This is a genomic window from Brevibacillus sp. DP1.3A (assembly GCF_013284245.2).
In the GTDB taxonomy this organism is placed as follows: Bacteria; Bacillota; Bacilli; order Brevibacillales; family Brevibacillaceae; genus Brevibacillus.
Genome location: NZ_CP085876.1, coordinates 6,490,172 through 6,547,842, shown reverse-complemented (window position 1 = coordinate 6,547,842; position 57,671 = coordinate 6,490,172). Strand labels below are relative to the sequence as shown.

The 57,671-nt window shown below is 46.7% G+C and carries 43 protein-coding genes and 1 pseudogene (2 of these 44 running past the window's edge); 24 read left to right on the top strand and 20 right to left on the bottom strand.

Annotated elements, in window-relative coordinates; translation table 11 throughout:
• On the top strand, positions 1 to 355 hold the final stretch of the coding sequence (locus HP399_RS30225; protein ID WP_173620387.1) for a BC_2427 family protein. 773 nt of this gene lie to the left of the window's left edge; the window shows 355 of its 1,128 coding nt (coding positions 774-1,128); its start codon lies off the left edge, out of view; it ends in the stop codon at positions 353 to 355.
• A gap of 139 nt (positions 356 to 494) precedes the next feature.
• Positions 495 to 1,247 carry a CsxC family protein gene (locus HP399_RS30220; protein WP_173620388.1) on the top strand — a complete coding sequence of 251 codons (753 nt, stop codon included), beginning with the start codon at positions 495 to 497 and terminating at the stop codon, positions 1,245 to 1,247.
• 57 nt (positions 1,248 to 1,304) lie between these two features.
• Here HP399_RS30220 and HP399_RS30215 read toward each other — a convergent pair whose 3' ends face one another.
• Positions 1,305 to 2,240, bottom strand: a complete 936-nt coding sequence (locus HP399_RS30215) for a YndJ family transporter (protein ID WP_173620389.1) — start codon at positions 2,238 to 2,240, stop codon at positions 1,305 to 1,307.
• A gap of 62 nt (positions 2,241 to 2,302) precedes the next feature.
• On the opposite strand from HP399_RS30215, the pseudogene HP399_RS30210 reads away from it, so the two are divergent.
• From HP399_RS30210 to cysI, 4 genes and pseudogenes are all read left to right on the top strand, one after another.
• Positions 2,303 to 3,127: pseudogene (locus tag HP399_RS30210) on the top strand (FAD-dependent oxidoreductase); the annotation flags it as partial.
• 308 nt (positions 3,128 to 3,435) lie between these two features.
• On the top strand, positions 3,436 to 6,564 hold the full coding sequence (locus HP399_RS30205; protein WP_173620391.1) for a hybrid sensor histidine kinase/response regulator: 3,129 nt from the start codon (positions 3,436 to 3,438) through the stop codon (positions 6,562 to 6,564).
• A gap of 155 nt (positions 6,565 to 6,719) precedes the next feature.
• Positions 6,720 to 8,546 (top strand): assimilatory sulfite reductase (NADPH) flavoprotein subunit, encoded by a 1,827-nt coding sequence (locus tag HP399_RS30200; protein ID WP_173620392.1) that lies wholly within the window; start codon positions 6,720 to 6,722, stop codon positions 8,544 to 8,546.
• Between the two features lie 33 nt (positions 8,547 to 8,579).
• Complete coding sequence (gene cysI / locus HP399_RS30195) at positions 8,580 to 10,301, top strand: assimilatory sulfite reductase (NADPH) hemoprotein subunit (RefSeq protein WP_173620393.1); 1,722 nt, start codon at positions 8,580 to 8,582, stop codon at positions 10,299 to 10,301.
• 90 nt (positions 10,302 to 10,391) lie between these two features.
• Here the strand turns inward: cysI and HP399_RS30190 are convergent, their stop codons facing one another.
• Positions 10,392 to 11,777: an SMI1/KNR4 family protein gene (locus HP399_RS30190; protein WP_173620394.1), complete on the bottom strand. Its 1,386-nt coding sequence runs from the start codon at positions 11,775 to 11,777 to the stop codon at positions 10,392 to 10,394.
• A gap of 153 nt (positions 11,778 to 11,930) precedes the next feature.
• Here HP399_RS30190 and HP399_RS30185 point away from each other — a divergent pair, with 153 nt between their 5' ends.
• Positions 11,931 to 12,377, top strand: coding sequence for a DMP19 family protein (locus HP399_RS30185; protein WP_173620395.1), 447 nt, complete (start codon positions 11,931 to 11,933; stop codon positions 12,375 to 12,377).
• Positions 12,378 to 12,416: 39 nt separating this feature from the next.
• Here HP399_RS30185 and HP399_RS30180 read toward each other — a convergent pair whose 3' ends face one another.
• Positions 12,417 to 12,965 (bottom strand): hypothetical protein, encoded by a 549-nt coding sequence (locus tag HP399_RS30180; RefSeq protein ID WP_173620396.1) that lies wholly within the window; start codon positions 12,963 to 12,965, stop codon positions 12,417 to 12,419.
• Between the two features lie 349 nt (positions 12,966 to 13,314).
• Here HP399_RS30180 and HP399_RS30175 point away from each other — a divergent pair, with 349 nt between their 5' ends.
• Together HP399_RS30175 and HP399_RS30170 are read left to right on the top strand one after the other, a co-directional pair.
• Entirely contained in the window at positions 13,315 to 14,814 is a 1,500-nt protein-coding gene (locus tag HP399_RS30175) for a malate:quinone oxidoreductase (RefSeq protein ID WP_173620397.1), read from the top strand.
• A 434-nt stretch (positions 14,815 to 15,248) separates the two neighbouring features.
• Positions 15,249 to 16,604, top strand: coding sequence for a hypothetical protein (locus tag HP399_RS30170; RefSeq protein ID WP_173620398.1), 1,356 nt, complete (start codon positions 15,249 to 15,251; stop codon positions 16,602 to 16,604).
• 184 nt (positions 16,605 to 16,788) lie between these two features.
• Here HP399_RS30170 and HP399_RS30165 read toward each other — a convergent pair whose 3' ends face one another.
• Positions 16,789 to 19,902, bottom strand: coding sequence for a S8 family serine peptidase (locus HP399_RS30165; protein ID WP_173620399.1), 3,114 nt, complete (start codon positions 19,900 to 19,902; stop codon positions 16,789 to 16,791).
• A 232-nt stretch (positions 19,903 to 20,134) separates the two neighbouring features.
• Here HP399_RS30165 and HP399_RS30160 point away from each other — a divergent pair, with 232 nt between their 5' ends.
• The 3 genes from HP399_RS30160 to HP399_RS30150 all read left to right on the top strand — a co-directional run bounded on the left by HP399_RS30160 (position 20,135) and on the right by HP399_RS30150 (position 26,336).
• The gene (locus tag HP399_RS30160; protein WP_173620400.1) at positions 20,135 to 21,223 is read left to right on the top strand and encodes an ankyrin repeat domain-containing protein; all 1,089 of its coding nucleotides are present in this window, start codon (positions 20,135 to 20,137) and stop codon (positions 21,221 to 21,223) included.
• A gap of 364 nt (positions 21,224 to 21,587) precedes the next feature.
• On the top strand, positions 21,588 to 23,063 hold the full coding sequence (locus tag HP399_RS30155) for an RtcB family protein (RefSeq protein ID WP_173620401.1): 1,476 nt from the start codon (positions 21,588 to 21,590) through the stop codon (positions 23,061 to 23,063).
• A gap of 81 nt (positions 23,064 to 23,144) precedes the next feature.
• Positions 23,145 to 26,336, top strand: coding sequence for a hypothetical protein (locus HP399_RS30150; RefSeq protein WP_173620402.1), 3,192 nt, complete (start codon positions 23,145 to 23,147; stop codon positions 26,334 to 26,336).
• Positions 26,337 to 26,373: 37 nt separating this feature from the next.
• On the opposite strand, the gene HP399_RS30145 is transcribed toward HP399_RS30150, so the two are convergent.
• The 5 genes from HP399_RS30145 to HP399_RS30125 all read right to left on the bottom strand — a co-directional run bounded on the left by HP399_RS30145 (position 26,374) and on the right by HP399_RS30125 (position 29,849).
• Positions 26,374 to 26,760 (bottom strand): VOC family protein, encoded by a 387-nt coding sequence (locus HP399_RS30145; RefSeq protein WP_173620403.1) that lies wholly within the window; start codon positions 26,758 to 26,760, stop codon positions 26,374 to 26,376.
• Positions 26,761 to 26,814: 54 nt separating this feature from the next.
• Positions 26,815 to 27,675, bottom strand: coding sequence for a helix-turn-helix domain-containing protein (locus HP399_RS30140; RefSeq protein WP_173620404.1), 861 nt, complete (start codon positions 27,673 to 27,675; stop codon positions 26,815 to 26,817).
• Positions 27,672 to 28,559 (bottom strand): TIGR01777 family oxidoreductase, encoded by an 888-nt coding sequence (locus HP399_RS30135; RefSeq protein WP_173620405.1) that lies wholly within the window; start codon positions 28,557 to 28,559, stop codon positions 27,672 to 27,674. The genes HP399_RS30140 and HP399_RS30135 overlap by 4 nt, the downstream gene beginning before the upstream one ends.
• Positions 28,560 to 28,644: 85 nt before the next feature.
• Positions 28,645 to 29,283 carry a GNAT family N-acetyltransferase gene (locus HP399_RS30130; protein ID WP_173620406.1) on the bottom strand — a complete coding sequence of 213 codons (639 nt, stop codon included), beginning with the start codon at positions 29,281 to 29,283 and terminating at the stop codon, positions 28,645 to 28,647.
• Positions 29,280 to 29,849, bottom strand: a complete 570-nt coding sequence (locus HP399_RS30125; RefSeq protein WP_173620407.1) for a hypothetical protein — start codon at positions 29,847 to 29,849, stop codon at positions 29,280 to 29,282. Before HP399_RS30125 ends, HP399_RS30130 begins: the two co-directional genes overlap by 4 nt.
• Positions 29,850 to 30,006: 157 nt before the next feature.
• Here HP399_RS30125 and HP399_RS30120 point away from each other — a divergent pair, with 157 nt between their 5' ends.
• The gene (locus HP399_RS30120; protein WP_173620408.1) at positions 30,007 to 30,603 is read left to right on the top strand and encodes a TetR/AcrR family transcriptional regulator; all 597 of its coding nucleotides are present in this window, start codon (positions 30,007 to 30,009) and stop codon (positions 30,601 to 30,603) included.
• Positions 30,604 to 30,651: 48 nt separating this feature from the next.
• On the opposite strand, the gene HP399_RS30115 is transcribed toward HP399_RS30120, so the two are convergent.
• The 9 genes from HP399_RS30115 to HP399_RS30075 form a co-directional block, all read right to left on the bottom strand.
• Positions 30,652 to 31,284, bottom strand: coding sequence for a DUF1266 domain-containing protein (locus tag HP399_RS30115; RefSeq protein ID WP_173620409.1), 633 nt, complete (start codon positions 31,282 to 31,284; stop codon positions 30,652 to 30,654).
• Positions 31,285 to 31,305: 21 nt separating this feature from the next.
• Positions 31,306 to 33,201, bottom strand: a complete 1,896-nt coding sequence (locus HP399_RS30110; protein WP_173620410.1) for a tetratricopeptide repeat protein — start codon at positions 33,199 to 33,201, stop codon at positions 31,306 to 31,308.
• Positions 33,202 to 33,439: 238 nt separating this feature from the next.
• Entirely contained in the window at positions 33,440 to 34,498 is a 1,059-nt protein-coding gene (locus tag HP399_RS30105; protein ID WP_173620411.1) for an LLM class flavin-dependent oxidoreductase, read from the bottom strand.
• 15 nt (positions 34,499 to 34,513) lie between these two features.
• Entirely contained in the window at positions 34,514 to 35,455 is a 942-nt protein-coding gene (locus HP399_RS30100; protein WP_173620412.1) for a ring-cleaving dioxygenase, read from the bottom strand.
• Between the two features lie 51 nt (positions 35,456 to 35,506).
• Entirely contained in the window at positions 35,507 to 35,950 is a 444-nt protein-coding gene (locus HP399_RS30095; RefSeq protein WP_173620413.1) for a MarR family winged helix-turn-helix transcriptional regulator, read from the bottom strand.
• 155 nt (positions 35,951 to 36,105) lie between these two features.
• Complete coding sequence (locus tag HP399_RS30090; RefSeq protein WP_173620414.1) at positions 36,106 to 36,978, bottom strand: LysR family transcriptional regulator; 873 nt, start codon at positions 36,976 to 36,978, stop codon at positions 36,106 to 36,108.
• Positions 36,979 to 36,993: 15 nt separating this feature from the next.
• A complete protein-coding gene (locus HP399_RS30085; protein WP_173620415.1) occupies positions 36,994 to 38,202 on the bottom strand; it encodes an MFS transporter in 1,209 nt (402 codons plus the stop codon).
• 89 nt (positions 38,203 to 38,291) lie between these two features.
• Positions 38,292 to 38,954 carry a type 1 glutamine amidotransferase domain-containing protein gene (locus HP399_RS30080; RefSeq protein ID WP_173620416.1) on the bottom strand — a complete coding sequence of 221 codons (663 nt, stop codon included), beginning with the start codon at positions 38,952 to 38,954 and terminating at the stop codon, positions 38,292 to 38,294.
• A 188-nt stretch (positions 38,955 to 39,142) separates the two neighbouring features.
• On the bottom strand, positions 39,143 to 41,317 hold the full coding sequence (locus HP399_RS30075) for a serine hydrolase domain-containing protein (RefSeq protein WP_173620417.1): 2,175 nt from the start codon (positions 41,315 to 41,317) through the stop codon (positions 39,143 to 39,145).
• A 260-nt stretch (positions 41,318 to 41,577) separates the two neighbouring features.
• On the opposite strand from HP399_RS30075, the gene HP399_RS30070 reads away from it, so the two are divergent.
• Positions 41,578 to 43,359: a helix-turn-helix transcriptional regulator gene (locus HP399_RS30070; protein ID WP_173620418.1), complete on the top strand. Its 1,782-nt coding sequence runs from the start codon at positions 41,578 to 41,580 to the stop codon at positions 43,357 to 43,359.
• Positions 43,360 to 43,388: 29 nt separating this feature from the next.
• On the opposite strand, the gene HP399_RS30065 is transcribed toward HP399_RS30070, so the two are convergent.
• On the bottom strand, positions 43,389 to 43,547 hold the full coding sequence (locus HP399_RS30065) for a hypothetical protein (protein WP_007720288.1): 159 nt from the start codon (positions 43,545 to 43,547) through the stop codon (positions 43,389 to 43,391).
• Between the two features lie 258 nt (positions 43,548 to 43,805).
• On the opposite strand from HP399_RS30065, the gene HP399_RS30060 reads away from it, so the two are divergent.
• Complete coding sequence (locus HP399_RS30060; RefSeq protein ID WP_173620419.1) at positions 43,806 to 45,143, top strand: erythromycin esterase family protein; 1,338 nt, start codon at positions 43,806 to 43,808, stop codon at positions 45,141 to 45,143.
• Between the two features lie 55 nt (positions 45,144 to 45,198).
• Here HP399_RS30060 and HP399_RS30055 read toward each other — a convergent pair whose 3' ends face one another.
• Positions 45,199 to 45,789, bottom strand: coding sequence for a DJ-1/PfpI family protein (locus HP399_RS30055; protein WP_173620420.1), 591 nt, complete (start codon positions 45,787 to 45,789; stop codon positions 45,199 to 45,201).
• A gap of 149 nt (positions 45,790 to 45,938) precedes the next feature.
• Here HP399_RS30055 and HP399_RS30050 point away from each other — a divergent pair, with 149 nt between their 5' ends.
• The 9 genes from HP399_RS30050 to HP399_RS30010 all read left to right on the top strand — a co-directional run.
• Positions 45,939 to 46,811 (top strand): LysR family transcriptional regulator, encoded by an 873-nt coding sequence (locus HP399_RS30050; RefSeq protein ID WP_173620421.1) that lies wholly within the window; start codon positions 45,939 to 45,941, stop codon positions 46,809 to 46,811.
• Between the two features lie 188 nt (positions 46,812 to 46,999).
• Entirely contained in the window at positions 47,000 to 47,779 is a 780-nt protein-coding gene (locus HP399_RS30045; protein ID WP_173620422.1) for a DeoR/GlpR family DNA-binding transcription regulator, read from the top strand.
• A gap of 33 nt (positions 47,780 to 47,812) precedes the next feature.
• A complete protein-coding gene (gene fba / locus HP399_RS30040; protein ID WP_173620423.1) occupies positions 47,813 to 48,676 on the top strand; it encodes a class II fructose-1,6-bisphosphate aldolase in 864 nt (287 codons plus the stop codon).
• Positions 48,677 to 48,705: 29 nt separating this feature from the next.
• Positions 48,706 to 49,797, top strand: coding sequence for a bifunctional phosphoglucose/phosphomannose isomerase (locus tag HP399_RS30035; protein WP_173620424.1), 1,092 nt, complete (start codon positions 48,706 to 48,708; stop codon positions 49,795 to 49,797).
• A gap of 1 nt (position 49,798) precedes the next feature.
• The gene (locus tag HP399_RS30030; protein WP_173620425.1) at positions 49,799 to 50,743 is read left to right on the top strand and encodes a 1-phosphofructokinase family hexose kinase; all 945 of its coding nucleotides are present in this window, start codon (positions 49,799 to 49,801) and stop codon (positions 50,741 to 50,743) included.
• 28 nt (positions 50,744 to 50,771) lie between these two features.
• Positions 50,772 to 51,770 carry an ROK family protein gene (locus HP399_RS30025; RefSeq protein WP_173620426.1) on the top strand — a complete coding sequence of 333 codons (999 nt, stop codon included), beginning with the start codon at positions 50,772 to 50,774 and terminating at the stop codon, positions 51,768 to 51,770.
• 18 nt (positions 51,771 to 51,788) lie between these two features.
• On the top strand, positions 51,789 to 54,893 hold the full coding sequence (ebgA, locus tag HP399_RS30020) for a beta-galactosidase subunit alpha (protein WP_173620427.1): 3,105 nt from the start codon (positions 51,789 to 51,791) through the stop codon (positions 54,891 to 54,893).
• Between the two features lie 96 nt (positions 54,894 to 54,989).
• On the top strand, positions 54,990 to 56,726 hold the full coding sequence (locus HP399_RS30015) for a cache domain-containing sensor histidine kinase (RefSeq protein ID WP_173620428.1): 1,737 nt from the start codon (positions 54,990 to 54,992) through the stop codon (positions 56,724 to 56,726).
• Positions 56,698 to 57,671 carry the 5' portion of a response regulator gene (locus tag HP399_RS30010; RefSeq protein ID WP_173620429.1) on the top strand. 223 nt of this gene lie beyond the right edge of the window, so the window shows 974 of its 1,197 coding nt (coding positions 1-974); its start codon is at positions 56,698 to 56,700; its stop codon lies beyond the right edge, outside the window. The genes HP399_RS30015 and HP399_RS30010 overlap by 29 nt, the downstream gene beginning before the upstream one ends.

Below are 57,671 nucleotides of genomic sequence, written 5' to 3'. Positions count from 1 at the left end.
AGAATATAAGGTTGAAATACCTCTAGATGAGGATATTATGTTTGAAGAAGAGATACGGGGTATTAAAGCAATCTCAAATGAGGTAATCCTTAAAGAGTGCAGATTGGTTCCTACTCAATTTCATCCATCATTAGGGGAAGGAACAAGAAAGGCCCGGGAAGGAGATTTATTCCTGGAGGGATATATACATCAAAATATCGAGTATTCTGTCGCCGACAAAACAAATGGTACTACCATTCAAAAAGAGCCAGTAATGAATTTTTATCAATTACATCAAAAAATTGCAGTAGAATTAATTGTTCACATACTACAAATTCAACCGGTTCGAATCAGTTGTGATGGCACTAAAATTTAGGCAATAACGGAATCAAACACCGATTCATGTAAAATGGGTATGTTGTCTAAGAGAATTGCCCTTACTTAAAAAGGAATGCGGAATATAGTGATAGCGAGTTTAAAAAACTCAAATTGAAAATTGGAGTTGATTTCCAATTATGAGCAATGTCAATCCAAATCAAGTGACCCCCGCATGTCCAGTATTTTCGTCAGAAGAACAAATTCCATTAACCGTCCAACCAACCACGATCATTTCTCAAGCAGCTGTACCAACCATTAAAGTTCCAGTTGTACTTGTAGAGCCAACACTTCAAATCGTCGTAGAAGCAAATATTCCACTTAACCCACCAGCAACTGAGATTAAGAGAGTGGTAAAACATGTATTTCTCAATCAGGTTAAACTTGTTCCTGTCGCATTTCAGCGTATTGGTACTACTGACTTTTTCAATGTTACAAGAGCCAAGTTATTTGTAGCAGGATTCATTCGTAAAAATATTGAATATGCTTCTGCTGCATGTAGTGGAGCACTTCAAGATACAATTGCGGATGTTTCTTTTACAGGTTTTGCTGACATCAGAACATTTTTAACAAGGCCAATTATTGGTATCTCTGAGGCGAGTAAAGCATTTTTCCTCAATGAGAAGGATGGCCAGGTTCCACGTTTGGATAAAAATTTCTTCCAAAATCTCGTTAAATACAACGAACAACCATTTGGTGAGTTGGTAGCTGCCAACTTCTATGAACTTGATTTTTCACCGGTTAGAGCAACACCGGAGGGAACGTTTAGTAGCCTGACTGAAAAAATTGTCCTGGATCTTACTGTAAAAGTGTTACAAACACAACAGTTATTGGTTAATGCTACACAACAAATTACAGTTCTTCCTGAAGGTACAGTAGGTTGTGACGAATAGGTTTATCTAAGAAGGTTATTCCCCATCGGCCTAAACGGTCGGGGGAATGACCTTTTTTCATTTTCGTAAATTAAGAGAATCTATCCTATACGCCCATCCAATCAGCCCACATAAAACAAACCCAAACGCATGCAGCGATCCGTAAATCGGAATGAAATCGTGTATGGTTAAAGAAAACATGTTTTTCAATAACGGATAGGAAATGGAAACTACGACAATCGTGTAAAAGGCAATGCAGGAAAGGACTAAAAAGAAGTTGGACTTATTGAGAAAAGAGCCTCTTTTCAAGTAAGCAAGCAGATAAGTCGTGTAAATTGCAATATTACAAGCGAACAAGGTGACGCCAATGTACTCAATCGGCTTCGAGAAAATAATACCGATAGCGATCAGAACAGGTCCAATGATATCGACAGCAACGACCCAAGGATACCAGCTTTTCTTCGTCATGACCCGTCCCAATAGACCGATAAAAATCGGAACAATGGCAGATGAGAAATGAAAGTGGACTGAACTCAGGGCGTGCGTTGCGGGCTTAGCCTGGAAGAGGTCAAACTGAAACTGATAGAGGGTGAACCAAATGCCCCCGATAAAAAAGTAAACAAGCCCTGCGCCAATCGCTATTTCCTCTGTTCTTCCCTTGCGATTCACAATAATGGTCAGGCCATAGATGCCGAGCAGGAATGTGAACAGTAGCCACCCGAGCGAGAGGGTCCCTGGTAGGGGTGTGCTTCCCAGACCCCACGTCTTGCTACCCATTACAGAGGCTAAGGCGAGAAGCGCTGCGGGAAATTGAAGCAGATTTATAGCACCATAAATACCCCGTTGATGTTTATTCTTTTCGTCATAGCGCAAAAGTAAAATCACTAGAGGTACAATGACGAAAGCCGCAAACATGAGAAATTTTTCGACAAGGTTAAATGGGAAGTAATCCAGATAAAAGATAAGGATGGTTATGATTCCACTGGGAATCGTCCGTACTATCAATGGTTTCATCACTTGCCCCCAAGAAGCCATTCATGGATATTCATATAACTGGTTGCTTATAGTAGTGTAACACATACAATGCGGCCAGAATGGAGTTTAATAGGCGCTTTTCAAAGTTTCCACGGGTCATCGTTTTTTGCAGACGAACGCAGGATGTAATCAACGCAGTCAAATGGGCTCGTGAGCGGGGCGTACGGCTGCGGGCGCGGAGCGGGCGGCACAGCTATGAAGGCTTTTCTGCTGTAAATGGCGGAATTATCATCGATGTGAGCGAGATGAATAAAGTTAAGGTGGATCGCAAGAATTTGGTGGCCCATGTACAGACGGGCATTCCGCTTGCCCGCGTGTACAGGCAGCTGTGGAATGAGCGTGTGGCACTTCCGGCTCGGACTGCACCCGACGTGGGCGTTGCGGGCCTTACTCTGGGCGGCGGGATTGGACTTTTGTCGCGCAAATATGGCCTTACCTGCGATAACCTGAAACAGGTGAAGATGGTGGTAGCATCGGGACGGCGTGGGGCGAAGACGATCGTAGCAAATAAGAAGAAGCATTCCGATCTGCTTTGGGCATCACAAGGTGGTGCAGGAAGCGCGGTGAGCCGGGTATCCCCGATTGCCACGGCCTATCCTCATCGAAAGGCAGAGACGATCTATGAGCTGTCGGCGCGATGGAGGAACGACAGCGAGCAGCAAAGGAGTATCCAGTGGGTGAAAAGGTTCCGCAGAGCGCTACGTCCCTTTGTCGTAGGAGATTATGTGAACTTCCCTGATTTGCAGATCAAGAACTGGCCTGAGGCGTATTATGGTGTGAACTTTGCCAGATTGAAGCAGGTGAAACGAAAGTACGATCCGCATAATGTGTTTCGTTTTGCCCAGAGTATTCCGGTGGGGAAGTAGTGAGCAAAATCATAAGCAAATCAACAAAAGGGGCATGCTGCGGCGTAACGCTACTTCACTGGCCGTATGGTCTTTCACTGCCAAGCGGAGAGGAGTTCCTAATAGCTACTACATGACTTGGTAGGAGCGATTAGGAACCGGAATAGGTCGCTATTCATAGAGAAACTGTTTGATAAGCTTCGGTATTCCTCAGATAACCGTAGCTTTTTCCATGGCAACTGTCTTTCTCTGTCATACCTTGTGTGGTAAATTGTGGATAGATTCTGTTTGAATGTCATAGAAGAAAATGACTAGGAGAGGAATACTTCTTGGCAAATCATTCACCTAAATACCAAATGAAAAAGAGCCATATCCTACTATTACTCGGGCTATTAGTCATCATCTTATCCGGTGCGCGCATTTTGTGGATGGAATCGTTTCGTGATCAACAAGTGGACATTAAAAACGGGCAATTTGATTTACGTGATTGGAATGCAGAGGATGGCGACACTCTCTTACTCGATGGAGAGTGGGAGTTTTATCCCTCCCAATGGTTGATGGATGGCAGACGGCAACAGGGTGTAAACGAGAAGGAGCCAGCGCTTATTCAGGTTCCGGGAAGATGGAATGAAGCTTTGCATGCAGACAAGTCCACTCCCTATGGATTTGCTTCTTATCGCTTGCGTCTGTATGTAAATCCAGAAAAGGACCTGAATTATAGTATTCGTGTACCCAGCGTGCGCACGGCATCAGAATTATACGTAAACGGCCGATTGCTTGCGAAATCGGGGCGGGTGGCGGAATCGGAGGATGAATACATTGCGAAGAATCTGTCTTATTCTACAACCTTTACGGCAGACGAAAATGGCGTAATCGAAATCGTCATTCAGGCGGCAAATTATGTGGATGGTCGAAGCAGCGGCATTGTTCGATCGATTAAATTTGGTTCAGAAGAAGCCATTGCAAAGGAAATAAAAGTCTCCGTTTCTACGCAGCTTCTGGCAGCTATGATATTTCTCATACATTCTGTTTATGCGTTTATTTTATTTTTACTAGGAGATAAGAAAAAGAATCTGCTGTATTTTTCTTTGCTGACATTATGCATAGCGCTTACTAGCGTGTTAAGCAACGATGAGAAGTTGTTCCACCAATTATTTTACATCGGCATAGATTGGGATTTCCGGTTAGCGAATATTGCTCTCGTCATTGGGGCCTACGCTTTGTTGGAGTGTATGAATCATCGCGAACTCCCTTATTGGAGCAGGATGTATCCTGTTTACAGGGTGATGAATTTTGGGACTGCTGGCATTACGTTGTTTTTAGACCCTGATCAGGTGACGATGCTCTTTCCGGTTTATTTTCTAGTGATAGGTATTGCCGCAGTGATCACGTTGATTTCCATCTTTAAAAAATTGATCAAAGACATCATGAGCAATCTTTTACTGCTTTTTTCTTTTCTTGCGTTGCTTCATCATTTTATTTGGTCGTTAATTTGGCGGGAAAGCGGCTTGAGTCTTGTTTACTATCCATTTGATCTGATTATTTCGATGGGTTGCTTAGCCACTGTATGGTTTAAGGGTTATTTCATCATGCATGCCAACACAAAAGAGATTGCTGCAACCTTGCAAAGAATGAATGACCATAAGGATCAATTTCTGGCCAATACTTCACATGAATTTAAAAATCCGCTACATAGCATTTTGAACATGTCCCAATCCGTTTTAAATAGGGAACGACATTTGTTGCAGGAAAGGAGCATCAAAGAGCTTGAAACGGTTTTATCTGTAGGACGACGGCTGACATTGATATTAAATGATTTGATTGATGTGATGAGTTTACAGGAAGGCAACCCGCGCCTACAGAAAAAAGCCATATGGATTCAGCCCATCGTGACCGGGGTACTTGATATGATGCAATTTAACGCAGAAGTAAAGTCTGTAAAAATCGTAAATCAAATCCCTGAAGATTTTCCTCCCGTACACGCAGATGAGAACCGGGTGATTCAAATCGTTTTCAATTTACTTCACAATGCTGTGAAATATACGAATGAAGGGATCATTTCCATTCAAGCTTTTACCAAGGACGGAAGAGCATTTATTGTGATTCATGATACAGGGATTGGAATGGATGAGGACATGCAAAAGCGCCTGTTCCGTCCGTACGAGCAAGCCAGCTCGAGCGAGACCATGATTGAAGGTGGATTTGGGTTAGGTCTGAGTATAAGCAAGCAGCTGGTTGAGCTCCATGGAGGTACGTTAGATGTGTCCTCAGTCTTAGGGGAAGGCTCAACATTTACATTTTCGTTAAAGCTGGCACATGGGGAAGCGGAGGAAGAGGTGGCTGTTTCTCACTCATTCGAACCGGAAGTCGTACAACCTATCCCTTCGGCTACGAAACCAACAACTCTATTAGAAGTAAATCGCGATCGTCCGCGCCTATTAATTGTGGATGATGACCCTGTTAACCTTCAGGTGCTGGAAGCCATACTACCTCCAGACGAATATGATGTAACAATGGTGACGAGCGGGAAAGAAGCGCTGGCTATACTGGATACAGAGGAATGGGATCTCGTTATTTCCGATATTATGATGCCGCAGATGTCCGGTTATGAGCTGACACGAATGATTCGCGAGCGGTTTACACTCACGGAGCTCCCTGTTTTGCTCCTTACTGCAAGAAGCCAACCAAAAGATATTCAAAGTGGTTTTTTAGCGGGAGCCAACGATTACGTGACCAAACCAGTAGAAGGAATGGAAATAAAATCGCGGATTGAGGCGTTAACTACGATTAAACAATCCGTTCGGGAACAACTGCGATTAGAAGCTGCGTGGCTGCAAGCGCAAATCCAGCCTCATTTTTTATTTAATGCGTTGAGCGCTGTAACGGCTTTAAGTGACATTAATTTGGATAAGATGCGTGATTTGCTGTATGAGTTCAGTAATTTTTTGAGGAATAAATTCAAATTTGAAGATATGGACGGGCTTGTTCCGATCGAAACGGAGCTAAGTCTGGTGCGCTCTTACCTATATATTGAAAAGGTTCGGTTTGAAGAAAGGCTGCAGGTTGTTTGGGAGATAGATGACTGTGAGGATGTAAAAATTCCCTTTCTTACGATCCAGCCTCTCGTTGAAAATGCGATCAAACATGGTGTGATGAACCGCATTCGTGGGGGGGAAATTAAGATTCGGATTTCTGTCCAGGAAACGCATGCAGAAATAACCGTTGAAGACGATGGGATCGGAATGGAGGAAGATCAAGTACAACGACTTTTAGAAAGAAAAGCAGATAGCAGTTCAGGAGTCGGATTGATCAATACGGATCAGCGATTAAAACGACACTTCGGAACAGGATTGCTTATCGAAAGTACGTTAGGTACAGGGACAAAGGTAACTTTTCATGTACGGAGCAAGATGAATAGCAAGAATATGAGTGAAAAACACCCCGGTTCCTTATCTTAGGACCGGGGCTCTTTGTTGTTTTCCAATGATTAGAAAAACTTATGATGACAATAACGAATTCCAATTGCTCGGGTTCTACTCGCTGTGGTAGCTTAAAGTAAATAATCATATAAGATTACTCGGAATTAATTTTTTCTCGTGTGAGGTGTATATCGTTGGTACTTAAGGTGACAGACAGTCCTTTCAGTCAGGAACAAGTAGAGCTCCTAAATCGGTTGCTGCCCACGTTTTCGGAGGTGCAAAAGGTTTGGCTGAGTGGGTATCTTGCAGCTCTTCACAAAGTGGATGCACCGATGGTCGCTGGGTTTCAAGCCGCTTCAGTTGCGAATGGTCCAGTCATTTCCAAAGAGGTGACAGTGCTTTTCGGATCTCAGTCCGGGAACAGCCAAAAGTTGGCCAAGGTGCTGACTGGAAAGCTTCAGGAGCACGGCTTCCACGTAACTCTTTCCTCCATGAGCGACTTCAAGACGAATGCGTTGAAAAAGGTTGAAAATCTGCTTGTTGTGGTAAGCACACACGGGGATGGTGAACCACCGGACAACGCCATCTCCTTCCATGAATTCCTGCACAGCAAAAGAGCGCCGCAATTGGTGGGCCTGCGTTTTTCCGTGCTGGCATTGGGAGACACCTCTTATGAATTATTCTGCCAAACTGGTAAAGAGTTCGATAAGCGTTTGGAAGAGCTAGGCGGCAAGCGTCTTACTCCCCGGGTTGATTGCGATGTGGATTACGACGAGCAAGTCTCTGAATGGATGAATCAGGTCCTGGCTTCTCTCAGTGAAACGTCGGCAACTCAGGTTGCTGCTGCAAGCGCAATCGTGGGCGGTGCAGTGATCGGAACAGGGTCACAGACCGAATATTCCCGGTCGAATCCGTTTCAGGCTGTGGTCTTGGAAAACGTGAATCTGAACGGACGGGGATCAGATAAGGAAACGCGCCATCTGGAAATCTCCCTTGAGGGTTCCAATCTCGAGTATGAACCGGGCGATTGTTTGGGGATCTATCCTAAAAATCATCCTGGCCTTGTCCGTGAGCTGATTGACACGATGGGATGGAAGCCAGAAGAGCTCGTTCCTATTCATAAAAACGGGGAAGAGCGCACGTTGGAAGAAGCTTTGTCCAGCCATTTTGAAATCACAGTTCTCACCAAGCCTCTCTTGGAACAAGCAGTAAAGCTATCATCAGGAAACGGGTTGCAGGAACTGCTTGCGGAAGGACAGGAGCAAAAGCTTCGCGATTATGTTCGAAATCGAGATTTGCTAGACCTGGTGGAGGAATACGATTTTAAGGGCGTGCCTTCCAAAGAATTTGTCGCCATCCTTAGAAAGCTGCCGCCGCGTCTCTATTCGATCTCAAGCAGCTTAAAGTCCTACCCGGACGAAGTTCATCTGACAATTCGCAATGTTCACTATCAAACTCATGGGCGTGAGCGGTACGGCGTTTGTTCGAGCTATATCGCGGATCGTTTGGAGACGGGTGATACGCTGCCAGTATTTGTGCAGCATAACCCCAACTTTAAGCTCCCAGTTAACCCGGACATCCCGTTGATCATGATTGGTCCTGGCACGGGTGTCGCTCCATTCCGCGCTTTCCTGGGTGAACGGGAGGAGCTTGGGGCGACGGGCAAGACATGGCTTTTCTTTGGCGACCAGCATTTCTCCACGGATTTTCTCTATCAGCTCGAATGGCAGCGTTGGCTCAAACAGGGCGTACTGACGCATATGGACGTCGCGTTCTCTCGAGATACAAGTGAAAAGGTGTATGTTCAGCACAGGATACTTGAGAAGAGCAAGGAGCTTTACCAATGGCTACAGGCTGGGGCGCATGTATACGTATGCGGAGATGAGAAGAAGATGGCGCATGATGTTCAAGCAGCCTTGGTCACCATTCTCCAACAAGAGGGCGGACTCGATTCAGAGGAAGCCGTTGCGTATTTGAAACGGATGCAGCAGGAAAAACGCTATCAGCGAGATGTCTACTGATTTTTGAGAAAGAATGAGAGGGGAGATGAAACCATGTCAGAAAATCATTTGCTTTCGCCAAACAGTGCTCCTCACAGCGATGTAGAGGACATTAAACGCAAAAGCGATTACTTGCGGGGAAGTCTGGCGGAAACGCTGGAAGACAGGATTTCTGGGTCCATCCCTGAGGATGATAACCGCCTGATGAAATTTCATGGCAGCTACATGCAGGATGACCGGGATCTTCGCAACGAACGGAGCAAACAGAAGCTAGAACCGGCCTATCAATTTATGGTGCGTGTGCGTGCCGCTGGTGGCGTTGTCACACCAGAGCAATGGCTCATGATGGACGATATCGCCCAGCAGTTTGCGAATGGAACGATTCGCCTGACGACTCGTCAGTCTTTTCAACTGCATGGCGTGATTAAGTGGAATATGAAGCAGGTGATTCAAGAAGTTAACGAAGCCTTGTTAAGTACACTGGCTGCCTGTGGGGACGTCAACCGCAACGTCATGTGCAATCCGAATCCGTACGAGTCGGAAGTTCATCAAGAGGTTTACGAATGGGCCAAAAAAATAAGCAATCATCTCGACCCCCGGACCCGCGCCTATCATGAAATCTGGCTGGATGAAGAAAAGGTTGTCGACAGTCGGGATGGGGTAGAGCAAGAACCGATCTATGGGCCTGTCTATTTGCCTCGTAAGTTTAAGATCGGCATCGCCGTACCGCCTGCCAACGATGTTGACGTGTTTTCTCAGGATTTGGGCTTTATCACCATTCATGAGGAAGGGCGACTGCTGGGCTTCAACGTTGCGGTCGGAGGCGGAATGGGAATGACCCACGGCGATCCCACAACGTATCCGCAGGTGGCGCGGGTGATCGGCTTCGTCACACCGGAGCAAGTATTGGAAGTCGCCGAGAAAACGGTCATGATTCAGAGAGACTACGGAGATCGCGCGGTGAGGAAGCACGCTCGGTTCAAATATACAATCGACGACCGCGGTATCGAATGGTTTATCCATGAACTGGAGCAACGACTGGGCTGGGAGCTGGAGAAGGCACGTCTCTATCACTTCGAGCATAATGGCGATCGCTACGGCTGGGTGAAAGGGAGTGACGATAACTGGCATTTTACCCTTTTCATTCAGAATGGCCGTGTAAAAGACGAGGACAACTACCTCCTGAAGTCAGGCCTACGGGAGATTGCCAAGGTGCATACAGGGGATTTCCGCCTGACGCCGAATCAGAATCTCCTCATTGGGAATGTCACCAGCGAAAAGAAGCCGGAAATTGAACAGATCATTCAAGCATACGGGCTCACCGATGGAACTTCCTATTCTGCGCTGCGGAAAAACTCCATGGCTTGTGTTTCGTTGCCGACTTGCGGACTCGCGATGGCTGAGGCAGAGCGTTATTTGCCTACACTGCTGGATGAGATCGAGCTGATCTTGGATGAGGCGGGTTTGCGCGATGAGGAGATTGTCATTCGCATGACAGGATGCCCAAATGGATGCGCAAGACCCGCACTCGCAGAAATCTCTTTTATTGGGAAGGCTGTCGGTAAATACAACATGTATTTGGGCGGCGGTTTCTCCGGCAATCGATTGAACAAGCTGTATCGTGAAAACATCGGGGAAGCAGAAATACTGAATGAGCTGCGGCCGATCTTAAATCGGTATGCGAAGGAACGTAAGGAAGGCGAGCACTTCGGAGATTTCGCAATTCGGGCAGGGTATGTGAAAGAAGTAAGATCAGGACTCGATTTTCATGAGTAGTACGACATAGCATTCAGGGATGCGCCCTTAATTGATTGAAATAAAAGAAGAGCCCGCGACGACGTGGGCTCTTTGTTGCTTGCATGTATTTTAGGCTTCTCGTAGCTGTTGAATCACTTCCGCAGCGAACTGATCTGTAAACCGGATGTGTCCATTTTCCTGTATGATCCGCCCTTCTTTCTTGCGACGGTCCAGCCATTCGCTAATCCAGCCCGGAGCATAGCCGCCTTGACCGAATTCTCCGCCAAAGGCAATCATTTTCTCATAGACAGCCAAATACTGTTCGCGACTGGTATCGGGATATGACTTCGTGTATAACCAAAACTGCACATCGTACATCAGATACGAGAGTTCATCCGCATGAAAAGAAAAGAAGCCTTTTTCCTCTACAATCCGTGTACAAATGCTGCGTATTTTCTGATCGATTTGTTCCACTTCCGATACTGGCGTGCACAGCTCCTCCAGCAAGGAAGAGAATTTCCCGTGGGCTACTTTGTATAGATCCGCTTCCTTGTCCTCCTCGGAGGTATCGTATTCTTCTTCGCTCACCAAGCCCCTGATAAACGCCTCGAAATTTTCAGCCAGGAAAGTAATTTCATAATCGCTTTCCTGATCGACGTGAATGACTTCGGGTTCACCATCTCTCCCGCATGCCCGATAATCCAGCATGACAACGTCATGACCTGCTGAAGGACAATCGCAGATGACGACCCCGATGTCGGGATATCCCCAGTCTTCAATCATAAATCGACTGCCGAGATCCCCACAGAGCGAATAGCTTTTCTCTCGGCCAATGCCTAGAATGCCCGTAATGGCAATATGATCCTCCGCCCAAGAAGTCGGGTCCTCTGTTGGAAAGCACGTGTTCTTCGGAATGCCGCCATTCTGATGCTTCATTAGTGCGAGATAGGAGGCAGGGAGCTTGTATCCGAGCTCTTCCTCGATCGATGCGATCAGTTCATCTGTGGGTGGCTCGGATAGATAGGACTTTCTCGCGTACTCGCTGTCGTCCCAAAAGTCATCAAGCGACATGTTAGAAAAAGGAACTTCCTCCGCTCCTGAATCACGAGACTCAACAGCCGCTGCCTTTTTGGCTGCCATCCGAAGCTCATGTCTTTGCTGCTTCTCCGCTTTTTGCAGGCTCCACCTTAACCATGATTCGGTATTCTGATTGCCCGGTTCTAACTTGTCAGAGGTACGGAATGCCTGTGCCGCTTCTTCATATCTTTTCAAATGATAGAGGGCAAAACCTACCCGAAAGTGCCAGACCGGATCTTGTTGACCTGCTTTAGCAATTTTCTTCAATTGGTTAAGTGCTTCATCATAAAGCCCCAAGTTGTTATAAGCTCTGCCCAGTCGGCTGACCGCCTCATAGTCTCGTTCCTCCTCAGGAACGGTTTGCAGCAAGTCCACAATTCGCTGCTGTTCGTCTTCTTCATGCCAGCGATCCAATTGTTCGAGAAGTGCCTGATCCATTGAAACCTCCTAAATGATTCTTTTTCTTAGATGCCAGCCATGCAAAGCTACCGCCATCTACCAAATGATTATGTATTCATATAAGATTAATTTATTTCGTATCGTTTGTGCACAGCTGATCTAGATGGGTTAAACATTAAGGGGGCGTACAAGTTGAGTAAGATAGATATCCATGACGTATGGTTCGATTTTGCCGCAGCCTTTGTGCAGAAAAAGAATGCTTCGGGCTGGAACACACTGACCTCACAGGAACAAGAGATTGCCGCCTTATGGTTGTTGGAAGCTGATGTGTATAACGGCGGGTTCTTGCAGTTTTTTTGCAACTGGGGAGAAGAGGCATATATCTACGCGGTACGGGCCTTACAAGCCATCGGGGCAGTCCATGCAATCGAAATCGTCCAGTCCGGATATGCCTGCATCGAGCATTTATCAGAAGACAACCGCCTCAACCAACTTTGGGACATTCCACAGTTTCTTACCGAGGAAGAGGCAGAACGGCTGGATAAGCTCGATCAGAGCTTCTGGGAAGACCAGGATCGCATTGCAGAAACTGCACATCGATATTACGCGCAGCAGCTGGGAATACCCACCCCATCGTAAAGTGACGGGGGGGGGGTACTATCAAAGAGACTCCGACACCTATTCGTCAGCACTATCCCCTTCTGACTGAAGCATAAGCAGTAGCTCTTGAATAGAAGGAGCGAGCTTATCATTCCCTTCCATAATCGCGGTGAAAACGGGAATGGAATCCTTTAGTAGCCAATAACTAAAAGAAAAATAGCTGAAAAATGCTTGCTGCTCATAGCCCCGCGGCTCCTCTTCTTCCCACCATAATTCATCGTCTTCCTCGTCCTCTGGCCATAAATACTTTTCGTCCAATAGCTCATTCATGGTCTCAACCGGATTTTGTGAATCCATTTCGTCCACGTTTATAGCAGAAGCTACAGCCGAGTATAACTGAATTTCCTCCGAAGAGACCTGCTCTGGTTTCTGTTTGGCAAGCTCTTGCAAGAGTATCCGCAGTACCCACGGCGTCGTCTGCCACAAGGTACTTTGGTGCTCGATTAGATTGGCCAATTCCTCATATTGCCTGGTATCTATAAGCCGCGGAATGTCCGTCCCTCTTCCATAGGCTGTCGTCAAACGCTGCCACGGAATGTTGGTTGTCAGGTGGGTCAAAGTGTTCATCTCCATCTCTCCTTAGATATGAGATTTTACCAAGTTTTACCACAAGTACAGCGGAATTTATATGGTAAGCGCCTCACTGGTAATAACAAACCAAATCCTTCACCTCTGCAAGAAACTGAGATAAGACAATGGTTTTTACGTGTTCATCAGGCACTGTTTGCGGAATCCTCCCTTTTTTACCAACATTAAATAGTTATTAATCCTCTAATTATAATAGATAATTGAATCAATAAATAATTTCTATGATATAGTTATAGTTGTGAAAGGTAAGATGTTTTCGTAGCGTCTTGCAACGGGGCAAGGAGCTACTACTTCTTTTTTACAAAAACAGTAGATAAGGAAGGGTAATATGAGCTCCATACAGCAAAAAACAGACGTTATTTTGATTGGTGCAGGTGTCATGAGCGCAACTCTGGGAGCATTACTGAAAGAATTGGCACCGGAGTTGGAAATCAAAGTTTTTGAGAAACTCGCAAAAGCAGGCGAAGAAAGCTCTAACGAATGGAATAATGCGGGTACTGGCCACGCGGCACTCTGTGAGCTGAACTATACATCCGAGAAAGCTGACGGGTCTATAGATATTAGCAAAGCCATTAAAATCAATGAACATTTTCAGCTGTCCAGACAATTCTGGGCTTACCTTGTAAAAAACAATCTCATCCAAAATCCGCAAGACTTTATCATGCCAATACCTCATATGAGTATGGTGCAAGGCGAAAAGAATGTAAGCTTTTTGAAAAAACGTTTTGAAGCGCTGGCAAACAATCCTCTGTTTCAAGGGATGGAATACTCCGATGATCCTGAAAAACTGAAGGAATGGATTCCGCTTATCATGGAAGGCCGCGCATCGAATGAACCAATAGCTGCAACCAAAATCGACTCTGGTACGGATGTCAATTTTGGTGCTTTGACACGTATGTTGTTTGATTACCTGAAGACGAAAGACGTCGCGATTAACTACAACCATGCTGTTGAGGATATCAAACGTACGAGCGACGGCATGTGGAAATTGAAAGTGTACAATATGGCTACCGGTAACATCGAAGACCATATTGCCAAATTCGTCTTTATCGGCGGTGGCGGCGGAAGCTTGCATCTGCTCCAAAAAACCGGTATTCCAGAGTCCAAACATATCGGCGGTTTCCCGGTAAGCGGATTGTTCATGGTTTGTAAAAACCAGGAAGTGGCAGACCAGCACCATGCAAAAGTGTACGGTAAAGCAAAGGTCGGCGCTCCTCCAATGTCGGTACCGCATCTGGATACCAGATACATCGACAACAAAAAATCCTTGCTGTTTGGTCCTTTTGCGGGATTCTCGCCAAAGTTCTTAAAAACAGGTTCCAACATGGATTTGATCACTTCCGTAAAACCGAACAACGTCATTACGATGTTGGCGGCAGGCGTAAAAGAAATGGCATTGACCAAATACCTGATCGAGCAAGTTATGTTATCGCATGAAAAGCGGATGGAAGAACTACGGGAGTTCATTCCGAACGCGAAAAGCGAGGATTGGGGTATCGTGGTAGCGGGTCAACGCGTGCAAGTTATCAAGGATACACCAGCAGGAAAAGGTACCCTTCAATTTGGTACAGAAGTGGTTAGTGCCGCTGATGGCTCCGTAGCTGCATTGCTCGGCGCATCTCCGGGTGCTTCTACAGCTGTTCAGGTTATGCTTGAGGTATTAGAAAAATGCTTCCCACAACGTATGGCAGAGTGGGAACCGAAAATCAAAGAAATGATTCCTTCTTATGGCGTGTCACTCTTGCAAAACGAAGAGCTTCTCCAAGAGCTTCAACGTTCGACAGACGAGGTGCTTGGTCTAAGCGAGAAGGAACTGGCTTATAGTTAATTAGTTAATGGCAATCTTTTTCATCAGTGGATAAATGATTCTATGAGGAAGAGATTGAAAAAGCAATGATAGTTAAATAAAGCATGGAACCTTTGATCCGCTTTTGGATTGAAGGTTCTTTTTTTGATTTCTCAGTTAGAGAGGACAGGATGAGTCTTACATTAGTAAGGGAAAGGTTTTTGGGAGGTAGGTTACAAAATTTTCTGCACAATACATTAATGTTAGTATTAACTTTTTGCAAATTTTAAGATTCATTTGGACCAGTATTTTAATTAGCTTTGTAAGAATGGTTTCAATCTTATTCGTCTTAATTTTCAATAGCAATTCATGATAGTAGTATATTCTATTTATGAAAAGTTAATGACTGTAGTTCAAATTTTTTCCATTATGATGTTATAATACTACTATTCAAATAATTGAAATTAGGAGAATAAATGTTGACACCTAAAAAAACTCAAGATGTATTTGGTCTTTCAAATACAATTCTTAATGATTCTTATATAGATAGAGGAAACTTAGACATTGAAGTTCAAAGATACTTAGGTAGGCCTACGCATATTGCGTTACGAGGCGAATCGAAATGTGGGAAATCATGGTTTAGACAAAAGAATATTCCGAATTCTATAGTAATACAATGTAGATATGGAAAGTCAATTATTGATATTTATACAGATGCTCTAGCTCAATTGGGAATAAAATTAACAATCGAGCAGTCTAAAGGATCTAATTTAAGAGGACAAATTGAGGCACAAACCAGTTTTGGTGCTGGAATATTATCTAAATTAGGCTTAAAAGCTTCATTTGGGTCAGATAAAAGCGATTCAATAAAAGAAAAACCTGTTGGTCAAGATATTAATGATTTAAAATTTATAGCCGAGATAATTATCTTCTCAGAACGAAGATTGGTAATAGAAGACTTTCATTACTTATCAACAGAAGAAAGAAAGAAATTTTCCTATGATCTAAAGGCGCTATGGGATTATGGTTGTTTTGTAATTATTATCGGAGTTTGGTCCCAGAATAATTTATTAACGTATTTGAATCCTGACCTAACGGGTAGAATTGTAGAACTCTCTATTTATTGGTCTACTGAAGATTTAAAAGCAGTAATTGTAAAAGGAAGTAAAGCATTAAATATTAAATTTACAAATAAGATAGAAACTAATATTATAGACAATTGTTTCGGTAACGTAGGTATATTACAGAAGTTACTATTGTTAACATTGGACAAAGCTAGGGTTTTTGAAGGATATACTGAATGTATTGAGATACAAGATTATGATTTTTTTATGTCTGCTGCTAGTAAATATGCGGACGATCTTAATGCAACATACCAACAATTTGCTAGAAGAGTATCAGCTGGAATCAGAAAAAGGAAAGATTCTACGGGCATATATGCTCATGCTATGGCAATAATTGTGGATGCTTATGACGAAAAATTGATTAATGGATTAGATTTGAATGAAATCTATCAAATTGCACATAACAGAGAACCCAGAATTCAAAAAAATAATCTCAGAGTAGTTTTAAATAAACTTGAGGAGCTTCAAGTAGATGAAGATGGAAGAGGGCTCGTAATTGCATTTAACGATTCAAATGATGAAATAACTGCAGTTGATAGACAGCTTCTTTTTTACCGTAGACATTTATCAGTGAAATGGCCATGGGAAGCATTACTTTCTGAGATGGATGATAGGTTAAATGGAGATAAAATATTTTCAAGTAAAAAAAATCCTGATAACAAAAAGAAGAATGAAACTGAGCAAATGAATATCTTTGACTTTATTTAATTTTTGTTATTTCAAATAATCCAATCAATCAACCTTTCATATGCTTCTTGAGCAGTCTATCATCTGGTAATCCGTACAATAATTAACGGTAAATATGATCAGCTAGGATTTTGTATTAGTATATTAAAGGCTCCGTCACAACATCCTGACGGAGCCTTTATTCTTTTTCAAGTATTCAATCTCGCTACTCTACTACCGCTTCCAACGTCACTTCCACCTTCACAGTCCGCGTAACCGACTCATCTTCCTTAGAAGTAATCGTCACATACAGCGTAACTGTCTCTTCACCTTCGGCAGGAAGCTCCTTCAAAATCCCCTCATCGTCGATAAACGCCTCATCAGTGCTCTTTGTCACCTGATAAGTCACTTCATCGCTCTCTTCCGGCAGGGAAAGCACTGGTTGATCCAGTTCTGTGGTGTTCGCAACCTCAAACTCGAATTGCTCCTCGGCTTCTTCAACTACCTTGGACAAGACTGCGTTTTTATTAGACACCTTAATCATGAAGGATTTCCAAGCTTCGTACTCTTTTACAATCTGCTCACCCTTCGGCTTGCTTTGGTCAACGCTTCGACCGACGAGCTTCAGCTTGTATTTGCCTGGATCGAGTTTCTTCGCTACTTGGCTACCATCGTAGTAAGTACCATCGAGATTAGAGAAGGTGATAGGGCCTGGTGCAATCAGCGCGTAATTGTTGAACACGGATGCGAGCGTACCGACGTATTTATCGTCCATGTTCCATACTTCAACAGAGATCTGGTTCACGTCTTTGGCTTGCAGCTCGGCTTCGAGTGTGAACGAATCCTCATTGCCATCGCCATCAGGCGTGATTGTCGTATCGGACAGCTTCAGGTTGTCGAAACCGAAGTTGGTATCCTCACGCTTGTCTCCCACGTGTACAGCAAACGGCAGGCGCAGGTCAGGGTTGCCTTTCGCTGTCAGCAGGACTTCCCCTTCATACACGCCGTCTTTTGCATCGGAGTCAACGGACAGGTTGAGCTCAAATGTGGTCGCATCGCCTTTTTTAGCGGCGATGGAATCATCGGAGATTTCCACATCGATATCATCGACATCTGGCGTTTTGGAGCCTGGTTTGTACGGATCTGTCGTGACGGACGGATGCATGATCACTTTTGCTTCGTAAGAAACTTCTTTCTTGGACAGGTTTTTCAGCTGGAGCGTTTTCGTGACGGTATTGCTGCCAGCCTTCAGCAAGCCAAAGGAAACGTTATCCGCATAATACGGAATGGTCTTCGGTTCAAAATCTTCGCCCAAAATGGTGAGCTGCTCTACTGTTGTCAGAACAGCAGGTGTTTTCGACGCGGCATGGCCGTTTACGCGGCCAGCACCTTGGGAGTAGACATCGTACAGTAAGCCGTCTGGGCTATACAACGGTTTTGAAGTGTTCGCGAGCGCTGCCTTGATATCGGCAGGTGTCCAGTCCGGATGTGCCTGTTTCAACAGCAGGGCAAGACCGGAAACGTGTGGAGCTGCCATGCTTGTACCGTTTAGACGGGCGTATGCCTTGTCGTACTTGGCGTCAGGGATGAGCTTGCTCCAAGATGGATAGCTGGACAGAACGGCTACACCTGGCGCAGCCAGATTCGGCTTGATGCTGTAATCGTCGCCCATGATTGGACCACGTGAGCTAAATCCGGCGATGCGGTCGCCCGGATCATTTGTGCTTGGGTAGTTTCCTGAGAACGTGAACGTCAGTGTTTTCGCTTTTGCAGGGTCAGCCAACAGCTCTTTTGCCAGTGTTCGGCCTTCCAGACCCTTCATGTCAAAGGTAGGGATCGCTTCGATCTGGTCACCCAGGATCGTGTTGACATATCCTTCGCGATCACGGATATCCAGGTCAGCTTGGCCATCCCCGTCGACGTCGTTACCGTTAAAGACCACGATAGCGACAGCACCAGCTTTTCGGGCGTTATCGATTTTTTCCGTGAAACCGAGAGAACCACGGGAAACGAGAGCGACTTTGCCTTTTACATTTGCCTTTTCAAAATCGCTGCGAGAGCCAAGGTTGGCATAGACGACTGGCAGCGCTTTGGTTCCGATAATGGAGGAGAAGTTATCCTTTCTGACCTGCCATGCCATCACAGGGAATTCGTAATTGGCTCCGAAGGACGAGGTTGCTGAGCCGTCATATTGCACGGTAGGGGAGTCTACCGCTGCAACTGTGATCGGTAGCCTCGCTCCAGAAGGTGATCCCGCCGTGTAGAAATGTCTGCCGCGTTCATCGTCGGCTGAATTCCCACCCGATACGACAGTGATCACACCAGACAGCACCGCGTTATTCACAGCGATGGCATCTGGGGAGTCAGAGTCCTTCTCCATAGCGGAGCCAAGCGACAGGTTAATGACATCCATGCCGTCTTTCACCGCTTTTTCGATACCGTCGATGACCTGAGCGGAGCTACCGCCGCCTCGGCCCAATACGCGGTAGACGTAGAGGTCTGCACCGTAGGCAACCCCTTTTACCTGTACATCTGAGGTCCTGTTTTTGGCGCGTCCTACGATGGTTCCGGAGACGTGGGTTCCATGGCTGGAGCCTTCATATCCTTTTCCATCGCGGTCCTCTTCCACAGGGATTGGCGCTTGTTCATAAGGGTCTTTGTCATTGTCGAAGGAGTCATATCCGCCTTTATAAGCATCCTTGAGATCAGGGTGCTTGTAATCGACACCCGTATCGATGACGCCGACCTTCAATCCTTTCCCTGTCAGACCTTCCTTCCACATATCGAGAACGCCGATTTGTTGGAGCGGGGCCTGATCCCATTTAGTGGACGATGCTTTCTCGCTGACGGCATCAATTTCGGGAAGCTCATAATACGTATTTTGATAAATGCGTTTCACCTGTGGCAATCCAGCCAGCTCTTCTAATTCGTCGGCTGACACTGTTACTTCCATACCGTTGAATACATGCTCAAACTTGCGCTTTACCTTCAGTTTGACCTTGTTGTCTTTTGCCTCATCGAGGAAAGATTCTTGCTCCTCCTCTACTTTTGCTCGCAACGATCTAACGGAAGATTCTGAACCTTCCTCGTGTTTAGCTGTGATCGAAGGCTCGCTGTTCAGCTCAATAATGACACTGACGTTTTTACTGGAACTGGTGTTCAGCAGGGGGGATATTTTCGAGATTTCGGAGCCAAGCTCTACTTCCGCGTTGGTATATTCGTTTACTTTCTCCCAATCCTGTTCGCTAAACTCCGCCGCTGCCAGTGCATTGTAAGGAAGGCCACTCAGCATGAGTGATGCTGCAAGCGTAAGAGAAGCGAGAGTACGCATCTTCTTCATCGGTCCACTCTCCTTAAAAAATTATGTATAAGACGATTTGCATAAGTATTTCTCTTCCCGTAAGACTACTCCTTTTATTGGGAAAAAACTTTTTATCGAGCAAATTCGTCAAAATTAGACAAAATTGCATGTATTTTCAAACGAATCAAGAGGGATAATGTAATAATTTGTTGTTTTTTGCCAATTAATTTTTTATATTTTTCATAAGGCATAGGACAGGAGAGGGTAATCGATGATCAAGTTGAAAGATATCGGGAGGTTCGAAGAGCTGCCGGAAATCGCGATGCATATTTATCAAGGAAATGTCACGGCTTTGCAAGATGCGATTGCGGCAGGCTGGGATATAGAAAAGGGCATCGTGCTTAGCGAATATACGACGATAAGTCCGTTGGATCTGGCACTTGTATCGGAGAAACTAGAAGTTGTTAAGCTGCTGGTAGAGCATGGCGTTAATCTGAATGTCAAAAATAAACCGGCTTTTTTGAAGGCCGTACGTTATGGCAAGGAAGAGATCGTTCGCTATGTTGTAGCGCAAGGCGCCAAGCTGGACATGCTCAATCAGGTGCGCTCAGGCGCTTATTCGGAGGCTTACTACGGCAACAAAAAGAACATCCCGCTCATTCAAGAGCTGGGACTGGATATAAGACTGCATGGCGGCGATGTATTGCGTGAAGCCGTGTCGGATCATGACCTTACGACCACGGCCTACTTGCTCGATCATGGGGTGGACATCAATTACAACAAACCGAATATGGTGTATCCGTATCAAGCGACCCCATTAACAGTTGCCACGCGCTTGGGGAATGTCGCCATGGTCAAGTATTTGGTTGAACGCGGTGCGGACGTTATGATAGCGGAAAAGGGTGGCGAGCGGCCTTATACCATCGCGGTCAGCAATAAAGATACGGTGTTGGCTGCGTATTTGAAATCGCTGGAGCCTGCCGAGCTACATGATGTGGAGAACAGAAAGTACGAGCTGCAAAAATATAAACTGACCGAAGAACTGATTGGCTTCCTTACCGGAGAAGAGCTGCGTCTTGAGCTGGCGGAAAATGAGTATGACATCGCGTATATCGACTTTTTCACATTGACCGATACGATTGAGATGAAAATCGGTCGGCAAAAGCTGCTGCGTTTGTCTGCCGAAATCGACAACTACTCCCATCTGCATCTTGTGTGGAATCCGAAGAAAAAGGGTGTCATCGGCTGCTATGATGAGGAGCATCAGGAGTATGCGGATTTGTGCAGCTTTACAGAATTTATCGCGCAGGCTGATGTGTACCTGATCAAGTTTATGGAAGGCGAATTAGATTCGATGTAAAAGGGAAAGATCACACGGGCCCTCGATAATTCGGGGGCTTGACAGTAAAATTTATCCAATGATAAGATCGTGATCAAGAAACGAAAGGAGGAGGATTCAAACATGTTCGCATACGTAACCAAGCAAAGATCCAACTCCATAGGTATGCCTTTTACGCAATCGCGTTGTTTAAGGGTGAGCCAATTCCGTTTCTCATAGATTGCGGATAACGCCCATGTGATAACACAATAGCTTTAAGCGTAAAGGCTGCGATTCCATGCCGCATTTTTTCATCCAGGAATGAAGAAATGAGCAGGAAAGCGGCTTTTTCTATTGGAAAATATAGAACGTACGTTCCTGAAAAATAAATAAAGGTGGTCTTCTATTGAGCAACACTCCGATTAAGTATTTCATCAATCCGGAAGTAAAAGTAGAAAACAATGCGGTAGAGGAGCTGCATCGGCTCTTAGAGGTGAATGAAACAATTGCAACGTTGCAAAAGCATTCGCCCGATTATTTTGACGATCCCGATGCTGGGGTTTTGGAAGTAGCCATTACGCCCGATTTTCATAAAGGAAGCGGCATTCCTGTAGGCACGACGCTGTTTACGCGTGGGTTTGTGCTGCCGCAAGCGATTGGCAACGATATTAACTGCGGGATGCGTCTGTATGTTACGGATTTGTGCGAGGAACAGATTCGCACACATCTGGATGCCATTGAACGGAATGTGCGCCATGTTTTTTTCGAAGGGGGCCGCAATATTCCCATGACGCGGCAGATGCGCGAGAAAATGTTCAAGGAAGGTCTGATCGGCATACTAGACAGCCACAAGGAAGCGAATGGCGAGGGAATTTGGCGTTATTACAACGAGAAGCAGCAGGAGCTCGATTTGAGCCATGTTAATAAAATGGGGTCTTTTATCGCGGAATCGACGATTGGCCTCGATGATTTTCTCGGTCCTGCCGAGCTTTCTCGGGATGCACAAATCGGCTCGCTTGGCGGTGGGAATCATTTTTTTGAGATTCAGGTGGTCAAAAAAGTGCATCAGGGCTCTATCGCCAGTCAGTGGGGGCTGAAAGAAGGGCAAGTCGTCCTCATGATTCATACCGGCTCCGTTTCCATTGGTTATCACAGCGGTGCATGGATCAAAGAGATGCTGAAAAAGATGTACTCGACTTCCTTGAAGCATCCGGATAACGGCATGTACCCCTTGCCACTCTCTGAGCGTTTCGAACCGCAGTGGAAAATGTTTTGGAGTCTCCTGCACAATGCGGCGAACTTTGCATTTGCCAATCGCTTGATGCTGGGGCTGATGATGTACAAATCGATTTCCGATGTGTTGGGCGATTTTGAACACAGGCTGTTGTACGATGCGCCTCATAATTATTTATGGGAAGAGCAGCTCGAGCAGGTGGGTGGATTTTTGCATCGAAAAGGGTCGTGTACGGCGAAATCGGCCGAGCAAATGATGGGAACGCCGTTTCAGTATACGGGCGAACCTGTGTTTATTCCCGGTTCCATGGGCTCGCACAGCTATATTTTGGCAGGGCTCGGCAATCGGGATAGCTTGTTTAGTGCAAGCCATGGCGCAGGTCGTGCACTTTCTCGCGGCGATGCTGTGAAAGTGGACGATGACCGCTTTCGCGAGTTTCTTGCCAATTTCCGTGTGATCAATCCGATTGACCCGAAGCGGGCGGACTTGCGCGGACGGAGCGATATTTTGAAGAAATGGGAAGAAGAGCTGAAAAAAGAGGCGCCTTATGCCTATAAAGATATTACTCCGGTGATTCAGTCGCATGTGGATCATGGGATGGCTGAGATTGTAGCCGAAGTGGCGCCGATTGCTACGGTGAAAGGGTAAGACAAGGAAGCCATTATTTGTAGACAGGAGCAACATGAGTAGACAGCAAGTGAGAATTCACTCGTGGTCAGGAGGAAGTTCATGTTCACGCGGCAATCCACTCCAATAAACAACCAACACCCCCATGCGAATCAACATGAGGAGATAGGTAAGACCAATGCTTCGTCAATCATGCCCTTATTGTCCAAACAGTCTAGATCCAGTCAACGATCGATTTTACAATTGCAAAGCGTATACGGCAACAAGGCTGTCCTACAACTCATGCGTGAGGGCAAGGAAAAAGGTTCGGGAGAAAAAAGGAAACATGCTAATACAAAAAACTCTGATTCCTTGAAAATCGAAGAAAAGTCAGGCCAGCCCAAAAAGAAGGTAAAGCAGAATGAACAACAGGACGAAATCGGTTTAGAGAATCAAATTTCTACAGGGAGCATCGACGATTCGAATGAGGAAGCTGCCAAAACTACGACGGGCAAGCTTCAAACGGTAGGGATGTCCGGAGCGGAGGACGAGGAGAAAATTCATTTCGACGAGTTTATTCAAGAGATTTTGCGGTTAAATGAATACGTTCATACACTCATCAATGGCGGACTGAATAAAGAGCAGTTGCAATTGCATGTGAAAAACGCATCTGAGCTGCGTACCTTTATTTTGACTACTCTCAATGGCTCTTCCAAGCTGAAGGATGCGAAAAACTACCGGAACTATCAAGGAATGTACGGTATTATCGATGATTACAATCCGATGTTGCTAAAAGCTTCTCTCGTGTTAATGCAGGCAGAAGAAAAACTGAAAGATATGGAGGAGGGCGATGTTTCACGGCCGCTTGACGAACCCGATGACAAGGAAATGAGTGAGAAGGCAAGTGCAGGGCAAAGCATCATCAAAATTTGGAAAAAGCGTCATGCCTACGCCAACATTAGAGAAGGTGCCAAATGGAAATCGGCGAAGCTCAAAGACGAGTTGGCGGCATACCGTAGAAAAACGTTGATAAAAATGAAGGCCTTGCGAGCGTATGACGATGTGGTGGAGACATATAGCAGTTTTACATGGATGGATCATAAGGTTGTCGAGCCGTATTTGGAGCAAGAGCTTGGGATTCCTAATCCCCGTTCACGCGGGTTTAACATCGACACGAAGGAGAAATGGGAGGAGTATGAGCTCTTATTGCAGGACGCTTTGAGCAAAGTAAGTGATGATCCTGACGATATAGCCGAACAGCTCGACAAATATGCCGGGGTAAAGCATTACCTCTATCCAAATGATCCGTACTTTACACACCCCAAAAAGAAAGATAAGGACAAAGCAAATCCGATCAAGCTACTTTCGGAGCGCAATATCCACAAGCTGCATGAGCAACTCATCGACAATGCACAGATGCATTTTGAAACGAATCCAGAAGAACTGGAGACGTATTTCAATAGAGGCGTGGGCTGTTTAATTGCAGACGAGAAGGAACTATTCTTGGCCGTCTACGGGTTACCGTTTACTGTTAAGCATGCCACGCCCAACTTTCATCCCATAGCAAATGACGGCAGCTTGGACTCTTTTGCCGAATACTCAAAGAAAAATCCCAATTGGAAGTCGGAATTCAGCACGCCAGGGAACGTGAAAAAGCTCGGAAATCACGGATTTGTTTTTTTCCGTGTAGACGTTGGCGACGAAAAAATTGAAACACGTTACGGCGGAACGCAAATTTCCAGTGATATGTCGCTTATTGAGTATGATGGATGGGTATCGATGTTCGACCAGCTCAAACCACTGTCCTCTAATACAATGATTAGCTACTATGACCACAAGGGTGCGCTTATTCGGCAAGCTGAGATACCGAGTAAAGGCAATACAAACCAATACAAGCAAAATTATAAGTACGGATATATTCCACAGACTGGGAAAAAACCTAAAGCAACATTCTCCAAGACGAACTTGAAGGCAAAAGGTTCAGAGCGATACGAGGATGTGGACAGAGAGACCAATTTCATGGATTACGTGTTTTACGGACCAGAGATTCGGGAAGGCATTGCGCTCTCGCTTATACATGAGCTTCGGTATTTTGAAAGAAGCGGTTACCGTGATCACCTTCTTGAAGAATTCCGTAAGAAAAAAGACGAGGAACGGGTTCACTTTCTTAAGAAACTGATCGGCAAATTATTTCGGCCGGAAGGGAAGTATCCTGTCGCATTGCGGTTTAATGAACACTCGATTTCTGACATGAGGGTGCTTAATCCGGACGGAGATAAGAGATGGAATCCCGATGGTACAGCGAATTCACCAATCATGCAGCAAATCAAAATCATCCAGCGTAAAAAGTTCCTCGATGAAGCGATGCCATTGGCCCGCAAAAATACCGCTGCTTACGCCAAGCATATTAAAAATAACAAGAATAAGCTCGAGGCAGCTGAAAAGACCAAAGTAAAGAGTGATAAAATAAAGCGTGATATCGAGATTTATCGCTCCAGAGTTTCGGATTACGAGCAAAAGTGGAAAATAAAACATGCACTTTGGAAGCAGTATGAGAGGGACTTAAAAGAAGTGAACGAACAAATGGAACAGCTCAAAAAATCTGGGTCCCCTTATGTTGCCGCAGATAAGCCATTTGTCCACGTTACGGGGGCCATGGATCAGGAGCTTAAATTGGAAGATGAGTTTTTATTCGAGAGTGAACAGGTACCGGAAGAAAAGGAAGTAGCCATGGACTTAGAAGTTCAGCCACCAGTCCGTGTGGAAGGAACTCGCAACCAATTTAAACGAGTAGCGGAAAGCTCGGCTTGCTCCGCTCATTCACTCATGGCGATTACCGCCATCTTGAAGGAAGGTCGGATGCTATCCACTGAGGAAATCGATCAAGTACTGAATAGCGGTGCAGAGTTGTACAAAGAAACAATCAGAGGCAGCGAAGGCAAACTACACAAAGGAAGCTATTTGAATCCATACGAAGCGCATCACGTACAGATCAGAGATCAGATTGAAATCGCTTTTCTCGAAAATCGGACTTTGAAGGCAACGGAATTTGCTACTTTCTTTGAAAATATCCTCTCAAACTCCGACGCTCCTAAAATTGGATACGCCATTGTCATCGGCAGTTATACGATTGCGGTTGTGAAGATTAATCAATCATATATCGTTTTCGATTCACACGGATATGGCAATATCGGCAATGCATTCAACGTCAGTTTCGCTGATCAGAAAAATCTGCTCGCATTCTTGAATAGAATGGTCACGAAACGAACCAGAGGGGATATTAGCATAAGTGCTTTTCAGTATGTTGGGGAGTGAATTATTTTTGGGAAAATAAAAAAGAGACCGTTCAAACTTAAACGGTCTCTCCTTGTACTTCACTCACGAAGGCATGTGTATTCTCTTCTGTGTCTTTGAAGAAGGTCATCCACGTTTCCGTTTGCCCCATTTTGGCTACGAGATGTGGCTCGTCGATAAACGTAACGTCCCTCTTTTTATATTCTTCAAAAGCGGTTTGAATGTCATCCACTTGAAAGTAAAGGACGGAGCTGGCATGTGCAAATTGCTCTTTTTCCGGCAGGCTCAGCATGAGGCGAAGTCCATTACATTCAAAGAACGCCATATTGCCTGTCTGAAACAAAAGAGGGAGCCCGAGCTGCTCTTTGTAAAAATGGACGGCCTTTTCTAGGTTTTTGACAGGGATGCCGATTTGCCCTACTTTTTGAATCAGGTTTGTTTTCATGATAAAATCCCCCATTTGTTCGCGTTTCCTTATCAGCATAAACGAATCCAATGATTATTTCTTATCCAAAATCACTTTTTTTCTGAATGACAGAGGAGAAATGCCGACATGCTGTTTAAACATTTTGCTAAAGGAAACGGGGTTACTGAATCCAAGCTCAAAGGCAATGTCTGTCATACTGAAGTCCAGCTTGGCTAACAGCTGCTTGGCTCGTTGTATCCGGTATTCCGAAATATGCTGGTGGGGCGTTTTTCCATACACTTGGGCGTACGCTCGCAACAAATGGTTGGGAGATAGACAAGCAATCTGTGCGATCTCATCTAGCCTGATTGGTTGATCATAAAAAGCTCGTATATAATCGTGGGCGGTACTGATTCTCCGATAGAGCTCTTCGCGCGTCGATTGCCGAAGCGCGTGTAAAGCGTCTATTTCTTTTCTTACATCGATGTGTCCGAGCAATAGGGTCCGCATAATCTGGTGAAATTGTTCTTCATAACCGATGGAGTCCCGATCAAGGAAAGTGAGACCATCTTTCAAAGTTGTTAACTGGGAAGCGAGTGTATGGCTCGTAGCATAGGTTTTTTCAAAGAAACCAATAGAAGCTTTGTCTTTATAAGGATCGCTAAGTAGCCTATCCGTCGATTCCTTGAGCGATTGGAAAATCTCCTCTGCAAAACCATGCTTGAAGAAAATACAAAACGATTCAACTTCCTCGGAATCATCAATCGAAATGGTGTAATCCCCTTCGTTCAGCAGCAAATAACGATTTTCTTCCACAGCAAAAAAGCCTCTGCTCGTCTTGTAATGTGCCCTTCCTTTCCGGAATGTCTTGATAGAGAGTTGCCCCTCCCCTTCCCAGTAAAATTGCTTGCTTTTTGCATGCAGAACATAGTTGGTTGAGGCTTTACCGGTCATTTCAAGATATCCTGCAACGTCTTATCAATATGGGCAAAGCGAAACGGGTACCCTTCACGCTCAAGCCTTTCTGGAATGACCCAGCGACTTTTCAAGACCAGCTCTGTTTCTGTTCCGATCATGATCGCTCCCATTTCCAGAATCCATTTGGGAGAAGGCAGTCCGAAGCTTCGATTCATCACGTTGCGAAAATGCTGCATGAATTCACGGTTTGTGACGGGATGTGGAGAAGAGCAATTAAATACGCCGCTTAAATCTCCCCGTTCTTTCAAAAAGAGAATAATTTGATACACATCTTCAACATGTATCCAGCTAAAACGCTGATTGCCCGATCCTTGGACACCGCCAAGACCAAAGCGAACCAGATTCTTGTAAGGCTCTATCACACCGCCGTTTTCCCCCAGCACGATTGCCATGCGTAAGGCAACTTGTCTGGTATGCGGCAAATCAAAGGAAAAGAAGGCTGCTTCCCATTGCTTGGCGACATCAACGGAAAACCCTGTTCCAATCTCCCCTGTTGCTTCCGTCATGGGACGATCCTCCGCATGCCTATAGATGGTGGCTGTGCTGGAATTGAGCCAGAGCGAAGGTGGGTTTTTGCAAGCCAAAACAGCATTGCCGAGTATGTGAGTGGTCTCTGTCCGAGATTTCAGGATTTCTTCCTTGTTCTTATCATGGTAACGACAGTTGACGGATTTGCCCGCCAGGTTGATGAGCAGCTCGGAATCTTCCAAAGCTTCCACGATTTTTGCGTGATTGTCCCATGTTATATGAGGGGAAGTTCTTGCGATGATCATTACTTCGTAGCCAAGTTGATTGAATTTGTCTGCTAGATACTTGCCGATAAAGCCAGTGCCGCCGGCCAGGATGACTTTCTTTTTCATAAGATCAACTCGCTTCCTTCGCTGTGCGAATTTCTTACAATAATTGTAACATAATGCGAAGTGGCGGCAGCATGTATCCGTCATTCTAGCGATTTTTTTGATAGACCATACAATACACAGGTACATTATCGATTTTGGTTTGTTCTCGTAACGTAAATCCGAGTTTTTGATACAAACCCACATTCTCTTCCTTTTCCGTATCCAGCGCAATTCCCTGCGATTCGTGTTCATCCTTTATGGTTTGAAACAGGTGTTGCATCAGGGCTTTACCGACTCCCCTGCCTTGAGCCTCCGGTTTTACACCAATCATAATGAGGTAGTGATGCTTCCATGGAGGAGCGGCAGAACGTGTGATGCGCATATAAGAATTAAGGAGTATCAGCGTTTTTCCAGACAGTTGAAAAACTAACGGAATCAATCTACCGATTAACAGGAGCCCCCCTTTCCTATTCGAATGCTTGCTTGTTTGCGGCTGCTCGACGACGTAAGTGCCGAGCAAGCTGTCTTCGTCAAAAATGCCCCACACTTCCTCATGAAACAGAAAGCTCTTATCAAACAGAAAGGACAGAAAAGCTGTTACACCTTTTCTTGCTGTATGATCGAGCTCTGAATCCCCAAATACGTGAAGAAAGAAAGGATCACGCGAAAATGCCCTGCTCATGAGTGATACGAATGCGGGTTTATCCGACTTTGTGAGTTTGGATATGCGGTAGGAAGTTTTCATTTTTTTGTACCTGTGTCGTCGATTACTTTCCCATAATGATTGACAGCAAAGCTAAACAACACTTTTACCATAAAGAATAAGCAGGTGATCAACAGAAACGGATGCATACCCGACAGCAATGGTATCCAGCCAAGGCCAACAGACAGGAGAATACCTGCGACAAACAACTGCGAACGATGCCCAAAAAGAGCATTCACAACAAAAGCTCCTGCAATCGTATAAGCCCATACCCCTATGGAATACGCGAGGCTTTGCTGTAAGAGAAAGGCAACCAGGATGATATGGACGTGAATGGCGATGAAGACGAGGCGATTTTTTTTACGTGCGGCATAAAAATTGCTGGTTGAGATCGTAAAATTCGCTAGACAGCCAGAAAATATATCGAATACAAGCAACAATGCCAGCGTGCTGCGCCAAATGGGCAAGCTCTCCGTGAGTTCAGGGAATCGCAAATAGAGAGCAGTGGTCAGGACTCCGCCGAACAGCAGGATAGCTGCGATCGAGCCAATGCTCTGCTTTTCACCGAAGACGTCATGCAAAAAAGCGGGAATCCGTATTTGTTTCATGATAAATTCACTCCTATCCCTCAAAGATATGTAGTAAATGTACCTATTTACTACAAAACAATTATAACTAGCGAAGTCAGTCCATTTCAATAATTTTGTAGTCAATTCATTGAATTACTCTAAAACTTGAGCTACACTACAGAAAGAGGTGGAGAAGATGAACGGATTCGAACGACGAAAACAGAACAAAATCGATCAAATATACAGCGCCGCCTTTCCGTTGTTCTCCAAGCATGGCTTTCAAAAAGTCAGCGTAAATGAAATTGCGCAGAACGCGAAGGTTTCTCCGGCGACTATTTATAACTACTTTGGGACAAAAGAACAGCTCTACGCGGACATGCTAATGAACTGGATGGACATGCAGTTGGAGCAGTATGAGAGGATTCTCGATTCGGGGAGTTCTTTTCCTGAAAAGACAAAGGACATCATGCTGTTGGAAGCCAAGAATTTGCATACCCTCACGGACGAGTTTCAGAACGCCCCCTTTTCTGAACTAAGCGGTTTGCTACAACAAATAGAAAGCGAATACGAGCAAAAAATCAGGCATTTTTTTACGAAGTTTGTCGCGCTTGGGAAGCAAGAAGGTTATATTCAGCGTGATCTGACAGAAGAAATGATGATGATGTACTTCACGATGTACAAAAATGAGCTGGGACGCCAGTGGGAAGTATCGAATCGTGAGCGAGTAACGCTGAGTATGGAGCAATGGGTGGATATGTTTTTCTTTGGTTTGGTTGGACAGAAGCAGAAGTAGGACGAGAGTAAAAAAGCTCTTCACCCGAAATGGGAAGAGCTTTATTTATTAGCTAAAATTTGAAAAGTCAGTATGCCAGTTAGATTTCGATAGCATGCAGTGTTTGGAAACAAAGGAACGTGAAAAATTCCAATCATTTTGGCGCAGGTGATCCAGCGATGTTTGCGCAGTCATAAATTGATAGCCAGCGATATATCCCGTGATAAACTCGCTCCAGCTGTGATAGGCTTGCTGCGCTTGTCTCACAGCCTCTAGCTTAAACTGCCGAGCGTCCTCTTTGCTGATATAGCCGCCTTCCCATCTCGTACCACTCAAGTAGGAGACCCAGGCATAATCATAGGCGGCGATCCCATCATCTGGGAGTCTTCGCAGATAGTAATGAACGATCTTTGCCTTGCCGACACGATCTCGATCTGGTTCCAGAGAGTTGATATATTCCACGCGTCCTGACTCTGATAACGCTGATAAGAAATGGTGAAGCCGGGCAAATTCTCTCCGCTCGCCTTCTTTTAGCATCCACGATAGTCTCTCTTTCTGACTCGCGGCGTCTCTTATTCCCCGTTTGCTATAGTTATCTTTTAGTTCGATGTAGACCGTATCTGCCCCAATCGCAATAGCTGAATTCATACTGCCGGTAAAGAAGTGAAATTGTTTTTCCTTTTTACGCTTGAATGTGAACATGTATGAAAAGTTCACTCCTTGTTAATAGACTCGAGTGATGATATACAGATTGTACAGTGAACCAAAGAAGAACCGACACAAGACCAAAAGAATCAGCCCATAGAAATAAAGCTCCAACGGAGGGCTCGGACTCGGGATCGTCAAATACTTTACCTCAATCATTTGATTCTGATTGAGTTTGTTGAAATCGAACAAAGAAGTCAGTTCCAAATCCTGTAACATTTTCTTTGTGTCCGTCAGTACCTTAGGCGGTATATCCATTACCTGGCCCATTTCAAATTCTAAGATTCCGGTTTTTTCAATCTCGTTCGTACTATGCTTCATAATGACGAGGATGGGTGTATCGCCCAAGTAGCCGATTTTTACGTAGCCTGAAGGAGTAATTTTTCCTATGTCCCCGGTTTCGTTAAGCGTCAAATAATTTTCGTATGCCGTGTAGCTATTTCCGTCTTTATCTGTTTTCGTATACTGATAGATTTTCAGAAAACGGAGATTCGTTAATTTGGCCTGAACGAATTGGTTGGGTCCAATCTGTTTTAAATCCTCTGGTGATGATAATTTGACCAGTCCATTCTGATGAAGCTCTACATTAGAAATAGGAGTGGACTTCGTATGATCTACATATGCGTTGTATAGAAGAGATTGAAAAAGCATGATGAGAGCAAGTGTCACTGTAGCTATGGCTACTTGAAAATGAATGGCTGGCCTTATTTGTTTATTCAAGTCTTTCCGTTCTCCCAGCTCCGAAGTCAATTGCTGCAAGACATGCTTTCGTTCTTTGGCTGGCAGCTTCTTGACTTGTTTCAGCATGTTTCCACGAATCTGGGTGAGCAAAATGAGCGCCTCGTAATCGTGTGGACTGGCTGCGAGCAGCTGTTCAAATGTGACTTTTGCCTGAGCTTCATTACCCAGCTTCAGCTGACACTTTCCGAGCAGGCTCAGTGCTTCTGGATGGGTTGGGAGTTGAGACAAGATGTACTCGCATTCCTTCTGAGCCTCGGTGACATGTTGTTTGTGGTACCATATGTAGGCTCGAGCCAGGTAGCTGTCGATATCGTCTGGCTGAATGCTGATGATTCGGGAATAAGCGTCGAGTGCACCATCCGTGTCACTGATTCGCTGGCAATACTCTCCCTGAAGGCGAAGCAATTCGGGGTCATCGGCAAATAAGGCAATAGCCGCGTTAAGTGAGTTGCTTGCTTGCTCCAGTTGATTTTCTTTCAAGGCTTGATAAGCTGCATCGCGGTAAGACAAAAATAGATCACGATCGAGATGGGGCGCCGCAAGCAAAGTATCAAAACGCAATCCTGGCTCGTCTAGCTGCTTCAGATAGTATTGGCAAAAATTTTTCGAGTGCTTGTCCATATAAAAAGGCTCTTGAATAAGCTCCCGCCATTGAAAGCCATCCTCTAGTATTAACCAGACGCTTTTGGGCAAATGGTGGTGCTCGTGTAGAAAGTGAAACAGGCGATCACTGACGATTCTTCTCAGATGTATATTCCACACTAAGTCAGAACGGAGCAGCTTTGTCCAATTTTCAGGATTGATTCTGGAAGGGAAATCGTCGTACAAAGCTTTTACTTGCTCCATAAAACTGTCTATCTGTTCAACCGGATCGTTGCGATCTGGTGCGGCGTCAATATGCTGAAAGGACAACCGACGTTGAACAGTGAGAATGGGAGTATCCTCTTCCGGTTGTACAGGGGGTTCTGCATCGGCTATGGATGTCACTTCTGCCTTTGGTTTTCTCTGGCGCTTCTTCGCCATTTTAATGGCCAGATCGTATGCTTCTCGCAGCTGTTGGTAGCCCTCTGGATCATCTTCCGGGTGATGCAGCTTTAGCATTTTCGCATAGGCTTTTTTTATCGTCGAAATATCTTCGGTAGGATCAATGTCCAGTATCCTCCAAATATTCACAAGTCGTCACTCACCTTTTACGTGTGATTCATCTGTTGCTTCATGATTATAATCTAATGAGGATAATTTTAACTATCATGGAAAAAATAAAAAGACGCAGACCTTCCTTGTGAGAAGAAGCTCCGCGTCTTGGAAGCTTTCATTCAGCAGGCCGTATCAACAACAGAATTGCATTGTATCGAGTATCTCTAATTTGAGATAACCGTCACTGAAAACGACGATTTTCATAGGCTTTTTGTTACGATTTGGTGGTATGCTTTTTCACTTCTGGCAAAATTTTCGTTGCGATCAGTTCAATGTTTTTCGCGATTTTATCAAAAGGTACGCCGCCAAAATCGATTTGTGCCATGAAGCGTTGTTGTCCGTACATTTCGTATTGGTAAAGCATTTTTTCGATAATGACGTCAGGGCTGCCTACCATTAATGCATCACGATAATCGACTGATTGTGCAAACTGTTGCTTCGGATAGCCACTGCCACGCAATGCGATAAAACCACCGTTCAGATGCGGATAGTACTCACGAAGAACATCCGAAGTTTTGTCGGCTGTATAAAACAAACTCGTTGTCGCTACTGGTAAGGTCGCTGGGTCAAAACCATTTTGCTTCGCCGCCTCCCGGTAAGCATCGACGGAACCTTTGAAGTTAATGGCTGGACCTCCAAGTGTGGTTAGCATCATAGGCACACCAGCTTGACCAGCTTTAATCGCACTTGCAGGTGGTCCCCCTACTGCACGCCAGATGGGCAGACGTCCTTGTATAGGCTGCGGGAGGATCGTAGCGTTTTGTAGCGGTGCACGGAACTGCCCTTCCCACGTAACCCGATCCTCGTTATTTAGCTTGATAAGAAGATCCATTTTCTCTTCAAACAATTCTTCATAGTCGCGCACATCGTAGCCGAGGAGGCTATATGCTCCTACTCGGGAACCGCGTCCGGCAACAATTTCTGCCCGACCATTGGAGATCAGATCCAAGGTGGCAAAGTCTTCGTAAACACGGACTGGATCAGATGTGCTCAATACAGTAGCGGAGCTCGCGATTTTAATGTTCTTCGTAGCTTGTGCGATCGCCCCCAGAATGACGGTATGTGCCTGCGTCGTAAAATACGTCTGGTGGCTTTCACCGACAGCGAATACATCAAGTCCTGCTTCATCTGCCAGCTTGCTTGCCTCGATTAATTCCTTGATGCGCTGTTCAGAAGAAATCTTGGAGCCTGTATGTGGATTCGGGACATGATCGCCAATCGAATATAAACCGAATTCAAGCCCCTTTTTGGTGTCGATACGATATTGTTCCATGTGGATTCACTCCTTTTAATCTATAGGTGTCAATTTCGCTTCAATTTCTGCACGGCGTTCTTCGAGGAATGGAGGTAAGTCCAAAGCTTTTCCGAGCTCCGCAACGGTTGAATCTGCTGTGAAGCCAGGACCGTCTGTTGCAATTTCGAACAAAATGCCGTTTGACTCACGGAAATACAAGCTTTTGAAGTAGAAGCGATCCACGATCCCTGTTGAGCGGAAACCGCGTTTTCGAACGGCGTCATCCCAGTATTGCAGCTCCTCATCGTTGCTCACACGAATCGCCAAGTGATGAACACTGCCTCGACCCGGTTTTTCAGGGGTTCCCTCTTCCTGCTTGATGACAATTTCTCCAAAGGATTTCCCTGAGATAGATTGATAAATGGCTTCTTGTTCTGAGCGTGATACTTCTGTGTAGCCGAATGTGTCTGTTAACAGACTGGCTAATTTGTCCAAGGAGCGGACGGTAATTTCCACTGTGCCGATTCCCAAGATGCGATGCTTTTCTTCGACCACGGATTCATCCCATGGAGCCCAATTCGGTGGAACTCCTTCGCCGTTGTTATTGATCAGGATCAGACGCAGGCCTTCCGGGTCTTCAAAATGTAAGGCATCGCGGCCAGCGTACTTGGTAATGTCGCCATGGTGAACATTCAGTTGCTCAAAACGCTTTTTCCAAAAGGTCAAGCTCTCCAATGACGGAACGAGCAGTCCGATTCGAGTGATCGCGTTCGTGCCGCGTACGGTTTTTCCTACCATCGGCATTTCAAAAAACGACAACTCTGTTCCGGCACTGCCTGTTAAATCACCGTAAAACAGGTGATACATCGACGGATCGTCTTGGTTGACGGTTTTCTTCACTCTGCGCAGTCCCAATACGTTTTGGTAAAAGTGATTATTCGACGGAGCATGTTTGGTTAACATAGATACATGGTGATGGCCTGGAATGGTGTGCATGGTAGTTCCCCCTTGTTTAACTTGATTAATCAAGTGATGGTGCAAAAAAAATTACTCAGGCGGTAATTCTTTTTTTTGGCTATTCTTATGGACGCGTGTCATTAGAGTGTAAAGCGTTTTTTGTTCTTCTTCACTTAGTACCTCATCGAAGAATGACGACTGAAACGCTAGTTGTTCAGGAAAGGCTTGTTCCAGTACGGCTTCCCCTTTTTCGGTTAGGCTGATCGTTTTTGTTTTCCAATCCTGCCTGCGTACAATGTAGCCCTCTTTTTCAAGTCTTACGAGCATCCGAGAAATACCACCCTGTGTAACGGTTACCTTCTCAGCTAACTCCGACTGGGTGAGAGGCTGGTAGACGCTTATTTGCATCAGGACATCGAATTGCGCTGTTGTTAAGTCGAAGCGTTTGAGAAACTCATTTGACAGCTGGTTGCTTTGGGTGGTAAACCGCATCAAGCGTAACCAGATTAATGAGCCTATGGTGTTATTACGCATGTTAGTTTGCCTCCCTTCGCTGAGCTTATTATCACTTTACTACTCAATTGATAAAAATGCAAGCGTTTCGGTTGTCTGAACAAAAGAGACAAAAAGAAGGCTGTTATCCATGAAAGGATGACAGCCCTGTTTTCTAGCTTGGACGAGAGTGTAGACTAAACTACCTTTTTCAGCGCATCAATCAATGTCTTCAGATGAGGCAGATTCCGGTTTTTCACCTGGTAGGCCAAGTATAGGTCATTATGAACCGTATAGGACGGGTACATGATCTTTACTTTGTTCCTGGACAAATGGTCATCAAGCATGAACGTAGGCAACAGGCTGATGCCTGCGCCGTGCTCAATAGCTTTCAGCACACTGTGCAAATCGGGTACGACGTGTGTCGGATGCGTTTGTGGACGCTTTTGGAAATGCTCGCGCCAAAAACGGCGGATGATCGGCAAATCCAAATCATAGCTGATCCACGGCTGAGCGCATAGCCACGATTCAAAAGACTCCTTGTCGTCAAACGTTGGTTCCCTGAATTCGGGAGGTGCCACCAAAGCAAATTCCTCTTGCATGTACGGAATATATTCGACGCCTGGTGCGGAAAGCTTTTGCGACATGACGATGAGGTCTACTTTTTCCTCCAGGAGGAATTCGAGTATCTTGGAAGCGACACCGAGATAGGCGATGACGCGCATTTGGAAGCTTCCGATATGCGGCGCTAGCTTCTCGCGGAAAAACTCATGCGCCGACCCGATCCGAATGACGGGCAGAGCTGTGGCCGCGTTTGTCTTGAGGGTTTGCGTGGTTTCTTCCAAAGCTTCGATGAGCGGAACCACCTGTGTATAGAGCGCTTTGCCTCTCTCGGTAGGAATCATTTTTCGAGGAGCTCGTGTAAATAATGGCTCCCCCACCTCTGCTTCCAGGGAGGCCAGATGCTGGCTCATGGCTGGTTGTGTCATCATCCTCGTTCTGGCAGCCTCCGATACAGAGCTATGCTTATAGATGCTGATAAAGCTACGGTACCATTCAAAGTCCACCATGTTGGCTATCCTCTCTTACCTTTGACGTTTCTGGTGTTGCGCTCCCCATATCGTAAACAAAATTCCGATGACCGTCACGAGTGAAGCGACCCAAGGAACGGCAGAAAGACCTCCTGCAAAGTTAAAATCGATTACAACGCCCCCAATATAGGCACCAAGCGCATTTCCCAGATTGAAGGCCGCGATGTTCAGTGTCGAGGCGAGCGTAGGTGCTTCCTTGGCTGTGTTCAGCATGTGGAGCTGCAAGCCAGGAACCGTACCAAATGCGGCAATCCCCAAAAGGAATACGGTTATCAAGGTGAGGAGCTTATGCTGATCCGTAAAGTTGAACACAGCGAGAACGAGCGCCAGTACGACAAGTATTCCGAGCAAGGAAGGAAACAGCTTGCGGTCTGCCAATTTTCCTCCGTAAATATTCCCGATCGTAATCCCTACGCCGAACAAGACGAGGATGTACGAAACAGAGCTGGGTGAGAAGCCTGTGATATCCACCAGGATTGGCGAAATGTACGTAAACGCAGTAAATACGCCACCAAATCCGAATACGGTCATCAAAAGCGCGATATGAACCGCTGGGCGTTTGAGCACGCCGAGCTCTTGCCGCAGACTGGATGTTGCGTTGGCGACCTTCGGAACGAGCATAACGATTCCGATCAACGCAATGATCCCAATAATCGTGATTGCCCAGAAGGTAGAGCGCCAGCCGTACGCTTGCCCCAGAAATGTTCCAATCGGTACACCCAAAATATTGGCCAGTGTCAGTCCGGTAAACATGATCGCGATGGCACCCGCGCGTTTTTCCTTGGGAACCAGCTCAGCGGCAATGACCGAACCCACACCGAAGAACGATCCGTGGGTAAGAGCAGCCAGGATCCGAGCCAACATCAGAACCGTATAGTTCGGTGCGAGAGCGGCTAGCGCATTTCCCGCGATAAATAGAATCATAAGAAACAGCAAAAGTGCTTTGCGCGGCATTCTGTGGGTAGCCATCGTAATGATGGGAGCGCCGATAGCGACACCCAATGCATAACCGGTAATAAGGAATCCAGCCATCGGAATGGAAACGTTCAGACTGGTGGCTACCTCAGAGAGTAGTCCCATAATGATGAACTCTGTCATCCCGATCGCAAATGCTCCGAGTGTCAGAGCGTACAAGGCGAGAGTCGATCCTTTGCGAGTGGCATGTGCCTGTTCATAGTGACGGGCCATATTTTCTGTTGCCATGGTAGTGAGTAGCCCTCCTTTCGTTTAAAGAAAATCACAAGGTGAATAGGGAGAAGGCTGATATTTTTCGTCTATCAGCCTCACGTGTATTATTCGCCTAATTTGCTTATTACTGCTTCTGTGACAGCGAGTGTAGATTGTGGATTTTGTCCGGTAATCAGGTTGCCGTCGACTTCTACATGTGTGCTCCAGTTTGGTGAGGCCACATAAATGGCACCGAGATCACGGATTTTGCTCTCCAAGAGGAAAGGCAGATAAGCCCCCAAGCCTGTCGTTGCTTCTTCTCTGTCTGTGAAAGCATTCACGCGCTTGCCTGCGACGAGCGGCTGACCATCGGACAAAGTCGCACCCACGAGCCCGGCAGGACCGTGGCAAACAGCCGCTACGATTTTTCCTGCTTCATAAAAATCTCGCAGTAATTGCTGGAGCTTTTGGTTATCTGGCAGGTCAAACATCGTGCCATGACCACCTGGGAGGAAAATAGCCTCGAAGCCGTCTGCTGTTACGTCATCCAGCTTTTTGGTGTTTTCCAAATGCTTGGCGGCGTCCAAGATTTCTTGCGCTGTTTGGTCCTCCACGCTGCCAGGGTCAATCGGACCAACTCCGCCCAATGGACTAGCAACTGTGATTTCATAGCCTTTGTTTTCGAAGGCCAGATAAGCCTCTGCAAACTCGGACAGCCAAATTCCTGTTTTTTTGCCTTCCTGCATATCAGTATGATTGGTGACTACCATCAAGATTTGTTTTGCCATCTATATTGCCTCCTGTATTTTTGGATTGGGGGTACAGTTGCTATTCTAAGGTCGAGTTATCGATAAAACAAATTATGTTTTATTGGTATAATCATAAATAAATTTATAGATAAAAGATGAAAAGGAAAAAGGCTTATTGCTCTTGGATTTCCCAAAGCAAAAGCCTTCTATTAATTTTCCTTTTTAACTTAACGGCTAAATTCCTTTTCGAACATGGCTTGATTAGCGACGACAGGTTCTGGACCGACCGCATTGATGTTCGTCACCAAAATATCCTTCCCGCCTAAGGTACCACCCGCTAACGTTTCAAACCCATGAATGCCGCCTCCATGTCCCCAATAGGTCTTTCCGTTCGGCAGTGTCACCTCATAAAGTCCCAGTCCATATTTGCCAAAAGGTGAGTCCACACCTGTTGTCATCTGCTTCATCATCTCGTCACTTAATAGTTTCCCACCCAAAAGCGCACTAAAAAAGGTGGTCAAATCTTTCCCTGTGGAGATCATTTCCCCCGCAGCATTCGCCCATGAAGGATTATACTCTGTGAAATCATACAGTTTACCTGCCTGATTCATGTTATAGCCTGTGGCATGCTGGCCTGGGATTTTTGGATTACTACCACTAAAGGATGTATCTGTCATCTGAAGCGGGTCGAGGATTCGTTTCTTTATCTGCACATCGTACGTTTCTCCTGTTACCTTCTGAATAACAAGACCAGCTAGTACGGTATTTGTATTCGAATAGTCCCAGCCTGCTCCCGGTTGAAATACTGGCGGCTTTGCCAGTCCCATACGTACAAGGTCATTAACGGTATATTGAGGGAATGAGGTAGCGTATCGCATGTCTGTACTCGTATAGCTTGCAATCCCGCTCGTTTGGTTCAATAACTGACGAATCGTGATTTTGTTGCCGTCATACCCATTGCCCTTTACCACACCTGGGAGCCATTTTTCTACCGAGTCATCCAGATTCAGCTTTTTCTCCTGAGCCAACTGTAAGACAAGGGTAGCAACAAACGCCTTTGTGACACTGCCAATACGGAAAGTAAAGTCTTGCTCCATCGGATTTTTATGATCGAGGTTGGCTACACCGGCTGCATAAGACCAGTATTCTCCGTCTCTTAACCCAGCAGCAATTATGCCAGGGACTCCCTCGACTTTTGCTTTCTGATCAATGAAGTCCTTCATTTCTTTCCCATGTTTTTGAGCTGCTTGATCCGGGGTGGATGGTTGCTTGGCTTGTCCCGTGAGTTCAGTCATCTGGATGTTCTCAATATGAGGTACAGCAGCTCCTAATACGTTGATACTCATCGCGATCACATGCTCGCCGTCTTTTGTTCCACCTGCGAAGTTGGTGAATCCAGGAATGCCACCTTGATGACCCCATATGGTAGTGCCATTCGGCAAGGTTACTTCCTGAATACCGAGTCCAAATTTTCCGTGTGGATTAGAAACAGTAGTTAACATTTCTTTATGCATCTCAGGTGTTAACAATTTTCCGCCCAATAAAGCGCTAAAGAACGTTGTTAAATCCTTCGTAGTCGAGATCATAGCCCCTGCTGCGTCTGCAAACGAAGGGTTAAGGTCAGTCATATCCATTAATGTACCGGCATTGTCAAAGTATCCATTTGGACTGTTTTTCGGAATGGATTGTGAGTTATCCGGGAAAAACGTTTCTGTTAGTTGAAGCGGCTCAATAATTCGTTTCTTGATTTGTTCGGCAACCGTTTCTCCTGTGACCTTTTGGATAATGAGTTTCATCAGCACTGTATTCGTATTCGAATAGCCACCCGTGGTCGGTGTATGCTTTAATGCGCGAGAAATGAGTTGTTCTGCTGTAAACGTTTGAGTGGAGTTTTGGATTAAACTTTCCTTGAGTTGATCATCTAAGTAGTCTGCCACTCCACTCGAATGATTTAATAACTGACGAATCGTAATTTTGTTACCGTCATATCCGTTTCCTTGGACGACACCTGGGAGCCATTTTTCCAACGAGTCATCGAGGCTTAGCTTCTTTTCCTCAGCTAGTTGCAGGGTCACTACACCTACGAACGATTTCGTTATACTCCCGATTCGAAATGAAAAGTCAGCTTCCATCGGTTTCTTACTTTCTATATTCGCTTCGCCGGAAGCATACGACCAGAAATCATTTCCCTTCTTTACTGCAAAGAGGACACCTGGAATGTTTTCGCTGGCAGCGGCTTTATCAATCGCTTCTTTTATTTTGGCATGATCCGTTTCCTTTTGTTGCGTGATTGCTTGGTCCACACTTGCTTCCGCACAACCGTAAGTAGGAAGTATCAGCGTTCCTATCAAAAATGCAGATAACGTAAGGGACGCTCCTTTTTGCATAGGGAATGGTTTCATTTCTCATCGCTCCTGTAAGTTGAAATGTGTTGTTTCACACATCCACCTTATTCTCAGGGCTGTAAAATCACATAGTGACAAAACCGTTCTATCTATGGATGACATCGTGCCAACCCATCATATTTGCGGCATGATAGAATGTCATAAGAGCTATATGACACGGCGCATTCTGCTTGACGAATCGGGAAATAGTGATGCATGATGAGTCAGAAACATTCGGGAAATTCCTTACCATTCAGATGAGCAGGAGTACATGACAAATGTTATCCATGATAAAAAAATGGTTCTGGTACAATTGGGTGATTTTTGCCTTACGAACGATTTGGCTAGGCATCATCGTCATCGCAGATGTTATGTATCCGGCAATGATAGTCGTTCCGTTCGGAGTCATCATCCTTAGTGCCCTTTTGGTTTATGCCATTCCATTGATCGTTCAATATAGAAAAGAAGATTGGTATCTGGCAGTCGAAGTCGTAATGACAGGCTTTTTTTATCTATTTGTGGCCTATGTAGCGCCTGCTTTGACTTGGTCTTTCGTTTTACTGGTGATCATTATGGGTGTGGCCAGTAGTCGCAGAACGTATATGTGGACGGGAATCTCTAGTGGGATTATTTTGCCGGCTATGAACGGTTTGATTACCAATCGTCCCCCGTACGAGTTCATGTTTAGTTGCAGCTTTGGTTTTGCGATCGGTATGGCATTCGGCATATTAATTGAGTCTCATAAGCAAGCCCGAATCATTCAAGAACAGAAGCAATTATTGGAGCAGCATATTAAGCAAATCGAAGAGCTTACACTGATCGAGGAACGTAATCGGCTGTCACATGAGTTGCATGACACGATTGGCCATTCGTTAACCTCTCTGATTGTTGGCGTTGAGTCGCTCCGATCCTCGGTTCCTGATTTACAGATCGAACGAGTCGATAAACTTGTCTCAATAGCACAAGGCAGCCTGGATGATATCAGAAAGCATTTGCATCAGCTCTCTCATGCTCATGCTCGGTTCAACCAGTCTTTAAGTGAGGCGCTACTGGAACTGACGGAAGAATTTATGAAATCAACAGGTGTAACGGTCAACTTCCGTGTGATCGGCATTGAGACGCTCGTTATGCAAAAAATGAGCTTTTGTCTATATCGTTGCCTGCAAGAATCGCTCACAAATGCGGTTCGTCACGGCCAAGCAAGTGTGGTATCTGTTGATCTGTTTTTCGAAAGTCAACAACTCCGTTTACAAATCGAAGATAATGGCAACGGAATAGAATCCATCGAATTCGGCTTAGGACTAAAGGAACGGCTTGAGCAACAGCAAGGTACGCTGTCCGTTCATTCACAATCAGGGCAAGGGACCGTTGTCATTTGTAATGTTCCTTTACAGGTAGAAGCTGGACAGGGAAGTATCCGCCTGCTTATTGTTGACGATCAAGTGATGATTGCCGACAGCTTACAGCAAATCTTAAGCCAGCAGGACAACTTTATCGTTGTTGGTACAGCTAGTGATGGGCAAGAAGCATTAGAACAGTGTGAGCGACACCAGCCGGATATCGTGTTAATGGACGTGCACATGCAAGGGATGAACGGACTGGAGGCCTTCCTTCAAATGAAAGAACGCTGGTCGAACATGAAGGTTGTGGTCATGACAACGTTTGAGGATTCGGTACAGGCAGCAACAGCATTGGAGCATGGGGCAAAAGGATATATGCTGAAGTCTACTCGTCCAAAAGAGATGATGGAAGCGATGAAGCTCATCTATAGCGGGGGAACGTGGCTTGATCAGTCGATTGCCACGCGCGTGTTCGAAGAGATGAAGCGCCAACGTGAGCAGTTAGAGAAGTACAGCCCGAATGATCCTTATGGATTGACGAAACGGGAGAGGGAGATTTTACAGCTTTTATCAGATGGGCTTCGCTACAAATCGATTGCCACCAAACTATATTTATCGGAGGGAACGGTACGGAATTACTGTTCCACCCTTTACTCGAAGCTCGGTGTCAGCAACCGGGAAGAAGCAATTGAACTGGCGCGAACTGAGAGTATCCTATAGATGACAAAAAGACGGGAGAAATCCCGTCTTTACTCTTCCGGCGTTCGATCTAGGAACAGCCGCGTTACCTTTGTGTAATCCCCTTTTTCCACTTCTTCTTCCGTCGCCTTTTCTTCTAATGGATCATGACCGTACATACTTGGCGCAATCGTTGGATCGTGCTCAGAGGAACGCTTTTTATTATCCATGATTCACCACTCCTTTAGAAGGTAGGGTGCGATGGATGGCCTATTCTTATCCCCGATTGCAGCATATAACATTGGAAATGCTATTTCAAAAGTACCGATCTTCAAGATTCGGTGCTTTTTTTGATGACAAATTGTCATATGGGGAGGGAGAAACCGTTGGCAGATGGGCGTTTGAAATTTATGACAAAACGTTACTTGTTGTACAGGCAGTGCTCGGGCCATACTTTGAGCAAACGAAGATAATAGGAGGAAAGAGAAATGAACTTTTACAGAAGTAGCGTCGTCACGGTATCGATTTGTGGTCTACTTTTAACAGGCGCCCATGCCACGTATGCAGCTCCATTAACCGAGATGGACAGCGAACAACAAGGGAAGAAGGCAAAAAATCTAAGTCCAAAAGAATGGTTAGAGCTGAAATCTTTTGAATTGAATAGCGCTGAGCCTGGGACTGATCTTGAAGATATTGAACCGCTGCGCGACATGATCGGTTCTGCTTCAATCGTAGGTTTAGGTGAGGCAAATCATGGCAGTCGTGAAATTTTTACGATGAAACACCGGTTTGTTGAATTTCTCGTCATGGAAATGGGCTTTACCACCCTTGTATTAGAAGAAAACTGGGGCAACGCATTGGAACTTGATCATTACGTTCTCACAGGAGAAGGGAATCCGAGTGAATATCTAATGCCCCTATTTCAAACACAAGAAATCGTAGACATGCTGGAATGGATGCGTGAGTACAATGCCGATCCCGAGAACGAAGAGAAACTGCGGGTGGTCGGGATGGATGTACAAAACGTCAGCGAAAATGTATACGATGAGATCAGACAGTATATAAAAGAATATAAGCCTGACCTGCTGCCCCGTGTGGATAAAAAAATGAAGGAACTTGCCGAAGTTACGAAGGATCTGGAAACCTATACATCTTTGCCAGATGCCATTCAGAAAAAACATCATGAGCAAGCGAAAGAAATCACGAAAATATTGGAACAAAACAAAAAGCGTCTGAACGGCCAATCCGAGGAGTTCGCAAAGATCAAGCAACACGCCAAGGTCATTGAGCAATTTACTGGCATGTATTTCAACTTCTCGGAGAATCCATCAGAAGTATTTTTGAGGCATGATATCGCGATGTTTGAGAATGCGAAGTGGGCTCATGAACAGCTAGGAAAAACAATCGTATGGGGGCACAATGGGCACATCGCAAAGAGCAATATAGTGCCGGATGTATACCCGAAGCTCGCCGGTCAGCATTTACTGGACCATTATGGTAAGAAATATGTAACGATTGGAACTTCATTCGGGAAAGGCGATTTCAACGCGTATAACTCTGAATATAAAATTGTTCCAGTTACCATTGAATCGAATGATAATACATCCAATCACACCCTAGATCAAGTCTCAAAGGATCAATACTTTGTTGATTTACGGAATGCTACAGGTCTCACCAAAAAATGGTTAAACGAAGAACGGCCGTTTTTGAACGGACGCGGTTCTGCTAATCCAAACACACCAAACCTTGTAACAGCTGCGCTTGGGCAAACATTTGATATTCTCATTCATATAGACACAGTGAGCGCTGGCAAGCTTGTTCGTTAAATAGCAGAAAGAAACCGGCATTTACCCAAGAGCACTGGGCAGAATGCCGGTTTTATTATACAAGAAACCCCATCAAGCGTTTCACATTGTCGGTGTTTTCGCGGGATGTCAGTGACTCCAGCAAGGTGAATGCCACATCAAAAGCGGTCGAAGGGTTGTACGAGGTGATAATATTGTTGTCGATGACGATGGATTGGTCAGGGATGACATTGGCACCCATCGCAGCTAGTTGCTTTTGCCGCAACTGGTTGTTCAGGTTGTAGGTCGTTGCATTTCGTCCTTGCAAAATCCCGCTTTTCCCGAGGGGAAGTGCGCCGACACAGATGGAGGCGATCACTTTGCCTTGCTTTTCAAATTCACGAATGAAAGCGAGAACGTCCTCGCGATAAGCATCTTCATAAAACCCCGCTTGCTCAAAACCGCCAGGCAGTGCCAGTGCATCGAAGTCGTTTACATTCGCATCGTCGATCACCATTTCGGGAATCACAGTAAAATTCCACGTGCATTTCAACTCTTTGCGCGTTCCTACGGTCACCAGCTCCGTAGTTCCGTCGCCCTCTTCCTTGTTCCATCCGATTACATCAGTAAATACACTTGCTTCTACTGCTTCAAAGCCATTCGGTAATAACAAGCACACTTTTTTCATCGAAAATCAGCTCCTGTGTTCGAATCGTTCAAGCCGTACCGGTACTTATCAAGAATCATATGCTATCATTAGTTATTAGTAAAAATGAAAGTTCTGAAGATGATCTTCAGAATTTCTAATAATAAAATTGCGGGCAAGGGGGAGCGGGCATGGAGATTCGCCAATTTCAAACCTTTAAGGCAGTCGTCGATTTCAACAGCTTTACGAAGGCCGCACAAGCACTGCAATATTCACAGGCGACGATTACCTCCCATATTCAGCAGTTGGAAGAAGGAATGGGCGTCCCTCTGTTTGATCGACTGGGAAAGAAAATTCAGTTGACCGCCTATGGCCGCGAGCTGTACACGTATGTCGAGGAGCTGCTGGTTTCGTATGCGAAGATCAAGGATATATCGGCGAATGAGCAATCACTGCAAGGCGAGTTACGCATTGGAGCCTCGGAGACGATTACGATCTATCGGTTGGGTGACATTTTGTCCAAGTACAGAGCGAGCTACCCAGGCGTAAATATTTCATTTGTAATGGACGACTGCATTCGCTTGCGGGAAAAGCTGCATGAAGGTCTATTGGATATCGTGATCACGCTGGAGCCAAAGCTCGATGATCCGAATCTAGTCGTGGAGCAGTTCTCTACCGAGCGATTGGTATTTATCGGGGGACGCGATCATTCGTTTGAGAAAATAGAGGATGCTGGCGAGGAATGTATGATTTTTAGCGGAGAGCATTGTGCTCTGCGGCGGTTTTTTCAACGATTCTTGGAAAAAAGGGAGATCAGGCCGAAGCACCACCTGGAATTCTCCAGTATGGAAGCGATCAAGCAGAGTGTGGCGAATGGGCTAGGCGTGAGCTTGATGCCTTATATTAGTGTCGAAGCCTTGTTGAATGAGCAAAAAGTGAAAATGATAGCGTGCGAGGAAGAGCTGTTGTTCTATGCGCAAATTGCCTACCATAAAAACAAGTGGCTTTCACGGGCGCATAAGAAGTTTATTGATTTCATGCTGGAAAGTCGGGATATCGGGTAAAGAGGCAACCAACCAGTCTGTTTGGGTCTAGAACCAGAGCAGGCTGGTTTTATTTTCTGAAAATTTCACAACTTATTTGACATTCGTTTTTCTACAATGCTAAGATCGAAGTGAAAGTAAACGAAAGGAAAATAGAAACAAAACGAAACGAAACTGTATAATTTATGATCGTAAGGAAGTGAAGTCATATGCTGGCAGCCGAACGGCACAGCAAGATCCTCGAACAATTGAAGGTAGAACAGAGCGTAACCGTCAGCCAATTGAGTCTGGCGCTGGATGTGTCTGAAGTAACGATTCGAAAAGATTTGATCAAGCTTGAAAACGATGGTCTGCTGACGCGCATTCACGGAGGCGCGACGATTACGAATTTCTTGCCATTGGAGCGCAGTTTCACAGAAAAGCTGGAAGAGAGAAGCGAAGAGAAGCAAGCGATTGCCCATCAAGCGCTGTCGCACATACAGCCGGGGGACACGGTTATTCTCGGGGCAGGGACCACGATGATGGAGCTCGCCAAGCTGCTGCGCGGCTTAAATGATCTGACTGTCGTGACGAATGCGGTCAACATCGCGATGGAGCTGAACAGTCAAGGCAAGCACCACGTCATTTTGATCGGTGGAGAGATGCGCCACAAATCCTTTGCGCTCGTTGGTTCTGTCGCAGCGGATAATCTGCGAGGACTTTCTGTCTTCAAATGCTTTATCGGGGCAGATGGGGTTCATCCGGAAAACGGGCTGACAACGCTCAATCTGGCTGAAGCGCAAATCAACCAAGTCATGATGGAACGCGCCAGAAAAGTCTACGTGCTGGCCGACCACAGCAAGTTCGGAGAGACGCATTTGGCGAAGTTCGCCGGGGTGTCCGATGTGGATCGGATTATTACGGATGCGGCAGGACAGCATCTTGTCAGTAAGTATGCGGAGCTGGGCATCAACCTGGAGCTGGCGAGCTTGCAGGTTGTGACCAAGTAAACTACCAGTTCAGAAAGGAAATGGGGGATCGATATGGCCTTGGTATCATCGACACAGATGCTGCGCACAGCAAGGGAGCAAGGATATTGTGTAGGAGCATTCAACGTACACACGATGGAAATGCTCCAAGCAGTAGTGGAGGCGGCTTGCGAAGCAAACGCACCGCTCATTTTACAGACCACAGTCGGAACGGTCCGGCATCTCGGACCTGAGTATGTAACAGCAATCGCCCGGGTAGCCTCAGAAGAGGCCCGGGTGCCGATTGCCCTGCATTTGGATCATTGTCATGAAGAGGAACTCATTGTGCGATGTATCGAAGCGGGTTATACATCGGTCATGATCGATGCGTCGATGCATCCTTTTGCGGAAAATGCGTCTATGACGCGGCGTGTAGTGGAGCTGGCTAGAGAGCGCGGTGTCAATGTGGAGGCTGAGCTCGGCAAAGTTGGTGGCGTGGAGGACGATCTCGTTGTCGACGATGCAGATGCTGCGCTTGCTGACCCGATCGAGTGCGAGAAATTTATCGAGTTGACTGGCGTGGATACGTTGGCTCCGGCTATTGGTACGGCTCACGGGATTTACAAGGGGGAGCCGCGCATTGATTTTGCTCGCATCGAAGAGATTGCCCGTCGTGTTTCTGTACCGCTTGTGTTGCACGGCGGATCTGGAATTCCCGAGGAGCAGGTGAAGCGGGCGGTTCAGCTCGGCATGGCAAAAATGAACGTAGCGACAGAGCTGCGTATCGCGTTTTCACAAGCGATCAAGGGCGTATTTGACAACAACCCCCAGGAAAACGACCCGCGCACCTATATGAAGCAGGCCAAGCAGGCGGTCAAAGAAGTGGCTCTCGCCAAGATGGAGATGTGCGGTTGTGTTGGAAAAGCAAGTGTACGTTAATCAAAAAGGACAGGAAGGGACGATTTTACATGCGTATAAATCTCGATGATGCGAAAGCGTTGCGCGAACTGGACACGATTTTTGCACTGCAAGATACGGAAAGCTACGATGAACAATTTAAAACAGGCATAAAATTATCTGATAGTTTAGATGTATCTAATATTTCTGTTAAAATTGAAAATATTGTGGTGCTTGGTACTGGTGGTGGTTCGGCTGCGAGCGTCAATTTGATCAAGTCGTATTTGTTTGCCGAACTGCAAGTGCCGCTTCAGTTAAATCAAGGCTACACCATCCCGGCTTTTGTAGATGCGAAGACGCTCGTCATCGTCGTTAGCCACTCTGGCAATACAGAAGAAGTCGTCAGCGGCTACGAAGCAGCGATTGCCAAAGGAGCACAGATCGCCGTCATTACGGCGGGTGGAAAAGTATTGGAGATGGCTCGTGAACACAATCATGCGTGCTTGCTCGTGCCGGGCGGAATGATGCCGCGGATCGTACTCGGCTACATCTTCCTGCCGATACTTGCCATCCTGACGAAGCTCGGGCTGATTTCCGACAAACGTGCGGAGGTCGAGGAGACGATTGCCCTGTTCGAGGAGTGGAAGCACATCTACGGAACGGACTCTCCGATCGAGAAAAATGAAGCCAAACAAATCGCCATTGAAATGGATGGACTGATACCTGTTGTGTACGGAACGCTACCGTTTTTCGATGCTCCTGCATGGCGTTGGAAAAACCAGCTCGGGGAAAACAGCAAGCTGATGGCATTTTGGAACGCCATTCCGAGCCTTCACCACGACGAAGCTGTGGGTTGGGATTCGCCGTCTGCACTGCTGAAGGGCGTTCATTTTACACTCCTTCGCGATCTGGAGGACAGCGAGAAGACGACCCAACGTGTAGAGATCAGCGCTGATATTTTGCGTGAGCGCGCTGGTGGGGTAAGGGTGGTTCATTCCCACGGCGTATCCCGAATGGCTCGGTTGTTTTCTATCGTGTACTTAGCTGACTTCGTGTCGCTGTACGCTGCATTGATTCGTGGCGTCGATCCAACCCCTGTAGAAGTGATCAATTTGTTCAAACAAAAAATGGGGCAGCCGCTCGTTACTGTGCAGGTGAGATAGCATGCTCGTAACGGTAACACTGAACGCAGCCATCGATAAGACGTATCGCCTCTCGCATTTTCGATCTGGAGAGCTGCATCGCACGGCTGATGTACTGAGCTTGCCCGGCGGAAAAGGGCTAAATGTGGCCCGTGTAGCAAAAGCGTTGGGGCAGGATGTAGTCGCAAGCGGTTTTGTCGCCGGTCACAACGGGAGGTTCATCGTGGAAGGCTGCGAACGTGAGGGGATTACCTCCTCCTTTATTGAAACGAGCGGAGAATCCCGACTGTGTCTGGCGTTTCTCGACGAACAGGAAAAAACGGTGACAGAAGTGTTAGAGCAAGGACCTGCACCCAGTGAAGAAGAGATCAGTCGCTTGCAAACGCGTTTGATCGAGCTGGCGGCCAAGGCACAGTACATGGTCTTTTCCGGAAGCTTGCCAGGTGGCGTTCCAGCTGAAACATACGCTGCGCTCATCCGAGGTGTCGCCCGGAAAGGAACCGCATGCGTGCTCGATACGAGCGGCCAGGCCCTGCTGGAAGGAATAAAAGCAACGCCCTCGCTCATCAAGCCCAATCGACCGGAAGCAGAAGCGATTCTCGGATTTTCGCTGGATAGCTACAAGGCCCGATGCAGAGCGATACGCGAGCTACGTGAGCGTGGTGCCCAACGAGTCCTTCTCTCGTTGGGGGAGGAGGGCGCGTGGTTTGGCGATGGCCTGGAGACGTGGCGTATTTCGGCGATCCCGTTAGCGGATACCGAAGTGAAAAATACAGTGGGCTGCGGTGATTCCATGCTTGCGGGTGTCCTTGTCGGAAGGCTGCGAGGCTTGGCTTGGCCAGATGCAATTTGGTTGGGGATGGCATGCGGCGCCGCGAATACGCGGTCGTTTGGAGCGGGCATGATCGCGCCCGACGATGTGCAGAGGTTGAGAAGTCAGCCGATGCATGTGGAGCGAGTCGAGTAGAATAGCTGGTTCAGAAGGGAGGAGTAGCATGCGCCATGTAATTGGCCTGGATGTCGGTGGTACGACAATGAAAGGGGCGGTCATGGACGAGAATGGGCGGATTCTCCTCCGGGCTGCCAAGGAGACAAAAGTTCATAACAACTTGCCCATCTTGATCGAGCGAATGGCTGCCCTGATTAACGAACTGCGGGATCAATCACCCGTTCAAATAGAGGCAGTAGGGATCGGATTTCCTGGTCCTTTTGATGCGGATAATGGGATATCAGTTCACTCGCCCAACTTTCAATTGCATCAGGCAGACTTGCGGACACCACTTGCGAAGCTGGTGGAGCTGCCGCTTTTTTTTGAAAACGATTTACGGACAGCTGCGCTCGGAGAAGCCATATTCGGTGCGGGTCGGGAGGTAAGTCACCTCGTTTTCGTGCCGCTTGGTACGGGAGTGGGGGCAGGGATTGTAAACGAAGGCAAGCTCGTTCGCGGCAGTCACGGATTCGCGGGAGAGATTGGTCATGTGCGCTATCCAGGGCTTACTGCTCCATGCAATTGCGGCAAGCTCGGCTGTGTAGAGACGGTCGCATCTGCCACAGGTATTGCGAGACTGGCCCGTGAACGCTTGGACAAGGAGCTCGATGCAAATCCGCGGCAAGCAAAAGCCTCTCCTCTGTTTACGCTGTGCGATGGACAGATTGAGCGGATTACGGCTGAGCAGGTGGCTACGGCAGTGGAACAAGGTGATGCAGTGGCGACCTGCGCATGGAACGAAGCATGTGAAGTAACTGGCTGGGCTTTGTCTGTCTTGGTGAACGTGTGCAACCCGCAACTCGTAGTGATCGGTGGTGGGGTTTGCCGGGCTGGGGAGCTATTGCTGGCACCAGTACAAGCGAGTGTACAACGGTACGCCATGGAAGTCGTTCATCAACAGACAAAGATCGTTTTGGCCGAGCTTGGTGCAGATGCAGGAATGCTCGGTGCAGGCGCCTTGGCCCTGCAAGCAATGAACAGGGAACAAGGAACCGTGAAATCGTAAAAAGAGGAGTGTACATCGATGCATCAACGGTATGACTGGGCAAATCATCAGCTGTTAGAGCGAAATCGCTTAGCGGCGCGGGCTTACTTTTTGTCTTACCCGGAAGAATCGGGAGCACTGACGTATGAAAGAGGCGCGACATCGTGGTTTCAATTGTTGAATGGGCATTGGCAGTTTGCTTACGCAGAATCACCGCTGCGAGTGCCGGAAAACTTTTTTGCCGCCGATTATGATGAAACGGAGTGGGCCCGAATTCAGGTGCCGGGGCATTGGCAACTGCAAGGGTATGGTAAACCGCATTACACGGACTTGTACTATCCGTTTCCGGTCGATCCGCCGGATGTTCCATCAGATAACCCGACAGGCTGCTATTTACGAGAGTTTACCGTAGCGTCTGCGTGGCAAAATCAGCAGGTGATCCTACGATTTGAAGGGGTCGACAGCGCTTTTCATGTGTGGTTGAACGGGAAGGAAGTCGGCTATAGCCAAGGAAGCCGCTTGCCATCTGAGTTTGATGTGACGGAGCTGTTGCAGGAAGGCAGTAATCGCTTGGCTGTTCAAGTGTACCAATGGTCGGACGGTACGTATGTCGAGGATCAAGATATGTGGTACTTGAGTGGGATTTTCCGGGATGTTTCCCTGATTGCCAGACCGAAGCTGCATGTGAGAGATCTGGCAGTCGTGACTGATCTGGATGATGATTTCCGCCATGGTGTGCTGCGCGTACGTGTCCATATAGAAAACAGTTCCGCTGCTGCCTATGACGGGGTGAGCGTGACCGCAAAGCTGCTGGATCAATCCTACACGTCTATCGCTTCGCTGACCGAAACCGGAGCAGGCGATCTGGTAGCCGGACAGGAAAAGGTCGTGACCTTGGAGCTTCCGGTGCAGGAGCCAAAAAAATGGTCGGCGGAGGAACCGAACCTGTATCATCTGCTGCTTGCGATTGAGCAGGAGTCGGGCGAAAAGTCAGAAGTTATCCCGATTCGTGTGGGCTTCCGACGGGTCGAAGTAAAAGGAAACAACTTCTTCGTAAACGGCGTGGCGATTCGCCTAAACGGCGTGAACCGCCATGATCATCATCCTGACCTCGGGCGTGCAGTCCCGTATGAAACGATGCGTGAAGATGTGCTCATGATGAAACGACACAACATCAACGCCGTTCGTACCGCGCATTACCCGAACGATCCGCGCTTTTATGATTTGTGCGACCAATACGGATTGTATGTCATGGACGAAACCGATTTGGAGACACATGGCTTCCAGTTAACGGGCAACATTAGTCAGCTGAGCGATGATCCAGAGTGGGAGCAGACGTACGTGGAGCGCATGGAGCGCATGGTGGAGCGGGACAAAAACCATCCGTCGATCATCATGTGGTCGCTTGGCAACGAATCCGGCTTCGGCTGCAATTTCCGGGCAATGGCCGCTTGGTGCCGACAAGCGGACCCGACTCGCCTCATCCACTACGAGGAGGATCGCGAAGCAGAAGTGTGCGACGTATTTTCCACCATGTACTCCTCGGTAGAAAAAATGATCCAGCACGGTGAAAATGAACATCTGCAAAAGCCGCATATCATGTGCGAGTATGCTCATGCCATGGGGAATGGACCCGGTGGCTTGCGAGACTACGCCCATGTATTTGATAAATATCAACGCTTGCAGGGCGGTTTTGTGTGGGAATGGATTGATCACGGCTTGCGCCAATATACGCCGGATGGGCGAGAGTATTATGCCTACGGGGGAGACTTCGGGGACTACCCGACGAATGGCAACTTCGTCATCGACGGACTGATTCGTCCGGATCGCACGCCATCCCCTGGGTTACTCGAATACAAAAAAGTGATTGAGCCAATCGTCGTAGAAGCGACTGATTTGGAAAGTGGGCTCGTCACCATTACGAATCGCTATGATTTCCGCACGCTTGCGCATGTGAGAATGGTTTGGAGTGTGACGGCAGACGGACAAGTGGTGCAGAGCGGAACGCTGTCGCTGCCACATACAGAAGCAGGAAGTCGCACCATTGTAGCTGTTCCCTATACCTTGCCTGTGCAGGTACAGGATCGGACTGACTACTGGCTGACGCTCTCCTTTGTTCTGGACCAAGATGAGAGCTGGGTACAGGCTGGACATGAGCTGGCTTGGGCACAATTTGCCTTGCCAGTGACCGCTGCCCAACAGGTTACGGTTGCTCCCTATCAGCCTCTGTTCGGCAGAGTAGATACAAAAGAAACGAAAACGGACATCATCTTTACAGGAGCAGATTTTCAGTTCGTTTTTGACAAAGTGAGCGGTGTGCCGACGAGTTGGGTGTTTGCAGGCAAGGAGCTGTTGGTGGCAGGACCTCGACTCACGTTCTGGCGTGCTCCGATTGACAATGACATGTACGTAGTGGAAGAGTGGCGCAAGGTGTACCTCGATCGTTTGCAAAGCCGGGTGGAGCATGTAAGCATCCAGCAGGATCGAGCAGATCGGGTGGTCATTACCTGCGATGTACGGATTGCTCCGCCTGTATACGACTGGGGATTTACGTGCCGCTACACGTATACTGTGTTCGGAAATGGCGAAGTGCAGGTAGATGTTCAAGGCACACCCAAAGGCACCCCGCCAGCGATGCTGCCACGAATCGGCTTAAAGCTATTGGTCGCCAAAGATATGGAGCGTGTCTCGTGGTATGGTCGTGGTCCAGGAGAGGCGTATATCGACAGCATGGAAGCCAATCGCATCGGGGTATATCACGCGAGTGTGGATGAGCTGTACACGCCGTATGTATTTCCACAGGAAAATGGCAATCGCACGGACGTCAAATGGATGTCGATCACCGATCAGCGAGGCATTGGACTTTTCGCGATGGGTCAACCGACCTTGGAATTTAGTGCACTTCGCTATGATACGGACGATCTGGAGCAAGCAAAGCACACGACAGATCTCGTAAAAAGAGAGTATGTCACACTACATCTCGATTATCGACAAAACGGGCTGGGTAGCAATAGCTGCGGACCTAAGCAATCGGAGCAGCATGCCTTGCGTCCAGTGGAGTTCCAGTTCCAAATGAGGTTAACGCCTTTCTCGAAGGATACGATTTCTCCGGTTCAGTTGTCTAAGCGGAATTTGTGTGAATAACCGCTGATTGTTCTCGAAGGCATCGCCGAAACGTTGTACAATCTAGTTGAAGATTGAATAGTGCAACTAATCAAAATCCGGTGGTGGTTCTGTCACATGAAGTCATGGTCGCTCTTCCCGCGCAGAAGCATTCATGCCAAGCTGCTCGCTTTTATGCTGATTGCAGCCATTATTCCGCTGATTACTCTGGGGAGTATGGCGTATTGGAAATCGTCGATGGTCGTTCGCGAGCAATTTAGCAAGTCAGGCGAGTATATCGCTACGCAGCTGCAAATCCAGATCGACAACTACCTGAGTCAAATGAGATACATGGCCTATGACATCAATACGTACGTGTCAGACCCGACGTTGGTTGTCATGCGGGAGGAACAGCCGAAGACGTACACAGGCTTTCTGGAACAAAAAAACTTCGAGCGATACCTGGGGGCGCACCGCAACCTTGATACAAAAGGCATTTTTATCGTGACGCCCTCCGGTTATTTTTTCGGAGAAAATGTGATCAATGGACAGGATCTGTTGCGGGAATGGTGGTGGAAGGGACTGCCCGCCAAGCTGGATGAGGAGCGATGGATCGGCTTTTACACGCCCAGGCATTATGTGGGGTTTCAGGATGAGGCGGAGCTGCGAAATCAGGAGAAGGTGCTCGGTCTGGTCGTTCCCGTTCTCAGTGGATATGGCGTGTTGAAGGACAGCCGGATTTTGATCGAGATGAAGGCAGGCAAGCTGTTTCAGTTGTTTTCGCAGTTGGAAGAGGACATGAGTGCGCATGTGACGATTACCGCTAAAAATGGCGAGCTGATTTACCAGACTGCGGGTACGTTTGTCCAGCAAGAGAGCGATGTCGTCTGGAACAAGCCACTGGAGTCCAACAACTGGATGATTCAGGTGCGCTTGCCGTACGAGCAAATGAACCGCTCTGCGGAAGTGATGCAATCCTTCTTTATCGCAGCGCTGATTCTTTCGGCAGTGCTGGCACTTCTTTTGGCGTATTTATTTTCTAGACGGATTACAGACAAAATCAAACGACTTCAAGAAACGATGCGACTGGTCGGAACAGGGGAGCTACAGACGCGCGCAGTGGTAGACACGGAAGACGAGCTGGGGCGGTTAGGGGTGAGCTTCAACCAAATGGTGAGGCGGATTCAAACGCTAATCGCCGAGGTGAGTCGCAACGAGCAGTTGAAAAAGGAAGCAGAGCTGCGAGCTGTTCACTACCAGATCAACCCGCATCTGTTGTTCAATACGCTTAATTCTATCCAGTGGAAAGCAAGATTATCTGGTGCCAATGAAATCGGCAATATGCTCTATCATCTTATCAAAGTGCTAGAGGGCAACCTCGACATCACGCAGGAGCTCGTCCCGTTGGAAAAGGAACTGAAAACCGTCGAGCATTTTCTGCAAATCCAAGAGCTGCGGTACGGGCCTGTTTTTCAATTTGAACAGACGGGAGTAGAGGCTTGCCGTCGCTATTTGATCCCGCGAATGACTCTCCAGCCGCTTTTGGAAAATATCTTTTTCCACGCATTCGAAGACGGGCACGGAACGATCCGGATCAGTGTCAGTGAAAAAGAAGGGCTTGTGACGCTGCTGTTGCAAGATGACGGCTCAGGAATTGTGCCGGAGCGATTGGCCAAACTTCTCGATCCTGATCTGGAGCGTTCTAGCAAACGAGGACTCGGCGTGTACAACGTGGATCAGAAGTTCAAGCTTCATTTCCGTATGGAGCACGGCATGAAGATTTCATCTGTCAGAGGAGAAGGAACCACAATTCAAATCACATGGCCGAAAAGGGAGGAAATTCCTGATGAACATCAAGGTAATGATTGTGGATGACGAAGTGCTGGTGCGAAGAGGACTGAAGGCAATGGTGCCATGGAGTCGTTACGGGATGGAAGTGGTAGCGGATGCACCGAATGGTCGGAAAGGCTGGGAGGCTTTCCTGCAAATACAGCCCGAGTTGGTGATTACGGACATCGTCATGCCGGAAATGGATGGGTTGGAGCTGTGCAGGCGGGTGAAGGAACAGGCTCCACAAACAAAGGTGCTTCTGCTCAGTTGTCACCGCGATTTTTCTTTTGCCCAGCAGGGAATCTCTCTCGGGGTGTCCGGATATTTGTTGAAGACCGAGTTTCAGGATGAGGAATGGGGTACGTTGTTGGAAAAGCTGCGGACTGAGTTGGCAGGCGAGAGCGCGCGACCTGAAAACATTCGTGAACGCCCTGATGAATGGAAGCGGGAATTCGGTGCGTGGTTGACTGGCCTGAGCCGGGATTTCGAGCAAAGCTTGTCCTCCCTCTTGCAAACACACTGGTCGTGGATGAACGATTCCATGCGTGTATGGCTCTTGGAAGGAATGGGTAGCAGTGCAAATGACGAGGAGCAGGAGCGGGCATGGATTACACGGGAGCTGGACAGCCAATGGGAGTGGATCGCATGTGGCGATATCCGTTTTTTGCTGACTCCCGCAAGTACTGGCAGGCAGGTAGAGTCATTGCTCGTGGAATGGAAGCTGGCTGGAAGGGTGACGAGCTGGGAGACAACAAGCCCGTTTGCTGGGCTCGAACCGTGGATTCAGACGGTACGGATGCTCTACCAGCGTAAGGAGCGGGCGCGCAAGTACGGCGTCATTCAAGACCCGTGGCAGGAACCGATCAAGCAGGCTGTTTATTACGCGCTCGATCGTCTTGATACGCCATTGACGGTCAGTGAGGTAGCCTCACAGGTGGGACTGAGCCGCAGTCATTTTAGTGTGATGTTTAAAAAGGGAGTGGGCGAGAG

Excerpts from the sequence above, each read along its gene's own strand:
- HP399_RS30220 (WP_173620388.1), top strand. The coding sequence starts at position 495 with ATGAGCAATGTCAATCCAAATCAAGTGACCCCCGCATGTCCAGTATTT.
- HP399_RS30215 (WP_173620389.1), bottom strand. The coding sequence starts at position 2,240 with ATGAAACCATTGATAGTACGGACGATTCCCAGTGGAATCATAACCATC.
- cysI (WP_173620393.1), top strand. The coding sequence starts at position 8,580 with ATGTCAGAAAATCATTTGCTTTCGCCAAACAGTGCTCCTCACAGCGAT.
- HP399_RS30190 (WP_173620394.1), bottom strand. The coding sequence starts at position 11,777 with ATGGATCAGGCACTTCTCGAACAATTGGATCGCTGGCATGAAGAAGAC.
- HP399_RS30180 (WP_173620396.1), bottom strand. The coding sequence starts at position 12,965 with ATGAACACTTTGACCCACCTGACAACCAACATTCCGTGGCAGCGTTTG.
- HP399_RS30175 (WP_173620397.1), top strand. The coding sequence starts at position 13,315 with ATGAGCTCCATACAGCAAAAAACAGACGTTATTTTGATTGGTGCAGGT.
- HP399_RS30170 (WP_173620398.1), top strand. The coding sequence starts at position 15,249 with ATGTTGACACCTAAAAAAACTCAAGATGTATTTGGTCTTTCAAATACA.
- HP399_RS30165 (WP_173620399.1), bottom strand. The coding sequence starts at position 19,902 with ATGAAGAAGATGCGTACTCTCGCTTCTCTTACGCTTGCAGCATCACTC.
- HP399_RS30160 (WP_173620400.1), top strand. The coding sequence starts at position 20,135 with ATGATCAAGTTGAAAGATATCGGGAGGTTCGAAGAGCTGCCGGAAATC.
- HP399_RS30150 (WP_173620402.1), top strand. The coding sequence starts at position 23,145 with ATGTTCACGCGGCAATCCACTCCAATAAACAACCAACACCCCCATGCG.
- HP399_RS30145 (WP_173620403.1), bottom strand. The coding sequence starts at position 26,760 with ATGAAAACAAACCTGATTCAAAAAGTAGGGCAAATCGGCATCCCTGTC.
- HP399_RS30140 (WP_173620404.1), bottom strand. The coding sequence starts at position 27,675 with ATGACCGGTAAAGCCTCAACCAACTATGTTCTGCATGCAAAAAGCAAG.
- HP399_RS30135 (WP_173620405.1), bottom strand. The coding sequence starts at position 28,559 with ATGAAAAAGAAAGTCATCCTGGCCGGCGGCACTGGCTTTATCGGCAAG.
- HP399_RS30130 (WP_173620406.1), bottom strand. The coding sequence starts at position 29,283 with ATGAAAACTTCCTACCGCATATCCAAACTCACAAAGTCGGATAAACCC.
- HP399_RS30125 (WP_173620407.1), bottom strand. The coding sequence starts at position 29,849 with ATGAAACAAATACGGATTCCCGCTTTTTTGCATGACGTCTTCGGTGAA.
- HP399_RS30120 (WP_173620408.1), top strand. The coding sequence starts at position 30,007 with ATGAACGGATTCGAACGACGAAAACAGAACAAAATCGATCAAATATAC.
- HP399_RS30115 (WP_173620409.1), bottom strand. The coding sequence starts at position 31,284 with ATGTTCACATTCAAGCGTAAAAAGGAAAAACAATTTCACTTCTTTACC.
- HP399_RS30105 (WP_173620411.1), bottom strand. The coding sequence starts at position 34,498 with ATGGAACAATATCGTATCGACACCAAAAAGGGGCTTGAATTCGGTTTA.
- HP399_RS30100 (WP_173620412.1), bottom strand. The coding sequence starts at position 35,455 with ATGCACACCATTCCAGGCCATCACCATGTATCTATGTTAACCAAACAT.
- HP399_RS30095 (WP_173620413.1), bottom strand. The coding sequence starts at position 35,950 with ATGCGTAATAACACCATAGGCTCATTAATCTGGTTACGCTTGATGCGG.
- HP399_RS30090 (WP_173620414.1), bottom strand. The coding sequence starts at position 36,978 with ATGGTGGACTTTGAATGGTACCGTAGCTTTATCAGCATCTATAAGCAT.
- HP399_RS30085 (WP_173620415.1), bottom strand. The coding sequence starts at position 38,202 with ATGGCAACAGAAAATATGGCCCGTCACTATGAACAGGCACATGCCACT.
- HP399_RS30080 (WP_173620416.1), bottom strand. The coding sequence starts at position 38,954 with ATGGCAAAACAAATCTTGATGGTAGTCACCAATCATACTGATATGCAG.
- HP399_RS30075 (WP_173620417.1), bottom strand. The coding sequence starts at position 41,317 with ATGAAACCATTCCCTATGCAAAAAGGAGCGTCCCTTACGTTATCTGCA.
- HP399_RS30070 (WP_173620418.1), top strand. The coding sequence starts at position 41,578 with ATGTTATCCATGATAAAAAAATGGTTCTGGTACAATTGGGTGATTTTT.
- HP399_RS30065 (WP_007720288.1), bottom strand. The coding sequence starts at position 43,547 with ATGGATAATAAAAAGCGTTCCTCTGAGCACGATCCAACGATTGCGCCA.
- HP399_RS30060 (WP_173620419.1), top strand. The coding sequence starts at position 43,806 with ATGAACTTTTACAGAAGTAGCGTCGTCACGGTATCGATTTGTGGTCTA.
- HP399_RS30055 (WP_173620420.1), bottom strand. The coding sequence starts at position 45,789 with ATGAAAAAAGTGTGCTTGTTATTACCGAATGGCTTTGAAGCAGTAGAA.
- HP399_RS30050 (WP_173620421.1), top strand. The coding sequence starts at position 45,939 with ATGGAGATTCGCCAATTTCAAACCTTTAAGGCAGTCGTCGATTTCAAC.
- HP399_RS30045 (WP_173620422.1), top strand. The coding sequence starts at position 47,000 with ATGCTGGCAGCCGAACGGCACAGCAAGATCCTCGAACAATTGAAGGTA.
- fba (WP_173620423.1), top strand. The coding sequence starts at position 47,813 with ATGGCCTTGGTATCATCGACACAGATGCTGCGCACAGCAAGGGAGCAA.
- HP399_RS30035 (WP_173620424.1), top strand. The coding sequence starts at position 48,706 with ATGCGTATAAATCTCGATGATGCGAAAGCGTTGCGCGAACTGGACACG.
- HP399_RS30030 (WP_173620425.1), top strand. The coding sequence starts at position 49,799 with ATGCTCGTAACGGTAACACTGAACGCAGCCATCGATAAGACGTATCGC.
- HP399_RS30025 (WP_173620426.1), top strand. The coding sequence starts at position 50,772 with ATGCGCCATGTAATTGGCCTGGATGTCGGTGGTACGACAATGAAAGGG.
- ebgA (WP_173620427.1), top strand. The coding sequence starts at position 51,789 with ATGCATCAACGGTATGACTGGGCAAATCATCAGCTGTTAGAGCGAAAT.
- HP399_RS30015 (WP_173620428.1), top strand. The coding sequence starts at position 54,990 with ATGAAGTCATGGTCGCTCTTCCCGCGCAGAAGCATTCATGCCAAGCTG.